We start from the raw sequence: 56,369 nt of genomic DNA on the forward strand, positions 1-56,369 counted from the left end.
ACTACGTCCTCGATGTCGACCGTCCCACCCGGCTCGTGACCACGGTGGGGACGATCGACGAGCTCGGCGAGACCGACGGTGCTCTGGTCCGGGCGATCGGCGAGCAGGTCGCGGCGCGCCCGGCCGGCTCCGAGGCCGTCGTCGACCTCTACCTGTCGTGGCCGGGGGAGGAGCTCACCGCGGAGGAGACCAGCGACCGGCTGGGTGCGCTCGTCGGCGAGACCGCCTTCGCCGGCGACATCCGGCGCATCGTCGTCGCGGTGACCCGCGGCGGGGAGCGCCCGGTCGACTACGTCACCCTCCGGCCCGTCGCCGACCAGACCCCGACGGCGATGGCCGAGGACCGCCTGGTCCGCGGCATCCACCCGATGGTCGGTCGTCGCCTCAACCTGTGGCGGCTGCGGCAGTTCGACGTCGTACGGCTCGAGGCGCCCGAGGACGTGCTGCTCTACCACTGCACGGCCCCCGACAACCCGGCCGACCAGCGTCTCGTGGCCCTCGCCCAGGTGCGGCAGGTGGCGGTCGTGCGCGACGAGACCGGCGCCGTGGTGGCGCTGCCGCACGCGGAGCGCGCGGTGGAGAACTGCCTCGAGGCGATCCGCCGCGCCCGCACCGAGCGGCCCGACGGCGCGAAGCTCGACCTCAACCAGGTCTGGGTCCACGTGTGGCCCGTCGTCGACGCCGACGTCGACCAGCTCAGCACCCTGCGTGACAAGATCACCCCGCTGACGGAGGGCGCCAGCATCGAGGAGGTCCAGGCCCACGGTCGGGTGCCCGGCCCGGACGGTACGCCGCAGCAGATCGTGGTGCGGTTCCGGGCCCGGGTCGGCGGGGGAGCCGACACCACCATCGACGTCCCCCCCACGGAGCCGCTGCAGCCGCTCGACGACTACGCCTCCAAGGTGCTGCGGGCCAAGCGGCGCGGCCTGGTCTACCCCTACGAGCTCGAGACCCTCCTGGCCGGACCGGGCGGCACCGTCGTCGAGCACGACCTCGACGACTCCGGCGCGCTGGTGCCCGTCCAGCGCCCCCGCGGGCTCAACAAGGCGGCGCTGCTCGTCGCGGTGGTCACGACACCGACCGACCTGCACCCCGAGGGCGTCACCCGCGTCGTGCTGTGCGGCGACCCCACCAAGGCCCTGGGCGCCGTCTCCGAGCCGGAGTGCACCCGCATCATCGCGGCGATCGACCTCGCCGAGCGGATGCAGGTGCCGGTGGAGTGGTTCGCGTTGTCGGCCGGTGCCCGGATCTCGATGGACTCCGGCACCGAGAACATGGACTGGGTCGCGGCCGCGCTCAAGCGGATCGTGGAGTTCACCCAGGACGGTGGCGAGATCAACGTCGTGGTGGCCGGCATCAACGTCGGCGCGCAGCCCTACTGGAACGCCGAGGCGACGATGCTCATGCACACGCGCGGCATCCTCGTGATGACGCCCGACAGCGCCATGGTGCTCACCGGCAAGCAGTCGCTCGACTTCTCCGGCGGCGTGTCCGCGGAGGACAACTTCGGGATCGGCGGCTACGACCGGGTGATGGGACCCAACGGCCAGGCGCAGTACTGGGCGCCGCACCTGCCCGCGGCCCTCGACGTGCTCATGCAGCACTACGCCCACACCTACGTCGTGCCCGGCGAGGCCGGTCCCCGCCGCGCCCCGACCACGGACCCTACGGACCGCGACGTCACGTCGTACCCGCACAGCACGCCCGACAGCGACTTCACCACGGTCGGGGAGATCTTCTCCAGCACCCGCAACCCCGAGCGCAAGAAGGCCTTCGACATCCGCACGGTGATGCGGGCGGTGTCCGACGCGGACCACGCGACGTTGGAGCGGTGGGCCGGCATGGCCGACGCGGAGACGGCCGTGGTGATGGACGCGCACCTCGGCGGCTGGCCGGTCTGCCTGCTCGGCATCGAGTCGCGGCCCGTGCCGCGCCGCGGATTCCCTCCCACCGACGGGCCGGACACCTACACCGCGGGCACGCTCTTCCCGCGGTCGTCGAAGAAGGCGGCGCGGGCGATCAACGCCGCGAGCGGCAACCGCCCGCTGGTGGTGCTCGCCAACCTGTCCGGCTTCGACGGCTCGCCCGACTCGATGCGCAGCCTCCAGCTCGAGTACGGCGCCGAGATCGGCCGGGCGATCGTCAACTTCGACGGACCCATCGTCTTCTGCGTGATCTCGCGTTACCACGGCGGTGCGTTCGTGGTGTTCTCCAAGGCGCTCAACCCCGCCATGACGGTGCTGGCGGTCGAGGGCTCCTTCGCCTCGGTGATCGGCGGAGCCCCGGCCGCGGCGGTCGTGTTCTCCGCGGAGGTCGACAAGCGGGCCGCGGCGGACCCGCGCCACCAGGAGCTGGAGGCGCAGGTCGCGGCTGCCGAGGGCCCGGCGCGCGCCAGGCTGCTGCTCGAGCTGGCCGACCTCAGGACCACGCTGCGCGCCGAGAAGATCAGCGAGGTGGCGGCCGCGTTCGACGGGGTCCACAACATCCACCGCGCCGTCGAGGTCGGCTCGGTCGACGCGGTCATCCATCCGACCGAGCTGCGTCCACGGATCATCGCGGAGCTCGACCGCGGGATGGCGGCGCGCACCTGACCCGACCCCACACGCGGATGTCACCGTTTCGTGGGTATGACGTGGCTGCTCGTTGTATGTTCGGCGAGTGCCCGCCACTGTGCTGATCGTCGAGGACGAACCCGACCTCGTGCACGTCATGGGACTGGTCCTCACGCGGGCCGGCTTCGAGGTCCGCCAGGAGGGCGCGGGGCAGGCCGCCCGCACGCTCGTCCGGGAGGGCGGGTTCGACGCGGTGGTCATGGATCGCGGCCTGCCCGACATGGACGGCCTCGACGCCGTCCGCCTGCTGCGGTCCGACGGCTACCTCGGCCCGATCCTCGTCGTCAGCGGCTTCGCCGGCGACGAGCACGTCGCGGCCTCGCTGGACGCTGGAGCCGATGCGGTCCTCGCCAAGCCGTTCTCACTGGCCGACCTCGTCGACTGGGTGCGCCTCGCGCTCGACACGGTCACGGTCGCCGAGGCGGGCTGAGGCAGGGCGGCTCGCCACGGGGTGGCCGGTCGCGTCACGCGTGGCGGACCACGACCCGCCCGGCGTCGACCTCCCAGCGCTGGTCGAGTCGTACGTTCTCCAGGAGCCGGCGGTCGTGGGAGACCAGCAGCAGCGCGCCGTCGTACGACGCCAGGGCCTGCTCGAGCTGCTCGATGGCGGGCAGGTCGAGGTGGTTGGTGGGCTCGTCGAGGACCAGCAGGTTGACCCCGCGGGCCTGCAGGAGAGCCATCGCCGCGCGCGTGCGCTCACCGGGTGAGAGCCGGCCGACCGCGCTGGCGACCTGGTCAGCCCTGAGCCCGAACTTGGCGAGGAGCGTACGGACCTCGGCCCGGGTGAGCTCCGGGACGACGGCCTCGAAGGCGTCGCCGAGGGCGAGGCCGTCGTCGAGGCCGGTGCGAGCCTGGTCGATGACCCCCACGGCGACGGAGGCACCCAGCGACGCGGATCCGGTGTCGGGGGCGGTGTCGCCGAGCAGCAGCCGCAGCAGGGTCGTCTTGCCGGCCCCGTTGGGCCCGGTGATGCCGATCCGGTCGCCCGCCTCGACCTGCGCGGACACGGGGCCGAGCTCGAAGTCGCCGAGCCGGACGCTCGCCTCGTTGAGGGTGGCGACCACGGTGCTCGACCGCGGCGCGGCGGCGATGTCGAACTGGAGGACCCACTCCTTGCGGGGCTCCTCGACCTCCTCCAGGCGGGCGATCCGCGACTCCATCTGGCGGACCTTCTGGGCCTGCTTCTCCGACGACTCGGTCGCTGCCTTGCGGCGGATCTTGTCGTTGTCGGGGCTCTTCCTCATCGCGTTGCGTACGCCCTGCGAGCTCCACTCGCGCTGGGTGCGCGCGCGGGACACGAGGTCGGCGCGGGTGGAGGCGTACTGCTCGTAGGCCTCGCGCGCGTGCCGCCGGGCGACGGCGCGCTCCTCGAGGAAGGCGTCGTAGCCGCCGTCGTAGACGCTCACCTGGTTCTGCGCGAGGTCGAGCTCGACGATGCGTGTCACGCAGCGCGCCAGGAACTCGCGGTCGTGCGACACCAGCACGACGCCGCCGCGGAGGCCCTGGACGAAGGCCTCCAGCCGCGCGAGGCCGTCGAGGTCGAGGTCGTTGGTGGGCTCGTCGAGCAGCACGACGTCGAAGCGGCTCAGCAGCAGCGCGGCAAGCGCCACGCGAGCCGCCTGTCCGCCGGACAGCGAGGTCATCAGAGCGTCGGACCCGACGTCGAGGCCGAGGTCGTCGAGAGCAGGTGCGATCCGGTCGTCGAGGTCCGCCGCCCCGCTCGCCATCCACCGGTCGAACGCGACGGCGTACGCGTCGTCGGCCCCCGGGTTGCCCGAGCCCAGCCCGGCTGCCGCGGACTCCATCGCCGCGGTCGCAGCGGTGGCACCGGTGCGACGGGCGACGTACTTGGCGACGGTCTCGCCGGGCACCCGCTCGTGCTCCTGGGGGAGGAGACCCACGAAGGCGTCGCGCGGCGCGCAGGAAACCGACCCCGCCAGGGGTGTCGTCGCGCCGCCCAGCAGCGAGAGCAGCGTCGACTTGCCCGCACCGTTGGCGCCGACGACGCCGATCACGTCGCCCGGCGCGACGGTCAGGGAGAGCCCCTCGAACAGGACCCGGTGACCGTGTCCGCCGGACAGGTCCTTCGCGACGAGCGTGGCAGACACGCCCCGAGCCTATCGCTGCGGGTGCGCGGTGGGCGCACGCCTCAGGCGCTGCGCAGGTCCAGCCCGGTGCGGCGCCTCAGCTCCTGGAGGGTGATCCCGTACGTCGCCTGCACGCTCGGGCCGTCCGGACCCACGTCGACGATGGCGTGGTCGGTGTAGACCCGGCTGACGCAGGCGACGCCGGTGAGCGGGTAGGTGCAGGCCTCGACCAGCTTGGAGCTGCCGTCGCGCGTGAACAGCGACATCATCACGAAGACGTCCTTGGCCCCGATGGCGAGGTCCATCGCGCCGCCGACGGCGGGGATCGCCTCGGGCTCGCCGGTGTGCCAGTTGGCGAGGTCGCCGCCGGTGGAGACCTGGAAGGCACCGAGGACGCAGACGTCGAGGTGGCCGCCGCGCATCATGGCGAAGGAGTCGGCGTGGTGGAAGTACGACGCCCCGGGGGTCTCGATGACGGGGATCTTGCCGGCGTTGACGAGGTCGGGGTCGACCTCGTCGCCGACGGCGGCGCGGCCCATGCCGAGCATGCCGTTCTCGGTGTGGAGCACGACGCCCTGTGCGGGGGTGAGGTGGTCGGCGACGGTGGTGGGCTGACCGATCCCGAGGTTGACGAAGGCGCCGTGGGGGATGTCGGCGGCGACCAGGGCGGCGAGCTCGTCCTTGGACAGCGGACCGCGATCGGTGTGCTCGACGAGCAGGGAGTCGGTCATGAGGTGTGCACCACCCGGTCGACGAAGATGCTCGGGGTCACGACGTTCTCGGGGTCGAGGTCGCCGGTGTCCACGACGTCGTCGACCTGGACGATCGTGGTGGTGGCGGCGGTGGCCATGACCGGTCCGAAGTTGCGAGCGGTCTTGCGGTAGACGAGGTTGCCCATCCGGTCGGCGCGGTGGGCCTTGATCAGCGCGAAGTCGCCGCGGATCGGGTGCTCGAGGACGTAGTCGCGGCCCTCGATCGTGCGCCGCTCCTTGCCCTCGGCGAGCGGGGTGCCGACGCCGGTGGGGGAGAAGAACGCGCCGATGCCGGCGCCTGCGGCGCGCATCCGCTCGGCGAGGTTGCCCTGCGGCACCACCTCGAGCTCGATGCGGCCGGTGCGGTAGAGGTCGTCGAAGACCCAGGAGTCGCTCTGGCGGGGGAAGGAGCAGATGATCTTCCGTACGTGGCCGGTCGCGAGCAGCGCGGCGAGGCCGTGGTCGCCGTTGCCGGCGTTGTTGTTGACCACGGTCAGGTCGGCGGCGCCCTGCAGGCGCAGCGCGTCGATGAGCTCGGTCGGCTGCCCGGCGAGCCCGAAGCCGCCGATGAGCACGGTCGCTCCGTCGGGGATGTCGGCGACGGCCTCGGCGGGGTCGGTGAGGTGGGTGGTGGTCATGCGGCGTCCTCGTTCTCGAGCACCACGGCGAGGCCCTGGCCGACGCCGATGCAGATCGCAGCGACCCCCCAGCGGTGCCCGTCGGCGCGCATGGCGGCGGCGAGCGTGCCGAGGACGCGACCGCCGGACGCTCCCAGTGGGTGGCCGAGCGCGATCGCGCCGCCGCGGGTGTTGACGACCTCCGGGCCGGCGAGGCCCTGCCGGAGCCAGGCGTCGACGCAGACGAGGGACTGCACGGCGAAGGCCTCGTTGAGCTCGACGACCCCGACGTCGGACCAGCCGATGCCGGCTCGGGCGAGGGCCTTGCCGGCCGCCTCGACGGGCGCGAAGCCGAAGCGGTGCGGCTCGACGGCGTGGGTGCCGCGCCCGGCGATGCGGGCGATCGGGTCGCTGCCGATGCGGTCGGCCGCCGCGGCGGAGCCGAGGAGGACGGCGGAGGCGCCGTCGCTGAGAGGCGAGGCGTTGCCGGCGGTGATCGTGCCGTCGGGCCGGAACGACGGCTTGAGCGCGGACAGCGTCTCGGGGGAGGCGTCCGGGCGGATGCCCTCGTCGCGGGCGAGGTCCACGCCCTCGACGGGCACGACGAGGTCGTCGTAGAAGCCCGACTCCCACGCCTCGTGCGCGAGTCGGTGGGAGCGCGCCGCGAAGGCGTCCTGGCGCTCGCGGGGGACGTCGTGGATGTCCTGGAGCTGCTCGTTGGACTCACCCAGCGACACGGTCCACTCCTCGGGCATGCGCGGGTTGACCAGCCGCCAGCCCAGCGTCGTCGAGACCAGCTCGGTGTTGGCCGCGGGGAACGCGCGCTCGGGCTTGGGCAGCACCCAGGGGGCGCGGGTCATCGACTCGACGCCACCGGTGAGGACGATGTCGGCGTCGCCGGTCTCGATGGTGCGCGAGCCGATCATCGCGGCGTCCAGGGACGATCCGCAGAGGCGGTTGACCGAGGTGCCGGGCACCGAGACCGGGAGGCCGGCGAGCAGGGCGGCCATGCGGGCGACGTTGCGGTTGTCCTCGCCCGCGCCGTTGGCGTTGCCGAGCACGACCTCGTCGACCTCGGCCGGGTCGAGCCCGGTGCGCGCGAGGGCCGCCCGGAGCACGCCGGCGGCGAGGTCGTCGGGACGGGTCTTCGCCAGCGCCCCACCGAAGCGGCCGAACGGCGTGCGGACCGTCGCGTAGAGGTGGGCCTGCGGGGTGCTGCTCATGAGGGAGTGTCCTTCGGGTCGTGCTCGAGGTCGTCGAGGGTGGTCTGCGCGATGCGGAAGGCGGTGTTGGCGTCGGGCACACCGCAGTAGATCGCGGTCTGCAGGATCAGCTCCTTGATCTCGTCGTCGGTCAGTCCGTTGGTGCGGGCCGCGCGGAGGTGCATCGCGAGCTCCTCGTGGTGCGCGCGGGCGATGAGCGCGGTGAGGGTGATCATGGAGCGGCTGCGGCGGTCGAGACCGGGACGGGTCCAGATGCCACCCCAGGCGTAGTCGGTGATGAGCTCCTGGAACTCGCGGGTCAGGTCGGTCGCGGATGCGGTGGCCCGGTCGACGTGGGCGTCGCCCAGCACCTCGCGACGGACCTTCATGCCCGCCTCGACGCGTCCGGCGACCGTGTCCGGTGGGCCTGCGAGGCCGGCCACCTCCCGGATCGCCGCCGCGGTCTCGGCGGGTGCCTCGACGGGCGCCTGGTGCGCCACCCGGTCGAGCACGAACAGCCGGCCGTCCGACACCCCGTGGGCGACCTCGGCCATGCCGGCGACCGGCGCGGCGACGTCGTACGCCCCGGCGACCGCGACGACCGGTGCGGTGATCTCGCCGAGCCGGTCGCGCACGTCGAAGGTGGCGAGCGCCCCGCACACCGAGGCGTAGCCGAAGCGGTCCGCCTCCTGGAGCGCGCGGAGGAGCCCGGTCACGAGCTCGGGCTGCTCCTCGATGAACCCGGGGCGGAACCAGCGTCGAGCCGATCCCTCCACCATGACGGGTGTGCCGGAGCGGCGGACGAGGTCGGCGCGCTCGCGCCACATCGCCTCGTCCCCCAGCCGGGCACCGGAGCACACGACCGCGGCAGCGCGGACGCGCTCGGGCGCGTCGAGCAGCAGCTGGAGCCCGACCGCACCGCCCACGGAGTCGCCTGCGTGGACGAACGACCCGCCGGCCTCCCCCCGCGCGGCGAGGACCCCGTCGACGAAGGCCAGCACCCCCGCGGCGAGGTCGGTCATGGTGGGGTCCTCGGTCGGGACGGAGCGGTTCACGCCGTGACCGGGCAGGTCCCAGGCGACGACGTGGAAGTCGTCGCCCAGGAGCGCCGCGACGGGGGACCACAGCGCGGTGGCCGACGTGCCGAGGGAGGGGCCGCAGACCAGCAGCGGCAGGTCGGGCGATCCGGCCAGCTCGACGCCGGCGAGGTGCGGGGTGCTCATGGGTGTCGTCCTCCGGATGCGGCGCGGGCCAGCAGCAGGTCGATCAGCGCGTCGGTGCTGCCGAGGTAGTGCGTGGGGTCGAAGTCGTCCGTCGCAGCGCCGTCGACGAGGCCGGTCAGGCTGCGCTGCTCGGCGAGCAGCCCTGATCCTGCCGCCTGCACCAGCCTGGCCATGCGACCGGTGTCCACGTGCAGGCCCGCGAGGAGCTCGGCGGTCTGGGAGGTCGCGGTCAGGGTGTGGCGACCGAGCCGGGCCAGTGGCGACCACTCGGTGTGCCAGGCGCCGTCCGGTCGCTCGTCGACCGCGGTGGCCGCGGCGAGGTGGAGCTGGGCGGCCAGACCGGGGGTCGTGAGGGCGGCGCGCCGGACCAGCACGGCCAGGACGGGGTTGGCCTTCTGGGGCATGGTCGAGGACCCGCCGCGGCCTTCAACGGCGGGCTCGGCGAGCTCGGCGATCTCGGGGCGGGCGAGCACCAGCACGTCGGCGGCGATCCGGCCGCAGGCGTCGGTGGCGCGGACGAGCGAGTCCGCGACCCGGGTCAGCGGAGCGCGGTTGGTGTGCCACGGCGGGGCGTGGGGGAGGGCGAGCCGGTCGGCGAGGTCCGCCGCCAGGGCCACCGCGTCGCCCCCGCCCACGGCGAGTCGCAGCAGCTCGGCAGACGCGGCCAGGGTGCCGGCAGCGCCGCCCACCTGCGCGGGAAGGCGGTCCCGCGCGTCGACGAGGTCGTCCCGCGCGTCGAGGACGCCGTGCAACCACTGGGCCGCCTTGAGCCCGAAGGTGATCGGCACCGCGTGCTGGGTCAGGGTGCGGCCGGCCATCGGGTCCGAACGGTGTCGCTCGGCCAGGGCGGCCAGGGCGGCCACCTGCTCGTCGAGCCGCGTCAGGACGGCGTCCACGGCGTCACGCAGGGCGAGCACGAGCGCGGTGTCGAGCACGTCCTGGCTGGTGAGGCCCCGATGCAGCCAACGAGCGGCCTCGGGGTGGGGGCCGGCCAGCCGCTCACGGACGTCCGCGAGGAGCGGGATCACGACGTTGCCCCCTGCCTCGGAGGCCACCGCGAGAGCCTGGAGGTCGAGCCGGGCGGCCAGGGGCTCCACGTCCACCTGGGCGGCCGAGGGGGCGACACCGGCGGCCACCAGGGCCGCGAGCCAGGCGCTCTCGACGCGGAGCGCTGCCCGGACGACGGCCGCGTCCGTGAGGTGGTCGCCGGCGCGGTGGTCGCCCGGCCACAGCAGGTCGGCCATCAGGCCTCGCCGAAGTCGAGGAAGACGGTCTCGTCCGTGCCCTGCAGCCGGATGTCGAAGACGTAACCATCGGCGTCCTCGCCGGCGACGAGGGTGTGCCGACGGTCCTCGGGCACCGAGGTCAGCACCGGGTCACCGGCGGCCACGGCGTCCTCGAGGGACAGGTAGGCGCGGGTGACCAGGCGGTGCAGGAGACCGCGGGCGAAGACGGTCACCGCGAAGAAGGGCGTCTGCACTCCCGCCGTCGCGCCCGGGCGGACGGTGGTGAAGGAGTAGTGGCCGGTGTCGTCCACGGGCGTGCGGCCGAAGCCGGTGAAGGTCCAGCAGTCGCGGGCCCGGGACCCCTGCACCTGGGCGACCCGGCCGTGCTCGTCGGCCTGCCACAGCTCGATCAGGGCGTCGGGCACCGGCTCTCCCGCCCCGTCGTACACGGTGCCGTGCAGCCGGATCGCGGCCGGGTGGCTGCGTGGGACGAGGTCGGCTCCGCCGTCGAAGGGGAGCGCGTAGCCGAAGAAGGGGCCGACGGTCTGGCCGGGCGTGGGCGGCAGCCCGGTCGAGTCCGTGCTCATGCGGTCTCCTCCTCCATCGGGGTCCGGCGGCTGCCGGTCAGCACGATGTCCCACGTGTACCCGGTGGCCCACTCGTGCTGGGTCACGTCGTGGTCGTAGGTCGCCACCAGCCGCGCACGGGCGGCGGGGTCGACGATCGCCTGGTAGATCGGGTCGAGGGCGAACAGCGGGTCGCCCGGGAAGTACATCTGGGTGACCAGCCGCTGGGTGAAGTCGGTCCCGAAGAGGGAGAAGTGGATGTGCGCGGGACGCCACGCGTTGCGGTGGTTCCTCCACGGGTACGGACCGGGCTTGATGGTGGTGAAGCGGTAGCGGCCCTCGTCGTCGGTGAGCATGCGGCCGACGCCGGTGAAGTGCGGGTCGATCGGGGCGGGGTGCTGGTCCCGCTTGTGGATGTAGCGCCCGGCCGAGTTGGCCTGCCAGATCTCGACGAGCTGCCGTCGGACCGGGCGGCCCTCGCCGTCGAGCACGCGACCGGTGACGACCATCCGCTCGCCCACGGGCTCGCCACCGTCCTGGATCGTGAGGTCGGACTCGAGGCGGCCGACGTCGCGGTGGCCGAAGACGGGAGCGAACAGCTCGACCCCCTCGGGGTCCGCGTGGTGCAGGTCCTTGGTGGGGTGGCGGAGCAGGCTGCTGCGGTACGGGGCGTAGTCGAGGCGCGGCTGGGTCTCGGCGCGGCCGCCCTGGCGGAGCGAGGCGTCGTACGCGGTGCTGATCGCCGCCATCTCGGCGTCGATCGCCGACTGGCTCGCCGACGCCGAGTCGGGGCCCGACGACAGGGGCTCGGAGGTCTGGGTCACGGGGCCGACCGTAGCCAGCCCGCCGGTGCTGTGGCTTGCCTTCCTTTCCACTGGACGAAAGGATGCCGGCATGGCAGGCAACTCCGCGAGCGCCGGGCGGTCGGTCACCAGCCGTGCCCTGGCGGTGCTGGGAGCCTTCGACGCGCGGCACCGGAGGCTCACGCTGACGGAGATCGCCGGGCGCGCCGGACTGCCGGTCGCGACGGCGCACCGGCTGGTGGGCGAGCTGGTGGGCTGGGGCGCTCTCGCCCGCACCCCGTCGGGTGAGTACGTCATCGGCCGGCGACTGTGGGACGTCGGGCTGCTCGCGCCCGTCCACAGCGGGCTCCGTGAGCTCGCCTCGCCCTACCTCCACGACCTCTACGGAGCGACCCTCGCGACGGTCCACCTGGCGGTGCGCGACGGGCTCCAGGTGCTCTACGTCGACCGGCTCTCCGGGCATGCCTCCGTCCCGGTGGTGAGCACCATCGGGTCGCGCCTGCCCCTGCACGCCACCGGGGTCGGCAAGGTGCTGCTGGCCCACGCGCCACCCGAGGTCCAGGAGGCGGTGATGGGCTCGCTCACGCGGATCACGCCGTACACCATCAGCCAGCCCGGCCGGCTGCGACGCCAGCTGGAGGCCGTCCTCGAGGACGACCACGCGACGACCGTCGAGGAGATGACGCTCGGCGCCTGCTCGGTGGCGGTGCCGATCCGCGCGGGGACCCAGGTGGTGGCCGCGCTGGGCGTGGTGGTGCCGACCCTGCAGCCACGTGAGCGCGACCGCCTGGTGAGCGCCATGCAGGTGGCGGCGCGCGGGGTGGGCCGCCACCTGCCGTCCGTCTCGGACGGCGACCGAGTCGACTTCCGCTGAGCGGAACGCCCCCGTGGCAGTGCGCCGCGCGGCGGGCCGATGATGCAGCGCATGGCCACCACCCCCGTCCCTGTCCGCACCCAGGTCGCGATCGTCGGTGCCGGTCCGGCCGCGCTGATGCTGTCCCACCTGCTCGCCCGCGCCGGCATCGACTCCGTCGCGATCGACCTGCGCACCCGCGAGGAGATCGAGCAGACGCACCGCGCCGGGATCCTCGAGCAGGACTCCGTGGACCTCCTCGTCGACTCCGGGGTGTCCGACCGCGTGCTCCGCGACGGCTACCGGCACGACGGCATCGAGCTCGCCTTCGGCGGTGGATCGCACCGCATCGACTTCCGCGGGCTGGTCGGGGCGTCGACCCAGCTCTACCCGCAGACCGATGTCTTCATCGACCTCGCCGACGCCCGCGCCCGCGACGGAGGGGACGTGCGGTTCGGCGTCACGGACGTCGAGGTGGGCGGGCTCACCGACCGCCCGGTCGTGCGCTTCACGGCCAGTGACGGGCTGGCCCACGAGGTCCGCGCCGACTTCCTCGTCGGGGCCGACGGGTCGCGCAGCCTGTGCCGCCGCGCGGTGCCGGAGGCCGAGCGCCTCCAGTACTTCCGGGAGTACCCGTTCGCCTGGTTCGGCATCCTCGCCGAGGCGCCCCCGAGCGCCCCCGAGCTGATCTACAACCACTCTCCGCACGGGTTCGCGCTCATCAGCCAGCGCACCGAGACCCTCCAGCGGATGTACTTCCAGTGCGATCCCGCCGAGGACGCCACCACGTGGTCGGACGACCGCATCTGGGAGAGGCTCCAGGCCGCGGTGGGCGCCAACGGCCACACGCTCGCGGAGGGCGCGATCACCTCGCGCACGGTGCTGCCCTTCCGCAGCTTCGTCCAGGAGCCGATGCACCACGGCCGGATGGTGCTCGCGGGCGACGCCGCCCACACGGTGCCGCCCACGGGCGCCAAGGGCCTCAACCTCGCGCTGGCCGACGTACGGGTCCTCGCCGAGGAGCTGGAGCGGGCGGTCGACAAGGACGACCCGGCTCCGCTGGCGTCCTACAGCGAGAGGGCGCTGGCCCGGGTCTGGAAGGCCCAGCACTTCTCCTACTGGATGACCACGATGCTGCACACGCTGCCCGACGCGACCCCGTTCGACGTACGCCGCCAGGAGGGCGAGCTGGCCGCCGTGACCGGGTCGGTGGCGGGGTCGACCTACCTCGCCGAGGCCTACACGGGCTGGCCCGGGGCGCGCTGAGCATGGCGCTGCCGCCGCAGGAACCGTCCGCGAACCACCTCGGCACGGACGTCACGCCCTTCCTGCCCGACCCGACCACCGTGACCGGCACTGCCGGGTTCCGGCCCGCGGACGCAGAGGTGTGGCGGCTCGCCGTCGAGCACCTCCACGTGCGCAGCAACGACGCCCACACGGCGTACTCGTACGGACTGGCGGCGGCGCTGTGCGACCTGCACCCCGACGCCGACCGCGACGTCGTGCTGCCCGCGATCATCCTCCACGACACCGGCTGGTCGCGGGTCGCCGCGGACGAGGTGCTCGAGGCGATCCGGCCCGGCGGGGGTCGCGAGGACCTGGTGATCCGTCACGAGAAGGAGGGCGCCGCGATCGCGAGCGACGTGCTGGGCCGACTCGGTCGCGACCCGGCCCGCACGGCTGAGATCGTGGGGATCATCGACGGCCACGACTCGCGCCTCACCTCGCTCTCCCTCAACGACGCCCTGGTCAAGGACGCCGACAAGCTCTGGCGGCTCACGCCCCACGGAGTGGAGACGGTGATGGACTGGTTCGGCCTGACCCGACAGCAGGCGCACGTGCTGATCGGCAGCCGGGTGCACGACCACCTCTTCACCGACGCGGCACGCACCATGGCGCGGGCCCTGGCCGCGGTCGCCCTCATCGACAGCGCGCCCCAGCGGACAGCGCTCGGCTGACGTCCACACCAACGCGGTTCCGTCCGACGGAAGCCGTCGATGGTCCTCGCTGCCCGGCGCCGGTGAGACTCCCGCCACCGTCCACCACCACGAGGAGCAACCCCATGTGCGGATCCGTCAACGACCTGGCCCGGGCCACGCTGAGCAGGCGGGGCCTCCTCGCCGGCGCCGGCACGGCAGCCGTCGGAGCCTCGCTCTCCGGCGCCGCGGGCCCCGCGGGTGCAGCCCCGGCCACGGCCCCGCGGACTGCACGCGGGCACCGTACCCAGCTGGTGCTGCTCGGCACCTCCGGAGGGCCGGCGTACTGGCCGGGGTCCACCCGCGCCGGGATCGCCTCGGCGGTGGTCGTGGGTGACCGGTTCTACCTCGTCGACTGCGGCTCCGGCGTGGTGCGGCAGGCGAGGTCGGCCGGGCTGGGCAACGCCTCCCACGACACCGACGGCCCGCTGGACGCCCTGCGCGGGGTGTTCCTGACCCACCTCCACTCCGACCACGTGGTCGACCTCAACAACGTGCTCACCGAGGGCCTGTTCAACGGGCTCCACCTCGTGGACCGGCAGGTCCCGATCTGGGGGCCGGGCAACCGTGGGGGCCTTCCGCCGCTCTTCGGGCCGCCTCCCGCACCGCCGGTCGTGGCGCCGGACAGCCCGACGCCGGGCACGCGCGAGATGGTGGACCTGATGGTCAGGACGTTCGCCACCGACTACAACGACCGGGCCCTCGACAACCGCAAGCCCGTCCCGAGCCAGCTCTTCGCCGGCCACGACGTCCCGATCCCGGCCCACCTGCTTGCCGACCCCAACGGGACGCCCTGCCCTCGCATGTCGCCCGTGACCTTCTTCGAGGACGACCTCGTGCGCGTCTCCGCCACGCTCGTGCAGCACGCACCCGTCTTCCCGGCGCTGGCGTTCCGGTTCGAGACCGAGGACGGCAGCATCGTCTTCTCCGGTGACACGGGGCCGACCGAGAACCTCGTCGAGCTCGCCCGGGACGCCGACGTGCTGGTGCACGAGGTGATCGACCGCGAGTGGGTCGAGATGTTGCTGCCCGAGCCGCGCACCCCTGCCCAGGAGGGCCTCGTCAACCACCTCCTCCACGCCCACACGGAGGTCACCGACGTCGGAGCGATCGCGGAGGCCGCGGGTGCGCGTACGCTCGTGCTGTCCCACCTCGTGCCGGGCAGCTGGCCCGAGCACAAGTGGCGCCGCGCCCACACCGGCTACTCCGGAGAGCTCGTCGTCGGTCGAGACCTCGACCGCATCGGAGTCGGCCGTCGGACACGACGCCGGCGGTGAGCGAGCGGCAGGAGGCGTGAGTGCGCGGTGACGGACGAACGGTCACCTCGAAGGCCCTCGCCCTGCTCGGTGCCTTCGAGCAGGGTCCCTCCGCGCTCTCGCTGAGCGACCTCGCCGCCCATGCCGACCTCCCGCTGCCCACCGCGCACCGGCTGGTCGGGGAGCTCGTCGAGTGGGGCGCCCTCGAGCGCGACTCGCAGGGGCGCTACACCGTCGGCCTCCGGCTCTGGGAGGTGGCCCAGAACGCCGGCCGCCACCTGCGCGACACCGCACGGCCGCACCTGCAGGACCTCTTCTCGCTGACGAACGAGACGGCGCACCTCGCGATCCGCGAGGGGGACGAGGCGCTCTACATCGACCGCATCTACGGGTCGACCAGGGTGCCGCGCGCCTCCAGGGTCGGAGGGCGCCTGCCGCTGCACGCGACCGCGGTCGGCAAGGTGCTGCTCGCCTTCGAGGAGGACTGGGTCCGCGAGGCCTACCTCACCCACCGGCTGGAGCCGGCCACCAGGCACACGCACGTCAACCCCGGACGGCTGGCCGCCGAGCTGCGCAAGGTGCGCGACGAGGGCTACGCGACCACGCAGGAGGAGGTCCGCGAGGGGTCGTGCTCGATCGCCGTGCCGGTCCGCCTCGACCCGCACCCGGCCGCCATCGGGCTCGTCATGCTCTCGACACAGGGCACCGTCATGACGCGCCACCTGCCCACCCTGCGCGGGGTGGCGCACCGCATCGAGGTGGCTGCCGCGCGCCCGCAGCCGAGCGTCCTGCGGCTCCCGCGCCGCATCCCGCGCCGCCAGGGCTGATCCACGCGGGACGCACTTCCGTCCAACGGAAGATGCACGTGGACCCCGGATGTGCGCCGGGTCACGATGTGGTGGTCGTCACCCGGCGACACGACTTCCCAGGAGGCGCCCGATGACGTCGACCCCGACCTCGACCGGAGCGGCCCGCGGCTGCCCGGTCCACCACGGCTACGAGCCGTTCGCGATGGACGACCCGTTCCCGTCGTACGCCGCCCTCCGCGAGGAAGAGCCGGTGATGTTCGACGAGCGGATCGGACACTGGGTGGTGAGCCGCTACGACGACGTCAAGGCGGTCTTCGAGGACTGGGAGACCTTCTCCTCCGAGAACGCGCAGGCACCCGTCCGCGAGCGGGGGGCGCAGGCCAGGCAGATCATGGAGGAGGGCGGGTTCACCGCCTACTCCGGTCTCTCCGCGCGAGTCCCCCCGGACCACACGCGGATCCGCAAGGTCGCCGCGAAGGCGTTCACGCCGCGCCGCTTCAAGGTCCTCGAGCCGGAGATCCGGGCCAACGTGGTGCGGCTCCTCGAGCAGATGCTCACGCGCCCCGACCGTCGCGGCGACCTCGTGCGCGACCTGGCCTACGACGTCCCGACGATCACGATCCTCACCCTGATCGGCGCGGACCTGGGCATGGTCGGCACCTACAAGACCTGGTCGGACTCCCGAGCAGCGATGACCTGGGGCGACCTCAGCGACGACGAGCAGGTGCCGCACGCACACAACCTCGTCGACTACTGGGCCGAGTGCCGCCGCCTGGTCGACGAGGCGCACGAGACCGAGCGCGACAGCCTGGTCGGCGACATGGTCCGCATGCAGGCCGACGGCGACCCCATCACCGACCACGAGATCGCCTCCATCTGCTACTCCCTGCTCTTCGCCGGCCACGAGACGACCACGACGCTGATCTCCAACGCGCTGCGCGTCCTGCTCACCCACCCCGAGCAGTGGCAGCAGGTGGTGGCCGACCCCACCCGCATCCCGGCAGCCGTCGACGAGGTGCTGCGCTACAGCGGCTCGATCGTCGGCTGGCGCCGCCGGGCGCTGCGCGACGCTGAGATCGGGGGAGTGTCGGTCCCGAAGGGCGCCGACATCCTCCTGCTCATGGGATCGGCCAACCGGGACGAGACCAGGTTCGAGGACGGCGAGTCCTTCGACATCGCCCGCCCCAACGCCCGCGAGCACCTCTCGTTCGGCTTCGGCATCCACTACTGCCTCGGCAACATGCTCGCCAAGCTGCAGGCGAAGGTCGCCCTGGAGGAGGTCGCCCGCCTCGCGCCCGGCCTCACCCTCGCCGACGACGCCGACATCCACTTCGGCGACAACCTGTCCTTCCGGGCCCCGATCAGAGTGCCCGTCACCTGGCCCGCCGCCCTCCACGGCGAGTCCCCGACCGAGGAGGTCTCCCGATGAGCGACTACGTCGTCTTCTTCGACAGCGGTCACGACCCCGCCCTCGAGCTCCTGGGCGGCAAGTGCGCTTCCCTCGTCTCGATGACCACGGCCGGCATGCCGGTGCCGCCCGGTTTCGCGGTGACCACGGCCGCCTTCGACCACTTCGTCGACGGCAGCGGGCTGCGCGCGGAGATCCGCGACCGCCTCGCCGAGATCGACCCCGACGACGTCGCGTCGGTCGACCGGGCCTCCGAGCAGATCCGGGACGCCATCGAGTCGCGTGAGGTGCCCGAGGACATGCACGGCGTCCTGCGCACGGCGTACGACGAGCTGATGACGCGGTTCGCCGGCGAGGTCCCGGTCGCCGTCCGCTCCTCCGCGACCGCCGAGGACCTGCCGGACGCCAGCTTCGCGGGCCAGCAGGACACCTACCTCTGGCTGACCGGATACCCCGAGGTGAGCCACCACGTACGCCGGTGCTGGGCGTCGCTCTACACCAGCCGGGCGATCACCTACCGGTTGCGCAACAGCATCCCCGAGGACGACCTGTCGATGGCGGTCGCGGTGCAGAAGATGGTCAACGCCCGCGTCTCGGGTGTCGCGATGACCATGGACCCGTCCAACGGCGACCGCTCCAAGATCGTGGTGGACGCGTCCTGGGGCGTCGGCGAGATGGTCGTCTCCGGCCAGGTGACGCCCGACAACCTCATGCTGGACAAGGTGATGCTCTCGGTCGTGCGTGAGCACATCGGCGACAAGCACGCCGAGCTCGTCCCCGACGCGGCCAGCGGCTCGCTCCTGGAGCGGGAGGTCGAGCCCGAGCGCCAAGCCGTCCGGTGCCTCACCGACACCGAGCTGCACGCCGTCGCGAGCATGGCAAAGCGCGCCGAGCGGCACTACGGCTGCCCCCAGGACATCGAGTGGGCGCTGGACGCCGACCTGCCCGACGGCGACAACCTCCTGCTGCTCCAGTCCCGGCCGGAGACCGTCCACTCGGCCCCCGGCGCCGGTCCCACCCCGGCACCGCCCTCGACCTCGGGACCGACCGGATTCTCCCTGTCCGGTCTCACCACGTCCCTCATCGGCCGCTGAGCCCCAGCGCCGCACACCCCAAGGAACCCGCATGACGATCGAACAGACCATGAAGTCCTTCCCGAAGCCGTCACAGATCGAGGTGCCGGCCGGCGCCGAGGGCTGGGAGGACCTCTACCCCTACAACCTGGTCTTCGACAACGCCCCCGGCGGTGACGAGAAGTTCTGGTTCTGCGACAGCCAGCACTGGCCGACCGTCTTCAAGCCCTTCGAGACCATCGGCGGCGAGTTCGCGGTGAAGTGCCTGGGGCAGTACAACACCCGCCACCTGCTGATCCCGCCGGCCAACGGCATCGAGTTCAAGATCCACCTCGGCTACCTCTACATGAGCCCCGTCGGCGTGCCGGAGGAGGAGATCGCTGCCCGTGTGCCGGAGTTCGAGCGCCGCGCCGGGCACTACTTCCAGAACTGGGACAGCCTCCTCGAGGCCTGGCACTCCAAGGTCCGCGCCACCATCGACGAGATGGAGGACCTCACCTTCGAGGCCCTCCCCGACGCGGTGCCCTTCGACGACATCGTCTCCGGCAAGGCGATGGACGGTTCGCAGGTGCTGATGGAGAACTACGACCGCCTGATCGCTCTGCTCTACCGCAACTGGCAGTACCACTTCGAGTTCCTCAACCTCGGCTACCTCGCCTACCTCGACTTCTTCGGCTTCTGCAAGGACGTGTTCCCCGGCATCCCGGACCAGGCGATCGCCAAGATGGTGCAGGGCGTCGACATGGAGCTGTTCCGGCCCGACGACGAGCTCAAGAAGCTCGCGGTGCAGGCCGTCGAGCTGGGGATCCAGTCCGCCTTCGACGACACCGACGACGTCGAGGGGACCCTGCGAGCGGTGCGCGACGCGGGGGGTGAGGAGTGGCTGGTCGCCTACGAGGCCGCCCAGGACCCGTGGTTCAACTTCACCGTCGGCAACGGCTTCTACGGCCACGACAAGTACTGGCTCGAGCACCAGGACATCCCGCTGGGCTACATCAAGGACTACGTCCGGCGCGTCGACGACGGCCAGGACATCATGCGTCCCGTCGAGCACCTCCTGGCGGAGAAGGAGCGCATCATCGCGGAGTACCGCGAGCTGGTCTCGCCCGAGCTGCAGGCACAGTTCGACGCCAAGCGCGGTCTCGCCGCGACGGCGTACCCCTACGTGGAGAACCACAACTTCTACATCGAGCACTGGGCCATGGGCGTCTTCTGGCGCAAGGTGCGCGAGCTCGCCGGCGTGTTCGTCGAGGCCGGCTTCTGGGCCGACCCCGCGGACATGCTCTACCTCAACCGCAACGAGGTCCGGGACGCGATCTTCGACCTGGTCACGGGATGGGCGGTCGGGGCGGAGTCGACCGGCCCGCACTACTGGCCCGCCGAGATCGAGCGCCGCCGCGTCATCATCGACGCGCTCTCCACCCGTCGCCCGCAGCCGGCACTCAACACGCCACCCGCGCAGATCACCGAGCCCTTCACGATGATGCTCTACGGCATCACCACCGAGCAGGTGCAGCAGTGGCTGGCAGGGGACGAGGGCTCCGAGGACGGCGCCATCACCGGCATGGCTGCCTCACCGGGCGTCGTCGAGGGCCTGGCCCGCGTGATCACGTCGGCCGACCAGCTCGGCGAGGTGCAGGAGGGCGAGATCCTCGTCGCCACCATCACCGCCCCGTCGTGGGGGCCGATCTTCGGCAAGATCCGGGCCACCGTCACCGACATCGGCGGCATGATGAGCCACGCCGCCATCGTGTGCCGCGAGTACGGGCTCCCCGCCGTCACCGGCACGGGATCGGCCTCGACCACGATCGTGACCGGCCAGCGGATCCGCGTCGACGGCAACGCCGGCCGGGTCGAGATCCTCCAGGACTGACGATGACGGACTCGCACACCCACGACCCGGTCCGCACCGTCCTCGTGACGGGTGCGGGCGGGGGCCTGGGGCGGGCCTTCGCGCTCGGCTTCGCCTCCCGCGGCCACCGTGTCGCCGTGGCCGACATCGACGTCGACGGTGCCGAGGAGACGGCCCGCCTCGTCAAGGACACCGGCGCCGAGGCCTGGTCGGGCCGCGTCGACGTCACCGACGAGGCGTCGACCCGCGAGCTGGCCGAGCAGGTGGCCGACTTCGGCGACGGGACCATCGACGTGCTGGTCAACAAGGCCGCCGTCTACGGCACCGTCACCCGTTCGCCGCTCGAGGACATCGACCCGGCGGAGTGGGACCTCGTGATGGCCGTGAACCTCAAGGGCCCCTGGCTCATGACGCGCGCGGTCAGCCCCTACCTCCCCGACGGCGGCCGGGTCGTCAACCTCTCCTCGGCCACGGTCTACTCGGGCTCGGAGCACTGGGCCCACTACGTCGCCTCCAAGGGCGGCGTCATCGCCCTCACGCGGGTGATGGCCAGGGAGCTCGGCCGTCGCGGCGTCACCGTCAACGCCATCGCGCCGGGCTTCACCCTGACCGAGGCGAGCCGCGGCCTGCTCGAGGACGCCGAGTCCTACGGCGTCGACCGCGGATCGCTGCGCCGGGCCAGCCAGCCCGACGACATCGTCGGTGCCGCGCTCTACCTCGCCGGCCCCGACAGCGGCTTCGTGACCGGCCAGACCCTGGTCGTCGACGGCGGCCGCCAGTTCATCTGACCCACCCACACCAGCTGGAGGAACCACATGTCGACCGTCACCTACACCGACCACGCCGGCGAGTCCCGGGTCGTGGAGGCGACCGTGGGCGACTCGGTCATGGAGACCGCGGTCCGCAACGGCGTGCCGGGCATCGTCGCCGAGTGCGGTGGCTCGCTGTCGTGCGCCACGTGCCACGTCTTCGTCGCCGAGGCCGACCTGGCCTCGCTCCCGCCCATGGACGAGATGGAGGACGAGATGCTCTGGGGCGCGGCCGAGGACCGGCGGGACAACTCCAGGCTGTCCTGCCAGCTCACCGTGACCGAGGGCTCCGACCTGCACGTCACCACGCCGTCCACCCAGGTGTGACCGCCATGACCGACGCGACGCCTGACGGCCTCCTCGTCATCGGCTCCTCCCAGGCCGGCGTCTCGCTCGCCACCTCGCTGCGCGCCCTGGGCTACGACGACCCGATCACCCTGCTCGGCGACGAGAACCACCGCCCCTACCAGCGCCCGGCGCTGTCCAAGGAGTGGCTCCAGGGCGAGATCACCAACGAGTCGCTCATGTTCCGCACCCAGGCCTACTGGGACGAGCACCGCATCGACGTCGTCAAGAACGAGCGCATCGTCCGCATCGACAAGGCCGCGGACGGATCGGGGACGGCGCACTCCCTGTCCGGGGCCACGTTCGCCTTCGACCGTCTCGCGCTGGCCGTGGGCGCCCGGCCGCGGCGCCTGCTCCTCGAGGGGGTGGACCTGCCCGGCGTGCTCTACCTGCGCAACGCCGACGACGCCCTCGAGCTCAAGGCGCGCGTGCCCTCCGTCCGTGACGTCGTCATCATCGGCGGCGGCTTCATCGGCATCGAGGCCGCGGCGTCGCTGCGCAAGATGGGCCGCACCGTGACCCTGCTCGAGGCGGCCCCGCGGCTGGTGCCGCGGGCAGTGGGGGAGGAGACGTCGGCGTACCTCCTCGACCACCACCGCGCCGCCGGCATCGACGTGGTCCTGGGTGCCGACGTACGCCGCATCGTCGGGCGCGGCGACCGCGTGGGCGGGGTCGAGCTGGCCGACGGCCGCGTCGTCGCGGCGGACCTCGTCCTCGTCGGGGTGGGCGTCATCCCCAACACCGAGCTCGCCGAGTCCATCGGGCTCGTGTGCGACAACGGGGTGCGGGTCGACGAGTCGGCGATCGCCTCCGACGGGGTGACCGTGGCCGTCGGCGACTGCGCCAACCAGCCCAACCCCGTCCCCGGTGCACCCGAGGGCGACCGGGTCCGCTTCGAGAGCGTCAACAACGCCATCGAGCAGGCCAAGGTGGCGGCGTACGCCATCACCGGGCGGCGCGAGGAGTACGCCGGCATCCCGTGGTTCTGGTCCAACCAGGGACAGCTCAAGCTCCAGATCGCCGGGCTCTCCTCCGGACACGACCGCACGCTGGTGCGTGCCGAGCCCGACCGGGGCCGGCACTCGGTCCTCTACTACCGCGGCGACCGGCTCCTGGCCGCCGACTGCATCAACCACCCGCTGGACTTCATGGCCGTGCGCAGCGCGCTCTCCAAGGGGCTGGCCATTCCCCACGACGACGCGGCCGACCCGGCCGTCGCGCTCAAGTCCGTCACCGTCGACCCGGCCGCGCTCGTCGCGGCGGAATGAGAACTCCCATGACGACCCAGTCCCTCCACCAGACCGGCGAGCTGACGAGCGAGCGTCCCGTACCCGCGTCCGGGCCGGTCGACGCCACTCCCATCTCGCTGACCCCTCCCGACGGCGACGACCTCGACCCGATCTGGAGGTCGGTCGTCACCGAGACCCGTACGCGCGGCAACGACATCCACCTGCCGATGTCGCTGGCCTACGCCGAGCGGCTGTGCACCGCGCACCACGAGGCCAACCGGCTGCTCGTGCGGGTCACCATCGCGCTCCACGACACCGGTTGGGGCCGGGTGGACGAGGATCGGATCCTCTCCGAGGGCTTCTCCGGCGACTGGCGCAAGGCGGAGATCCGCTTCGAGCACGAGCGGCAGGGCTGCCTCATCGCCCGCGAGGTGCTGCCGCCGCTGGGCTACGACGCGGACTTCGTCGAGGCGGTCTGCGCGATCATCGACGGCCACGACACCCGCCAGGAGGCGTACTCGCTCGAGGACGCCCTGGTCCGCGACGCGGACCGGCTGTGGCGCTTCGACCACGCCGGGATCGCGCTGGCGTCCGGCTGGTTCCGGATGGACCCGGCGGTCTACAGCGACCGGCTCGAGGCCGAGATCATCCCCGAGCTCATCACCGCTGCGGCGATCGAGATCGCGACCGCGGAGCTCGGCCGCTCGCGGGCACTGCTCAAGACGGCCGTGATCCGATGACGGCGACGAGCACCGTGGGCACCTCCCGCAACCACACGCCGCGATGGACCCATGCGGACGACGTCTACGTCGACGGCGTCTGGCGCGGCTCGACGTCGTCGGCGCGGATCCCGCAGGTCGACCCGGCCACGGGACTGGAGTGGGGCTCGGTCCCCGACGCGTCGGCCGAGGACGTCGACGCCGCGATGTCCGCCGCGGACCGGGCGTTCCGGTCCGGCGACTGGGCGACGAGCACACCGTCGGAGAGGGCTGGGCTGCTGCTGCGCGTCGCCGACGAGGTCGAGGCGCGCGCCGAGGAGATGGCGGTCACCAACACCCTCGAGAACGGCTCGCCCGTCAGCGAGACGAGGGGAGCCGCCGCCAACGCCGCCGGCATCCTCCGCCACGTCGCCGGGCTGGCGTCCTGGCTCGAGGACGACGACGTCCGCCCGTTCCCCGCCGGCGGTGCGGAGTCCGTCGTGCGCAGGGAGCCGCTGGGTCCCTGCGTGCTGATCGCGCCGTGGAACTTCCCGATCAACCTGATGGTCGTCAAGCTCGCGCCGGCCCTGCTGGCCGGCAACACGGTGGTGATGAAGCCGGCCCCCGGCACGTCGCTCTCGATCCGCTTCGTGGTCGAGGCGTGCGAGGCCGCCGGCCTGCCGCCGGGCGTCGTCAACCTCGTCACCGGCGGGGGAGAGGTGGGCGACCGCCTGGTGCGCCACCCCCTGACCGCCAAGGTCGCGTTCACCGGGTCGACGCCCGTCGGTCGCCGGATCGCGGCCGCCTGTGGGGAGCTGCTGCGCCCCGTGACGCTCGAGCTCGGCGGGAAGTCGTCCGCGATCGTGCTCGCGGACGCCGACCTGGAGCAGATGTCGTCGGTGCTGATCCGCAGCTGCCTGCGCAACACCGGCCAGACCTGCTACATCTCCACCCGCGTCCTGGCGCCGTCGGCGCGCTACGACGAGGTCGTCGACATGGTGACCCGCACCGTGGCCGCGGCGCCGCAGGGCGATCCGTTCGACGAGGCCACGGTCTTCGGCCCGATGGCGTCGCAAGCGCAGTTCGACGTGGTCCGCGACTTCCTCGACTCGGCGCGTGCCGAGGGAGCCCGCGTCACCACCGGCGGCGGCCCCGTCGACACCGACTCGGGGTGGTTCATCGAACCCACCGTCCTCGCCGACGTCACCCCCGACATGCGGGTCGCACGGGAGGAGATCTTCGGGCCGGTGGTCAGCATCCTGCGCTACGACGACGTCGACGAGGCGGTCGCGCTGGCCAACGACACCTCCTTCGGCCTCGGCGGGCTCGTGTTCTCCACCGATCCCGAGGCGGCGCTGGCCGTCGCCGAGCGGATGGACACCGGCTCGGTCGGCCTCAACTTCTTCGCGTCCAACCACGACGCTCCGTTCGGTGGCCGGCACGACTCCGGGCTCGGTGTCGAGTACGGCATCGAGGGCCTGTCGCAGTACGTCGCCTACAAGACGATCCACCGCCCACGCGATACTGGGGCGCGTGAGTAGCTCCGTGCTGGTCCTCAACGGACCCAACCTCAACCTGCTCGGCCGTCGCGACCCCGAGGTCTACGGGACCGCGACCCTCGCCGACGTCGAGGCGCTGTGCGTGGCGGAGGGGGAGCGTCTCGGTCTCCGGGTGGAGTGCCGGCAGAGCAACCACGAGGGCGTGCTCATCGACTGGATCCACGAGGCCTTCGAGTCCGGCGCGGCGGTCGTCGGCAACTTCGGTGCGTACACCCACACGTCCATCGCGATCATGGACGCACTCGTGGTCCTCACCGCACCGGTGGTCGAGGTGCACATCTCCGACATCCACGCGCGCGAGGAGTTCCGTCACCTGTCCTACGTGGGCAAGGTGGCCGATGCTGCCGTCATCGGCAAGGGCGTCGACGGGTACGCCGAGGCGTTGCGCGAGGTCGCCCGGCTGCTGGAGGGCTGAGCCGAGCCAGGGCCGGTCACGACGTCGGGTTGCCTTCGGCGGAGAGTGCCTTGTCGAGCCCGTCGCGGCTCATCCCGACGCGACGGGCGAGCTCGCTCATGTTCTGCGAACGGGCAATCACGCCAGCACGAGGGACCGCAAGGGGTCCTCGCCGGACGCCTCGAGCGTGATCGCGAGGTAGTTCGCGACGCCTTCGAGATCGTCGAGGTAGTCGGCGACTCCAGCCCGAGGGCCCAGGTCGCTCGAACCACGTCATGGCGCGGCCGACGTCGCCCTTGTCCACGTGCTGTCGGGGTCGTCCCGCCACGCCTCTTCGTCGAGAGCCAGGTCGGCGATACGCCGGAGGGCGGGGGAGGAGCGCACGAGGTGTGCGTCGAAGACTCCGAACTCCGACAGCGCGTAGCTACGCTGCGGAACCGGCGAGGCCAGCCAGATCGAGGTCGGGCAACGGGTGCGAGCAGACCTGTTCGGCTTGCTCGGCTGAGAGCCCGAATGTGCGCAACAGGTCACGGGCGATCTGGTCCGCGGCCTGCGCGTCGTCACGTTCGGGGTGGTCGTGCAGGAACTGCCCCAGCGCGATGATGGATCCAGCGGCCATCACGAGCGCCAGATCGGCGTCCGAGACGGTGAACCGGCCGCTGTCGATTCCGGCCTGGATGTCGCGTCTGGCGCGTGGGGCGAGGCCGTCCGGGGAGCTGAGCAGGTCCAGCCCGGAGCTGAGCAGCACGCGGCTGAGCTCAGGGGCGCGCCGGTGCAGCCGACCGGTCAGCCGAAAGCTGGTCGCGAACGTGAGGGCCGGGTCGTCGAGTCCCTCGGTGAGCCGGTCGAGAACCGCACCGTGCAGGTCGAGTACCTCGGCGACGGCTGCGGCGAACAGCGCTTCCTTCGACTCGAAGTGGTTGTAGAACGAGCCCATCCCCACGTCGGCCAGCTGGGTGATCTCGAGGATCGGCACGTTGCTCTGACCGTCGGCGAGCAACGTCTGCGCAGCGCGGATCAGCGCTGCACGGGTGCGTGCCTTGCGTCGCTCGCTGCGTCCCGGTGTGGCTTTCGCGGCCTCGTCATGCTCTGCCATGGGTGCAGGTTAGCGCAGTTCTGACGATTTCGTCAGAAACACTTGACTGAGGTTTTCGACATGGATGACGATATCGTCAGATACGCAAGGAGGCGTCGGATGAGTCACCGTGGCACCCACAGCGACCTGCACAGTGAGCAGGGGGCTCTTGCCGGTGAGCACCCCGGACGGGCTGCCAACCCGGTGATCAAGGTTCACGACATCGCTTGGCTGGAGTTCCAGAAGCCCGATCTCGCAAAGTCGCAGATCTTCGCTCACGCGTTCGGTTTCACCACGACACTGCAGACCGCCGACGAGCTCCACCTGCGCGGCTCCGATGCCTCCGCACCGTGCGTGATCATCCGCAAGGGCCTACGCGAGACGTACCTCGGTGCTGCGTTCACGGCCGCCGACGCCTCCGACGTACTCCGGCTGGCCGGGGCGACCGGATCCCATGCCGGAAAGCTGCCCGAGGCTCTGGGTGGGATCGGCGTCGCGCTCCGCGACCCGAGCGGCGCGCTGGTCCGGGTCGTGGCCGACACCCACGTGCTGCCGGCCCTGCCCGCGCAGGCTCCCCATACCCACAACGCGGGGCACGACGTCGTACGCACGAACGTGATGCAGCGGCCGCCGCGCGAACCGGCGAATGTGCAGCGCCTGGGCCATGTCGTCCTGCAGTCGACGAAGTACGTCGAGACACTGAACTGGTACCTCGAGCACCTCGGCCTGATCGTCAGCGACTTCAAGTACTTCGACGGACAGCGCGATCGCGGACCCACGATGAGCTTCATCCGGTGCGACCGTGGGAGAACGCCGACGGACCACCACACGCTGGCGATGACCCTCGGACCTCGCAACCGCTACGTGCACTCGGCGTACCAGGTGGCTGACCTGGACGCGCTGGCAGCCGGTGGCGAGTACCTCCTCGACCACGGCTACCACCGGTCGTGGGGAATCGGCCGGCACATCGAGGGCAGCCAGATCTTCGACTACTGGCGAGACCCGGACGGCTTCCTGGTCGAGCACTTCACCGACGGCGACATGTTCGACTGCACCCTCGAGCCCGGGTGGTCGCCGATGACCGCCTCCGGCCTGGCGCAGTGGGGCCCGCCGGCCACGAACGACTTCCTGGGAATCTCGCCGAGCCGCGAGTCCCTCCGCGAGCTGACCTCGATGGTCAGCGCGCTTCGCGCCGACAACGAGTTCGACCTCGCCCGCCTCCGCGGCCTTCTGAAAGTAGCCAGCTCATGAGCATCACGATCCTGCGCACCGTCGACGCCTGGTGGACGAGCACCCCCTCCGGAGCCGTCCCCATCGACACCGACGCCGCTACGACCGGCGAGCTCCTCGCCGCGCCCGAGCGGATCGAGGGTGCCCGGGCTGGCGCGGTCGTCGTGCCCGTCGAGAGCCTCGAACTGGTCTCGCCGGTGACCGCGCCCTGCCGCGTGGTGGCCCAGATGACGAACTTCGGCAGTCACGTCAGGGACGCCGGCATGGACCCGGCCTCGATCCCGCTGACGTTCTTCCGCAAGACCTCGGGCTCCATCAGCGGTCCGTACGACGACGTGATCTGCCCCGAGCGCGTGCGGTTCCTCGACTACGAGGTCGAGATCGGGATCGTCATCGCCCGCGAGCTCCCGGTCGGCACTGAGATCACCCAGGACAACTGGACGTCGTACGTCGCCGGCCTGGTCGTCACCAACGACGTCTCCGCGCGCGACCTCCAGCTGCCCAAGACCCAGTTCTTCGAGGCGAAGTCCTACCCAACCTTCACCCCGGTCGGCCCCGCGCTGGTGCTCCTCGACGAGGACGAGCTCAAGCGTTTCGCCGACCTGCGTCTGCGGCTGTGGGTCAACGGCGACCTCCGCCAGGACATGACCGTCGGCGAGGACATGATCTACTCGCCGCTCGAGGCGCTCCAGGCGCTCAGCCGGTTCCAGCGGCTCGAACCAGGTGACCTGCTCCTGACGGGTACGCCGGTCGGCACAGCGCTGAGCGCCCCACCCAGGCCGGTCGAGATCATCGGCAACCTCCTGCCGGCCGCCACCAAGTGGAAGCTGTTCTTCAAGCGGCAGGCGGGCAACCCGAAGTACCTCCACGACGGCGACGTCGTCGAGCTGGCCATCGCCACCGACGACGGCGCGATCGACCTCGGCCGCCAGCGCACGGTGGTCAGGAGCGCTCGATGACCGTGCTCCTCCGGGCTCAGGCCGCTGCGGCCGGCGGCCAGTGGCCCGTGGTCGTCGTCGGCGCCGGGCCCAGCGGAGTCACCGCCGCCACCCTGCTGGCCCAGTACGGCGTACGCTGCCTGCTTCTCGACCGCTGGAACGGTGTCTATCCTCAGCCCCGCGCCGTGCATCTGGACGACGAGGTCTACCGCATCCTCGACCGCCTCGGTGTCGCCAAGCAGTTCTCCGCGATCTCCAGGCCGTCTGAAGGGCTGCGGCTGCTCGACCGGCAACACGAGGTCTTGGCCGAGTTCAGGCGCAGCCACGCTGACGGCGTACACGGCTATCCGCAGGCCAACATGTTCGACCAGCCCGAGCTCGAGCAGCTGCTGCGCGACGAGCTCGAGCGCCATTCGGCGGTCACCCTCCTCGGTGACGCCGAGGTCACCGAGGTCTCCCAGGACGGGCACGGCCGCGTGCGGGTCGACTTCACCGACCGGCGCACCGGCGCGCACGAGTCGGTGCTGGCGACGTATGTCCTGGGCTGCGACGGCGCCAACAGCGTTGTCCGGTCCTCCATCCACGCGCGGATGCGCGACCTGCGCTTCGAACAGCGCTGGCTGGTCGTCGACATCGCGACCGATGTCGACCTCGACCAGTGGGAGGGCGTCCACCAGGTCTGCGACCCGCGCCGCGCCGCGACGTACATGCGGATCGGCCTGGCCCGCTACCGCTGGGAGTTCCAGCTGTGCGAGGGAGAGACCGCCGCAGACTTCGGTTCTGTTCAGGACGTGGCACCGCTGATCGAGCCGTGGACCGCAAGCGTCGCGCTGACCGACCTCGAGCTGGTGCGGGTGGCGGAGTACACCTTCCGCGCCCAGATCTCCGACCGCTGGCGCGACCGCAACGTCTTCCTGCTCGGCGACGCCGCACACCTCACGCCGCCGTTCATCGGGCAGGGCATGGGAGCCGGCCTCCGCGACGCCGCGAACCTGTCCTGGAAGCTGGCCGGCGTCCTGGCCGGAGACCTTCCGGCCGATGCGCTGGACACCTACGAGGCCGAGCGGCTGCCGCACGCCCGGTTCGTCATCCGGCTGGCCAAGCTGGTCGGTGTCGCGATGACCCGCGGCGGCCGAGCCGGCAACCTGATGCGCCGGCTGCTGGCGCCCCGGGTCCACCAGATTCCCGGGATCCGCGCCCGGGTGCTCGACAGCGAGACCGCTCTGCTGCGGCGCTCCAGCCTCGTCCTCCGGCCACGCGTCAGTCGCTCGCTGGTGGGACGTCTCTGCCCGAACGCCGTGCTCGCGGACGACCGGCGTCTCGACGACGTGGCCGGCCGCGGGTTCGCCGTCGTCGTGGCTGCCGAGCCCACAGCGACGCAGGCGTCGTCGATCCGGCGCCGAGGTGCGGTGACCGTCGTCGCCGAACCTGGCACCGAGCTGGGCGACTGGCTCTCCCGAGGGCGGGCGCGGGCCGCGGTCGTGCGGCCGGACCGCACCGTTCTGTACGCCACCCGCGACCTGGACGCCGCGATCCGGGCGCTGCCCGGGTTCCAAGCGACGGCGGCGGCTGCCCACGCCGGTCCCCGAGCCACCGAGGCGAGCTGATGGTCACGCGCTTCGGCGACCGAAACCCCGTCATCGTCGGCGCGATCGGCCTGGTGGTGCTCGCGCTAGCAGAGGTTCCGGTCGGCCGCGTGCGAGTGATGACCCGACAGCCAGATCCCCGCTTGACCGTGCTCTGAGCCACGCGGCCCGCCGAACTGGCCGCCGCCACCGTCACAGACACGCACTCGCCCCTACCGCACCCCGTCGTCCCAAGGACGAGCCAACCAGGAAGGACCCTCATGAACGCGACTCCCATCCTGGCCGCGACCCTCGCGGCCGTCTTCGTCGCATTCGGCACGGCCAAGCTGCTCGCTTTCCCATCGATGCAGACAAGAGCCGCCCACGTCGGATTCAGTGTCGGCGCCTACCGACGAATCGGGGCCCTGGAAGTGGCTGGCGCCATCGGTCTACTCGTCGGTGCGGCTGCGCCCCTCCTGCGCATGCTCGCCGCCCTGGGCCTCCTGCTCCTGCTCGCCGGCGCGATCGTCACGCATCTGCGCAACAAGGACGGCATCAAGGGAGCTGCGCCGGCTCTGGTCCTCGCGACCGTGCTTGCCCTTCTCCTGACAATCGAGGTTCAGGGCCTGTGATGAAGGGTTGATCGACGCGGATCTCCCGGACGACTTCTGGCGCGACATCGCCGCTGCGACCAGCATCCTGCCCCGCGCGGGAGGCGCCCCAACCCGGGAGGCTCCCATCCCCGACCCCAAGCTGCCCGTCTCGGTGGTCAGATGCATGACATCTGACCTTCGGCTCGCCGCGCGGGCCGCGCTGGGGCCGCACCCGGAGTCAGAACCAACGAAGAACGACCCCTGACCGTGGAAGACGTTGAAAGGTGTCTTCGCAGGTCAGGGTCGTTTTCAGGCACCCAGCCGGTAGGCGTCACCCACGTGGGACTAGATGTCGTAGTACACCTAGAGCCATCGTGAATCGCCTACTCGGTTGGTGCATTTCCGCAGGTCAAACGGGGGATGACGACGTTACGCCCGACCTGGGAGGGCGTCCAGTAGGTGCCTGGTGGGTGCCTGCTTGGGGGAAATTCGGGGGAACTCGCCATCAGGGTCAGCTCCCACCCCGGCAGAACCGGCGGGACCCGGTCGGCGTATGGCCGCTACCTCTCGGGTGGAGGCGCTCGATGCGCGGTTCACACGGACGCTTGATCACCGGCGCAGAGGCGGCGGACGGCGTCGGCCTTGAACCCCCTTGCCGTGAGCCACACGCCCAAGGATGCCTCCCAGGCGAAGATCGGCAGAGTCGCCAGAGCTGTCCACACCGACCCCGGCTCGTTGACGCCGACGACGGTGGCTGCGCCTGCCACGAGGAACAGCGGGGCGCCGAGGAGCCCGATGGCGGGGATGGCACGCGGGACGAGACCGGACCGGTACATCACGTAGCCGAGCAGGACGGCGTTGATACCGGGCATCACGCCGGGGCCCAGGATGAACGTCCAGTCGTGCGCTGCAACGAGCGCCTCCGAGGTGACCAGTCGGGCGGCGGCATCGGCGCCGGACGCCGACGGCTGCCTCAGGGTGACGACGGACAGCATCGCGACGACACCGGTGATGATGAGGGACGCCTCGAACACGCGGGCGGTCACGAAGCCGAGCGCTGCGCCTTCGTGCTGGCGCCGAACGACGGGAAACAGCACGACGGCGGTGCCGATGCAGGCGAGCGCGGTGATGACCTCGAGCAGGCCGCCCCACATGACGCGGGTGTCGGCACCGGCGCCGAGGACGTAGTCCGCGTTGTTGAGAACCGGGGCGTAGCTGACGAACTGGGCAGGAATGGAAGCGACGATGGTGATGAGGTACATGACGCCGGCCGTCGTCGCGACGCCACGGAAGGGCGCACGAGGGGGCTGGAACGTGGGCGGCCGGGTGTGATCGGGGGTGTTGCTGGTCTGCATGACGATGCCTTCCAGGTGGGGGCTGCTGGGTGGGTCGGAAATCAGCCAAAGGGAGCGGGTGACCACGCGACGAGGGGAGGCCGGACGGAGTCCGGGGATTGCGCCTGTTTGGGGTTGAGCGCCGGGTCAGACGGCGACCACGGGTGCTCCGCGGTCTGCCTTGAGGGTCTTGCGGACGCCGAGCCCCACATGGTGGTGACGATCCCGAACAGCACCACGTAGATCATGTGGCCGGACTCGAAGGATGGCGGCGCGTCCGCGGGCAGGTTGAGAACGTCGTGCAACCAGGCGAACGCGCCCAAGACGAGACCGGCGGTCCACGGAGTGGCGAAGGGGACGGTGACGGCGACGTCGTAGACGGCGCCGGCTCGCCCGGCCGGAACGAGGCTCAGAGATCGCATGGGTCCAGGTCTTTCCAGATGCGGCGAATTGCTTGGAACGTAGGTCGCGACGTGGTGACCGAGCGTCACCACATGTTGTGACCGACGATGTGACCGCGCGGTCCCCTTCTCGCGTCGGACCGCTGCGAGCCTGGGTGCCATCGAGCGGCGCTGGTACGGCTCAGCTGCACCTACACTCGCGTCGTGGCGACGCCGGTGCTGGCTACGAAGTTGCACGCACCCGCCCTGCGGGAGCGCGTGGTGGCACGCGCCCGCCTGACGGAGGCGCTCGACACGCTGGTACAGCCCGGTCAGCGGCTGGGCCTGGTGTCGGCCCCGGCGGGCTTCGGGAAGACCACGCTGGTGAGTGGCTGGACCGCCGCCGTCGACCAGGACCCGCAACGGTCGATTGCGGTGGCCTGGCTGTCCCTCGATGAGGCGGACAACGACCTGAACCGCTGGACGGCGCACCTGTTCGCCGCCCTGGAACGGGCAGACATGCCCATCGACAGCGCGGTCCGCGTGGCAGGTACCGGCGCGATCGACGTAGCCGCAGCGACCGGCCTGCTGACGGCTCTGGTGAACCACATCGCCCACGCGGTCGAGGTCGCGGCCGTGGAGGTGACGCATCGCTGGCTGGTCGTCCTGGACGACTACCACGTCATCAACTCCCCAGACGTGCACGCGACCGTCACCTACCTCCTCGACCACGCGCCGGAACAGCTGCGCGTGCTGATCACCACCAGGTCCGACCCGCCACTGCCGCTAGCCCGGCTGCGGAGCCGCGCACAGCTCACCGAGCTGCGTGCCAACGACCTGCGGTTCACGGCCCAGGAGGCCAGCGACTTCCTCAACGAGGTGATGGGTCTCGACCTGCCCCCGGAAGACGTCGAGGCGCTCGACGACCGCACAGAGGGATGGGCCGCAGGCCTCCAGCTGGCTGGGCTCTCACTCCGCGGCCGCGCGAGCCGCGGTGACGTCTCGGCATTCATCGAGGCGTTCACCGGCAGCAACCGATTCGTCGTGGACTACCTCGCCGACGAAGTCCTCGCCCAACAACCGGCCGAGGTACGCGATTTCCTGCTACGCACCTCCGTGCTGGACCGCCTCACCGGCAGCCTGTGCGCGGCCGTCACCGGTCAGCCCGACAGCGGAGCGCTGCTCGAGCGACTCGACCGGGACAACCTCTTCGTCGTGCCGCTCGACGACGACCGTGCCTGGTACCGGTACCACCACCTGTTCGCCGACGTCCTGCGCGCCCGCCTCCTCGCAGGGGACCCGGACGCCGTGAACCAGTTGCACCGCGACGCCTCCGACTGGTACGCCGCACACGGCTCGCACGAGGACGCCATCCGCCACGCCTTCGCGGCCAACGACTTCAACCGCGCCGGACGGCTCGTCGAAGCGGCTCTGTTCCAGACGCGCCAGCAACGACGTGACGCGCTGCTGCTCACCTGGATGCGGGCGTTGCCCGAGGACGTGGTACGGCCGAATCCGGTGCTGAGCATGTGTGCAGGGTGGGCGGCGATGGTCGCCGGCGACCTGCAAGCGGTCGAGCGGCACCTCGACGACGCTGACCGAGCACTGGTCGCTGCCGCCGAGAACCCAGCGGTGGCGACCGCATGGGTAGACACCGAGGACCTACGCTCAGCTCCGGCAGGAGTCCACATGTACCGGGCGGCTCTCGCCCAGGCGCGCGGTGACAGCGAGGGGACGGCCGAACATGCGCGCGCCGCGCTCACCCTCGCCGGCCCCGAGCACCACTTCATCCGCGCTGGCGGTGCCGGCTTCCTCGGGCTCGCCGCCTGGGCCCGCGGCGACATCGCAGAGGCGCTGCCCACGTTCGAGCAGTGCATCGCCGAGTTGCGAGCGGCCGGCAACCACGTCGATGCTCTGGACGCGACCATCGTGCTCGCCGGCATGTGGGTCACGGCAGGGCGGCCCTCGCAGGCACGGGCGGTGTGTGAGCAGGCGCTGGTCACGGCCACAGCGCACGGCGAACCCTATCCGCGAGCGACAGCCGACCTGCACACGTGGCTCGCAGACCTCGCCCTGGGCCGCAACGACCTCGCCGAGGCCGAGGACGAATTGGGCACGGCCGCGGCGCTGGCCGAGCGCGCCAGCATCACCGAGAACCAGCACCGCTGGCCGACGGTCGCGGCAGGCTTGCGCGCCGCCCGCGGCGACTACGGCCAAGCGCTACAACTCCTGGACGACGCGGCACGCCTGTACCGCGCCGGGTTCTACCCGGACCTGCGCCCGCTCGCTGCCACGAAGGCCCGGGTCCACCTCGCTCGGGGGCGCCTCGAGGCCGCCCTCGCCTGGGTGGCGACGAGCGGGGTGGGGCTGGACGACCATCCCGAGTTCGCCCGGGAGTACGCACACCTCACGCTCGCGCGAGTTCACCTCGCCCTGCACCGCACACACCAGACCCGCACCCCGAACGCCCCCACCCCTGGGGCCAGGAACGTTGACCTGGACGGCGTCCTCGCGCTGCTGGACCGGCTGGAGGCCGCCGCGACAGCCGACGCACGACACGGCTCGGCCCTCGAGGTTCGACTCCTTCAGGCCCTCACGCTCCACGCGCTCGGTGGGGAAGCCTCCGCCGCCAAGAAGCTGGCGTCCGCGGTAGCCGCGGTGCCTGAGGTCGACGCGTTCGCCCGCCTGTTCCTCGACGAAGGAGACGCGCTGGTCGCGCTGCTCGAGCAGGCGCCTCGCCTCGCACGCAGCGCTGACGCGGACGTGCTGACTTCGCTCAGGCGACGCGTTCTTGCGCAGGACGCCGCCGGACAGGACCCCGAGCGCCCCGCGACCGAGCGCCGTGGCAGCAGCGCCGTGCCGTACGTCCTTGCAGATCCGCTCAGTGAGCGTGAGGTGGAGGTGCTCAGACTGCTTGCCAGTGAGCTGACCGGACCCGAGATCGCCCGCCACCTGTTCATCTCGCTGAACACGCTCCGCACCCACACCAGGCGGATCTACACCAAGCTGGACGCCACCAACCGCGCGGCCGCCGTACGCCGAGGACGCGAGCTGGACCTGCTGTAGCCGCCCGCTCTGCCACCGCATCAGCACCCCTGGCACCACGGCGAGAAGCAAGGGTCACATCGCCAGTCACCACATGTGGTGACGTCTGATCCCCAGAACGCGCCATAGCTTCCGAAACGTCTCCGAGACACCAGCCACGGAGCCACTCACCAGGAGCCTGGTCGACCATCATCACGCCGGCTCCACAAGCAACGGGAGCCGGTTCATGAACCACCCGCCTCGGGGACGAGAACCCATCCGGTACGAGATCCGCATCCTCGGCCACCTCGACGCCTACTGGTCCAACTGGTTCACCGGCCTGACCCTCACCCAGGAGGAGGACGGCACCACCTCCCTGCGTGGAGCGGTCGCCGACCAGGCAGAACTGCACGGCCTCCTCGCAAAGATCCGCGACCTCGGCGCGACCCTCCTCTCGGTCACACCCGTCGATACCACCGAGACGTGACTACCGATCGCGGCACACCCGTGGCTGCGCCGCAACCACCTCACAGCCCCAGGAGAGCAACATGAGCACTGTCACCGCAACACCCAAGCCGACCGTTCGCAACGAGCTGTCCCTGGCGCGGATCAACCTGATGCGCGCCGGCTACGCCTTCATGGCCGTAGGGCTCGCGCTCGTCAAGTGGCCCCAGCTGCCAGAAGCGCGGACGTTGCCCCTCTTCGAGGGCACCACCCTCGCGCTGCTGACCGCGATGTCGCTCCTCGCCATCCTGGGGCTGCGCTACCCCGTCAAGCTGCTCCCGCTGCTCCTGTTCGAGACCACCTGGAAGCTCCTGTGGCTCGCCCTGGTGGCCCTCCCCGTCGCTGTCAACGGAGACATGGGCGCCGCCATGAGCCAGGTCGCGTTCAACTGCACCTTCGTCGTCTTCATCATCGCTGCCACCCCGTGGCGCTACGTCTGGTCGCAGTACGTCCGCGCCGACGGGGACGGGTGGCGACGCTGATCTGCCGGCTGCCCGAGACGGTCATTTGGCGGGCGCACACCACCCGCCTTCTGCTCCGCCCGGGATGCCGGCCGACGTGGAAGCCACTCGACAGTTCGGCCGACTCCCCGAGGTCAGCCGCTTGCTCACCCAGGAATCGCTCCCTCGAGGAGTGCCGACCGCAGTTCTCGGAACCGGACATCTTGGCCAAGACGCTCGTCATCGAACTCGACAAGCACGTCGTCGGCGGTCTCGTGCTCGACGTCAAACGCATCGACATGCGCCGCGAGGCCTACAACGTCCGTGAGTCTCCACCGCTCGGGCGACTGGCGCGACGGCATGGTGTGCGGCCTCCTTGCCGAGGAGCAACGCGCCATGCTGTTGGCGCCGCGGTCGCGTCTGACGGCGCCAGCACCAGGCGTTGTGAAGCACGCCCTCGAACACCTTCCGCCGATGCCACGGGGGGTGCGCGTGTCGTCGTCCTCGCCCATGACGGTTCCTAGGACCTCCCAGACGCGTCGCCGGCCAGCAGGACCCGGTCTCCACGGTGTGCCGGCGTCGATGCGCTGCTCGACGTGCAGACCCGCCCGCGCGGCCGTCCGTCGCGCCAGCAACCTCGGCATCCTCTGACGCCCGCCCCCACCTGACGCGCACAGCCGGTGGGGCCCGGGTCGGCACGCAACGGCAATCACCACGCCGATCACATCATGTTGTGATGTGCGCTCACCACGTCGCTTGGGAGCGTCCTCGGCATGCCCGGCCCACCCGGTCCGGCCCAACCGCAGAGGACAAGGACATGACCACCACCCCAGCCAGCCGCCTCACAGCCAGCCGTCTCACCGCCGCGGCCGGAGTGTGCGCAGCCGTCGCCGGCGCCCTCTACGTCGGCGTCCAGATCAACCACCCGCCCGCCGACCTCGACCACATCACCGGCGCCGACGTCCTGGCCCGCGAGATCGCCAAGATGACCATGGCCGCGTTCGCCATCCTCGGCTTCACCGGCATGCTCGTCCGCAACCGCCACAAGCTCGGCACCTTCGGCGCTGTCAGCTACGTCATGGTCGTCACCGGCTACTTCGCGTTGTTCGCCAACCAGGTCATCGTCGCCACCGTCCTGCCCACCCTGACCAAGACGGACCCCGACTACGTCCAGAACTACCTCGACGGCGCCCTCGGCAACACCCCAGCCGGCGACATCGGAGCCGTCCAGACCCTCTTCCTCGTCACCGGCATCGGGTACTCCATCGGAGGCCTCCTGTTCGGCATCGCGCTGTTCCGCGCAGGCATCTTGGCCCGCTGGGCTTCCGCCCTCTTCGCCGCCGGCACCGTCTCCGCTCTCACCTTGGCGGTCCTGCCCCAGTCCTTCAACCGTCCCGCGGCCGTCCCAGTCGGCATCGCCCTCATGGGGCTCGGCTACTCCTTGTGGCGCAACCGGACCGAGACCAGCACGAGCGTCCCCGCCGCGACCGAGGGGGTCGCCGCCCCAAGCGTGGGTTCGCACGAGCCTGCGGGCCGGTGAACACGCCCGCCACCACCACGACACGGCGTACGACACGGAACACCAAGCGGCCCTCGGGGGCCGGCTGGCCCGTCGCCGCCGCCCTGGTGGTCCTCACGCTCATCCCACTCAGCGCCGGGATCCTCCGTCTTCTCCAGCTCGCCGGCGGCCTGTCCGTCATGCCGGCCGACGACCGTTTCGTCGGGTTCCCTGCCGCGCTGGTCATCCACATCGCCGGCTCCGCGTGCTTCGCACTCCTGGGCGTCGGTCAGCTCATCACCCGCTTCCGGCGCAGGCACCTCACCTGGCATCGCCGTGCCGGCCGCGTCCTGGTCGTTGCCGGCCTCGCCGTGGTGGGGTCCGCCCTCTGGCTCACCATCGGCTACCCCGCCCACCCGGGCACCGGCCCGATCCTGTTCGTCGCCAGGCTTCTCGCCGCAACCGCCATGGGTACCTTCCTTGTCCTCGGCTTCGCTGCCATCCGCCGTCGCGACATCACCGCCCACCGGGCATGGATGGTCCGCGCCTACGCACTCGCCCTCGGAGCCGGCACCCAAGCGTTCACCGAAGGGCTCACCGAGGCCGCAATCGGCCCCGGTGTCATCTCCGGAGACCTGGCCAAGCTCGGCGGCTGGGTCATCAACCTCGCCGTCGCCGAGTGGGCCGTCCAGCGCACCTCCCGCGCTCGTGGACCCCGGTCCGACACCCACTCGCATTCCGGTGGCCGTTCGCAGGCTGGTCCGCGATGAGCGCCCGGCCCTATGAGGTGAAGGTCGCAGGGCACCTCGACGACCACTGGAGCGGCTGGCTCGGCGGGTTCACCATCGACCGCCGCCCGAACGGCACCAGCACCTTGAGTGGAACCGCCGACCAAGCCCGGCTGCACGGCGTCCTGGCCGGCCTCCGTGACGTCGGCGTGGAGCTCATCGCCCTACAGGCCATCGAGCCGGTCGACTCCGTCGAGGTCGCTGCTCCGGCCCCTGCGGCCGTGGGGTGGCCGCTCCGCACACGACGGCTGATGCTGCGGGCCGCCACCTGCGACGACGCCGAGGGGACGTGGGCGTACCGGCGGCTTCCCGACGTCAACGAGTGGCTCACCGGGACCTTCGACACCTACGACGACTACGTCACCCAGTTCACCGACCCCGACCGGTTGGCCGCCACCGTCATCGTCGAGCGGCACGACGCCACCCTCATCGGTGACTTCATGCTCCGCCGCCAGGACGCTTGGGCGCAGAGCGATGTCGCCGCCCGCGCCGCGGCCCAGGAGGTCGAGCTCGGCTGGGTCCTCGACCCCGCCCACGCCGGACACGGGTACGCCACCGAAGCCGTCGAGGAACTCCTGCGGCACAGCTTCGAGGAGCTGTGCGTCCACCGCGTCGTCGCCAGCTGCTTCACCGCCAACGTGACGTCGTGGCGGCTCATGGAACGGCTCGGGATGCGCCGCGAAGCGCACACCCGCCGGGACGCCTTCCACCGGTCAGGGCAGTGGCTCGACTCCTTCGGCTACGCCCTCCTCGCCGACGAGTGGCGACGCGACCGCACCGATTCGGGTGGGCTCACGTCACGGTGATGACGACCTTTGCCCGGGCGTGCGTGCCCTCCATGTACCGAATGGCAGCGGTCACGTCTTCCAGGGCGAAGGTCTGGTCGACCACCGGCCGCACTGCCCCGGACTCGACCATCTGTGAGATTCGTCGGAGGCCATCCGACGTCGGGACGGCCTGGGGGAACCGGATCTCGAACGGCTGAAGCCGAGCTACAGCCAACGCACCCATCAGGAGTCGCATCGGACCCAGGATGCGTCCCTCGCCTGCTACGCCGCCGCCGGACAGCACGAGCCGTCCACCGGGCCGGACGGTGGCCCGCAGTTCCCGAAGCGTCCGGTTCCCGACGAAGTCGACGACGGCGTCGTAGGTCTGGCCGGCCCGGGTGAAGTCGGACGCGGTGTAGTCGATGACTTCATCGGCGCCCAGCGACCTAGCGAGGTCGGCGTTGCGGGGGCTGACCACGGCGGTCACGTACGAGCCCAGCGTCTTGGCCAGCTGGACGGCGAAGGTCCCAACGCCTCCCGAGGCGCCGTTGATGAGGACCGATCCGCCCTCGCCGAGTCCCGTCTCGTCCAGGCACAACACTGCCGTGGACGCCGCGAGCGGCAGGCTCGCCGCCTCGGCGAAGCTCACACCCGCCGGGATGACCCAGAGCTGGTCTTCGGAGGCGAGGGCGTAGTCGGCAAAGGCGCCAGAGCCTTCCCCGAACACAGGGTCCCCGACCTTCCAGCGGGTGACGCCGTCGCCGACGGCGTCGACGATGCCTGCCAGGTCCGTTCCGCGGACGAGTTCGCGGGGTGCGCGCCGGCCGAAGGTGCCGCGGTCCAGCAGCCTCGCTACGCGTGGTTCACCACGCATCACGTGCCAGTCACGGGCGTTGAGCGACGCCGCATGGACCCCGACCCGCACCTGGCCGCACGCTGGCACGGGGGCCGGCTGACGTGTCACGTCGAGCACTTCGGGTCCGCCGTAGCGCAGCTGTCGGACTGCTCTCCCGGCGGCGGGCGTCACGCCAGTGGTCCTGCTGGTGCCAGCGGCCACGGACTCCCCAAGGGACGCGGCGGCCATCACTTCACCTCGGACCGGAGGACGTTGACGACGGCGAAGGCCATCGGGACGACGAGCCACACGAGACTGGTCACGGCCAGGTGCGACCAGTCGTCGCCGCCCAAGGCGCCTCGCAGCAGCGCGTCCTGGTTGTACTTCGCGTCCACCCACGGCCGGGCGTCGGCGAACCATTGCTGGTTGAACGCCAGGAACGCCATCAGACCGGGGGCGACGAATCCGTACAGCATGTAGGCCACGATGGCGCCGGAGCTGTTGCGGATGAGGGCGCCGAGGACGAACCCGGTGAGGAGCAGCAGCGTCTGCCCGAGAGCGAAGAAGCCGACGTCGGCCCAGCCTTGGTCCCACCCCGGGTCGACACCGGCGAGGGCAGCTCCTGCCAGGTTGCCGAGGGCACCGACGCCGAAGGCAGCGGCAGTGGCTGGGATCGTGACCAGGACAGCGGCGACGGCCTTCGCGCTCAGGACCCTTCCTCGGTGGGGGACGAGGGTGAAGGTCGCCAGGCCGGAGCGTTGGCTCCACTCCGACGTCACGGACAACACCGCGATGATGGGAAGGATGATGGTCATGGGGACGCCGATGGCGAGGGTGAATTGGCTGTAGGTCACCTGGTCTGCTGGGGCCCAGGCGATGATCGCGCCGCTGGTGAGGACCGCGGCGAGGCCGAGGCTGGCGAGCAGCCATCGACCCGAGCGGGTGTCGAAGCTCTTGCGGAGCTCCACGCCGACGAGGCGAGTCACGGGAATGGGGGCGGGGGCGGTTCGGTCCGCGAAGGGCGCAGATGATGCAGCGGGGAACGCCGCTGATGTCGCCGCTGGGGATGGTGCGGTCGGCTGTGTGGTGGTGTGAGTGATCATGCGACTGCTCCTTGCGGGCTGGTGGTGTGCGCGGCCACATGCGGCGTTGCGTACCGGTCGCGCTGGGTGTCGGCCGTCAGGGCCAGGAACATCTCCTCGAGGCCCGCGCCGTCAGCGGATCGCAGCTCGGTGAGCGCGATGCCGGCTGCTGCTGCCGTCTGACCGACGATCTCGGCGTTGGCGTCGATGTGCAGGACGGTCGGCCGGTCGTCGCCCGTGGTGCCTGTGGCGGGGACCAGGTCGTGGCTCAGCTTGGCCGAGGTGAGTGCGTTCGAGAGGGCGACGGCGTGCCGGGTGGCGGCATGGGTGCCGGCTCCGGCGAGGAGGTCGGCCTTCGTGCCGGCAGCGACCACGCGTCCTTGGCCGATGACGACCAGGTCGTCGGCGACGACCTCGATCTCGTGCAGCAGGTGCGAGGAGAGCAGCACGGTGGCGCCGCGGTCGGCGTACCCGCGAAGCAGGTCGCGCATCCACCGGATGCCGGCCGGGTCGAGGCCGTTGGCGGGCTCGTCGAGGATGAGCACCTCGGGGTCGCCGAGGAGCGCGTGGGCGAGGCCGAGACGTTGCCGCATGCCCAGCGAGTAGTCCCTCAGGCGTCGCCCGGCTTCCTCCTTGCTGAGGCCAACAGTGTCGAGCACGTCCGAGACTCGGCTGGCCGGCAGGCCCATGGTGCGCTGGGCGATGGTGAGGACCTCACGCCCGGTGCGACCGGCGTGCTGGGCGGAGGCGTCGAGGAGGACGCCGACCTCGATGCCCGGGTTCGGCAGGTCCTTGAACCGGCGGCCCAGGACGTGCGCGGCGCCGCGGTCGGGCGGGGTGAGCCCGACCAGGACCCGCAGGGTGGTCGACTTCCCGGCTCCGTTCGGGCCGAGGAAGCCGGTGATGCGTCCGGGGCGGGCGGTGAAGGTGACGTCGTCGACGGCGGTGAAGGTGCCGTAGGTCCTGGTGACGTGATCGACGGTGATCATCGCTCCACCGCCGCTGCCTCGTCGCCCGTCGTACCGGTGGTGTCGGTGGGGGTCTTGAAGCCCTTGACGATGAGGTAGATGCCGAAGCCGAGCTCCCAGAAGAACTCGGGGGCGGCGGAGAGGCTCTGGAAGGCACCGCCGGGCTCGATGAGGTCGAGGACGGCAGCGGAGCCGGTGAGGACGATGCAGGTGCCGCCGATGAGGCCGAGGACCGAGAGACGGCGGGGCACCAGACCGGTGCGCCACATCATCCAGCCAAGTACGAGGCCGTTGCCGACACCGACGACGAACTGAGGACCCAGGTTGAACGTCCACTCCTGCATGGTCAGGAACGCGTCGCCGACGACGGCCAGGCCGGCGGCGGACTGGTCGTCGGCGGCTGCGTAGTCCTGTCGCATCGTGACGACGGTGAGGACAGCGAGGATGCCCACGCCGATGAAGACGGACTCCATGATGCGGGCGGCGATGAAGGCAAGCCCGAGGTTGGGGTACCGGTACTTGACGACGGTGTACATCGCGGTGGCGGTACCGATGTTGGCGATGATGAGGATGCACTCGGCGAACGCACCCCACAGGACGCGGGAATCCTCGCCGGGGCCGGTGATGTAGTTGCCGTCGAACAGCGGCGGGTAGAGCCCGATCTTGGCGGAGATGGACGTCACGTAGGTGACGATGAACAGCCAGCCGACGATGGTGGCGGCGCGGCGCGTCGGGTCAGGGGTCGTCGGGCGGGCGGTGGTGGGCCGGGTGGCCGTGGGCTTGGTGGTGGTCATGGTGAGCTCCTGAGTGCGTTGGCGGTTGGTGTTGGACGGTGCTCAGGCACCCGGGCCGGAGTCGGTGCGGGTGACGGAGAGGAGCGGGACCCCGAGGTCGCGCAGCTTGCGCAACAGCCCGTGCAAGGCCGCCTGGTCGGTGACGCGACCGCGTAGGACGGTCGTGCCGTCGTCTGTCCGGGACAGGTCGAGGCCGTCGAACCAGGCAGCCCAGCGGTCGTCGAGGCGGCCCTGGACACGGATCTCGTACCAGTCGCCGCCCCGGCCGCCGGCCGGTTCGCCGGTCGTACCGCGGGAGGTGTCGCTGCTGCTCATGGCGCGAAGATAGGAACGGACCTGATGACCGCGCGTCATCACAGGCGATGACAGCGCTGATGAACTTCCTCCGGCAGCCGCCAGGACAACCTGGGTGCGTCAGAGGCGCAGCTGATGTGCCCGGCGCACGGCGGCACGGCGGTTGTTCACGCCGAGCTTCATGTAGATCCGCTGCGTGTGGGTGCGCACGGTGGGCAGCGACACGTTGAGATGGCGGGCGATGGCGGGACCGTCGAGATCCGAGCCGAGCAGGCGCAGCACGTCGAGCTCTCGAGCGCTGAGCGGTACGACCAACGTCTCGACGTCGTCCAGGCCGGGAGCTTCCCGAGAGTCGACAGACCTCGTGTCACGGGCGGCGGCAGCCACTGCACCTGCGAACGCTGACCCCTCGGGCAGCAGAGCCAGCAGGTGCTGGACTCGAGGGCCGGCATCGAGGAACGGACGCACCCAGCCGACGGCTTGCGCGGGCGCTGCGGCATCCGTCAGCCACGAGAGGGCCTGCTCGACGTCACCGGCCGCGTCGGCAGTCAGCGCCAGCAGGATGGAGGTCTCGACGACGGCGGCCGTGCGAGCACCGGCGGTGGCAGACCCCCGGAGCCGGCGGAGCAGGGTGGCTGCCGACTCCAGCGTTGCCGCGTCGCGCGTCGCGTCGTGCTCGGCCAGCAGGAGGCGCGCGAGCGTGACGTGTTCGTACTCGCGCAGGTAGCGCGGGTCGTCCTCGACGCCCACCCCGGCTCCGGCGGCCCACCGGCGCGCGGCAGGGAGGTCGCCGCAGCGGATGTGCAACCTGGCGTGCACCGCGGGAACAGGCCGGACGTTCGGCAGGAAGTCGCTGTTGAACAGTCGCTCTGCTTCGGCCAGGAGCGCTTCTGCGGCCTCGCGGTCGCCCTCGCGTTCGCGCAGCGCGGCCATCGCGAGTCGCCACCGGTACGGCTGTTGCGGAAGGCCGGCGTCGTCGCCGAGGTCGCCCGCAGCCCGGAGGAGTTCCGCAGCTTCGTCGGACTCGCCCCGCTCCCACGCCACCCGCGCCAACGCCACCCGCATGTCCGCCGTCCCACGCACGGCGTCCGCCTGCAACCCGTCCTGAGCAGCACCGGCAAGGTCGAGTGCGTCCTGTGCGGCCCGCTGGGCTGCGTCGAGGTTGCCCAAAGCCAGTTCGAGGTCGACCACCGTGATCGTGCAGGCCAGCACGTCCGAGACGTGACCAACTGCTGCGAGCCCCTGGGCGGCGGCCCGGTAGCCGTCCCGTGCGGCTACGAGGTCTCCGACGGTCCACGACGCCAGCCCTTTGAGCGCGGACGCGGACGCGACCGTCAGCTGGTCTGACCCTCCCGCCCGTTCCAGTGCGATGTCGGCATGCTGGCGGGTTGCTTCCAGGTCGCCAGCCACCAGAGCGAGGCCGGAGCGATGGGTGGCCACGACGGCGGGGAGCCGTCGCCACTCATTCTCGTCTCGCACCACCATGTCCGTCGGTGGCGAGGCCAAGGTCGACTCGATGGCGTCGAGTCGCTCGCTGACTCCGTCGAAGAGGTTGCTGGCCATCAGGCCACCGGCCAGGTTGCTCGCCAGGACCGGACGACGCGCCAACACCTCCATCGGCACCGCTGGCACCCAGCTCCGCAGCAACCGTTCCGCCCGGCGCCGCCGCAGGTCTGGAGTCGCCACTTCGATGAGGTCTGCCGCACGGTCCACATCCCCGGCCGCGAAGGAGTGGCGTACCGCCGCCTCGACGTCCCCGGTCTGCTCGAACCAGCGGCTGGCGCGCCCGTGCAAGGCCGGAATGTCTCCGGGACGCTCGGCCAGGAGCCTCACGTGCAGCACGTCGGCGAACAGGTGGTGGTAGCGGTACCAGCGTCGGTGGTCGTCGAGTGGCACCAGGAGCAGGTTGCGGCGTTCCAGCAGCTCGAGCGCAGCACCGCCCGCCATACCGTCGACCGGCCCGGTGACCGCGTCGCACAGGGAGCCGGACAACCGATCCAGCACCGAGGTGTCCAGCAGGAACCGGCGAAGAGCGTCGGGCTGCTGGTCGAGGACCTCGTCGGCCAGGAAGTCGACGACGAACCGGTCGTCGCCGGCGAACGAGGCGATGAACCCTGTCGAGTCGTCCCGGCCGCGCAACGAGACTGCAGCCAGCTGCAGGGCTGCTGCCCACCCTTCGGTCCGCGTCTCCAGCGTCTTCACGTCCGACTCGGTCAACCCGAGGCCATGGACCTCGTTCAAGTAGTCGTCGGCCTCGGTGGCCGTGAACCGCAGGTCCGCGGCACGGATCTCGACCAGTTCTCCCCGAGCGCGGAGCCGCGACAACGGCAGCGCCGGGTCGGCGCGTGTTCCCAGGACCAGCCGAAGCTGCGGTGGCCGGTGCTCCAGGAGCAGCCCAACCGTCTCGCTGACCTCGGGAGTGTCGGCGAGGTGGTAGTCGTCGAGCACCAGCGTGACGTCCTCGGTCCGGACGCTCAGCTCGTTCACCAGGCTGGCCACGACATCCGCCAGGGCGCCGCCGCCGGCCGACTCCAAGAGGTTCAACGCGGTGGAGGCGCACCCGGGGTTCGCGATGTCGAGGGCATGAAGGACGTAGGTCCAGAAACGGGAGGCGTCGCCGTCTCGGCTGTCCAGGGACACCCACGCCACCGGGGCGGCGTCACCGTACGCCGAGGCCAACAGAGTCGTCTTGCCGAAGCCGGCGGGCGCAGACACCAGAGTCATCGCGGCGTCACGCGTGCGTTGCAGCTCCTCGGTCAGACGCGCACGGGCCACCAGGCCCGGGCGGACGCGGGGGAACGCGAGCTTGGTCTGCACCAGGGCGTCAACCATCGGCGCTCCCCTCCAAGCGAGCCTCCTCGAAGGGTAGGGGAGGAGCCGGCACAGGGCGTGCCCCATTCGGGTCAAACCCGCCTGCCCCCATGCTGGAGCTCCTCCGGGCGGGGCCATGCTGGGGCCGACAGCGACCAGTCCTCGGACAGATCACACGGGGGAGCCGTGTCCGGAACCGCGCATAGCGACGACGATCGCGCGCTCGGTACCGATTCTGCGCAGCCGAGCCGGGTGGGATGGGGCTTCATCGCCCTGTACGCGCTCTCCTACACCGGAGGGTCGCTGCTGTTCCTCGCGCCCCTCCTGGTGTCGCTCGCCCTGAAGGTCCGAGACCTCGTCGGCGCCGACGCCGCCCCCGGCAATCTCGCTCTGGTCGCCGGAACCGGGTCTCTGCTCTCGATCATCGCCAACCCCGTGTTCGGCAGGCTCAGCGACCGCACCACCAGCCGGTGGGGCATGCGGCGTCCGTGGATGGTGACCGGAGTGGCTGTCGGTGCGCTCGGGACGATGGTGGTCGCAACCGCACAGAACGTCGGTACCGTGCTCGTCGGCTGGTGCCTGTGCCAGATCTTCTTCAACGCCACCCTCGCCGCACAGACGGCCATCCTGGCCGACCAGGTCCCAACAGGTCAGCGTGGCGTCGTCTCCGGTGTCCTCGGCCTCGCCGTTCCCGCCGCCTCGGTGACCGGCACCTACCTCGTGCAGCTCCTCGACCACTCCACGCTGCTCATGTTCGCGGTGCCATGTGCCGTGGGAGGGGCTGCCGTCCTGCTGTTCGTGTGGCGCCTGCCAGACCGACGCCTCGACGAGACCGACAAGCCGCCATGGTCCCTGCGCGAGCTCGCCGCCACGTTCTACGTCAGCCCCCGCAGCAATCCCGACTTCGCGTGGGCGTTCCTCTCCCGCTTCCTGCTCGTCACCGCCTACGCGTTCCTGGTCACCTTCCAGACCTTCTTCCTCCTCGAACAAGTCGGCAGCACCGAGGATGAGGTGCCCCGACAGGTCTACCTCGGCACCGTCGCCCAGTCCGTCGCACTGGTCACCATCGCCCCCATAGCCGGGCGCATCTCCGACCGGGTCGGCCGTCGCAAGGTGTTCGTGATTGCAGCGGCGGTCATCTACGCCTGCGCCCTGTTCGTCATCGCCGGTTCCACCTCCGTGGATGGGTACCTCGTTGGCATGGCCATCGGCGGCGTCGGGTTCGGCATCTACATCGCCATCGACCTAGCCCTCGTGGTCGACGTCCTCACCGACCCGCACACCGCTGCCAAGGACCTCGGAGTCCTCAACATCGCAGGCGCCCTGCCCTTCGCTCTCGCCCCGGCCGTCGCTCCAGGCCTACTGGCTCTTGGAGACGGCAGCTACGCCGTCCTGTACGCCGTCGCCGGCGCCTGCGCGCTCGGCGGCGCCCTCGCGGTAGCGCCCATCAAGAACGTGAGGTAGCGACCGCTACTTGCGCAGGTGGCAGTGGGCCATCCAGTGTCGTCCTGGCCGCTCATGACCGGAGTGTGATGCCCAGCGCCATCGGCGCTGCTCCAGCGCTCCCCGGCACGCTCCGTCAGGAACTCGGACCGGCTGGCGTCGGCGCGGACACGGAGATGGCTACCTTGCCTCGAACGGCACCGCGTTCCAGCTGCCGTACCGCATCTGCCGCGTGCTCGAGGGGGTATGTGCGGGTCAGGGCGGGGTCTATCTGTCCGGCTTCGATGAGGTGGGTGAGCCGCTGGTAGTGGTCGGCGCTTTCGCGGGCGACGAGCGGCACGAGCCGTTGCCCGATGAACGGCGACAGGAGCGCGCCGCGGACCTGGCGGTGCATGCCGATGATGGCGCCGGCGTTCTCCCCTCCGACAAACACGGCGGTGCCGCGTGGGGTGAGGGCGCGTCGGAGCTGACGGAGGGTGGGGTTGCCGGCGACGTCGATGATGAGGTCCCAGCGGCGGGTTCCGTCCGCCCAGTCGTCGTGGGGGTAGGTGAGGACGTGGTGGGCGCCGATGGCGTGGACGTAGTCGGCCTTGGCGGGGCTGGACACGCCGGTGACGTCGGCTCCGAGGGCTCGGGCGATCTGGACGGCGTAGCTGCCGACGCCACCGGACGCGCCGGTGATGAGGACGGACTGGCCGGCCTGGACCCGACCTGTGTCGAGTGCCTGGAGGGCGGTGCCGGCGGAGATGGGCACGACGGCGGCTTGGGCGAAGGTCAGGCCGGCGGGTTTGCGGGCGAGCTTGTCGGGGCTGGTGACGGCGTACTCGGCGAACGAGCCGGGGGCGACGCCGTAGACCTCGTCGCCGGGAGTGAAGCCAACGACGCCGGCGCCGACTTCGGCGACGACGCCGGCGACGTCCCTGCCGGGCACTGAGTTCTTGGGTCGGCGCAGTCCCATGGCGAGGCGTACGGCGTACGGCTTGCCGGTGAGGAGGTGCTCGGTTCCGCGGTCGAGGCCGGCGGCGCGGACGCGGACGAGGATCTGACCCTCGCTGACGACCGGCCGCGGCACGTGCGCGACGCGGAGCACCTCGGCGTGGCCGTAGCGGGACTGGGTGATGGCTCGCATGGTGCCGAGAGGCACGGTGGGGGTCTCGATGGCGGTGTTGGTGGGGACGTCGGTGCTCATGTCTTGTCACTTTCGGATAGTTGCGTCTGGGTAGTGGTGTCTGGGTCACGTCGGTGGCAGGGGGTCGTACTGGATGTCGCGTCGGACCTCTCGTGCGCGGTCGGGGCCGGCGAGGCGGGCGACGAGGTGGAGGGCCATGTCGATGCCGGCACTGACACCGGCGCTGGTGATGAGGTCACCGTCGTCGACGAAACGGGAGCGGACGTCGGTGATGACGGTGGGGTCGAGCTCGGCGAGGTGGTTCAGCGAGGCCCAGTGCGTGGTGGCCCGCCTGCCGGTGAGGAGGCCTGCGGCGGCGTACACGAGGCTGCCGGTGCACACCGACGCCATCAGGGGAACATGACGGCGGGCGTCGCGGACCCAGTCCAGGTGTTCGGGGGCGTCGAGCATCGGCCGGGTGCCGGGGCCCCCGGGGTGGATGAGCACGTCGAGCGGCGGGGCGGTCTTCGTCGAGTGGTGGGCGCCCAGCATCAGCGACTTCGCGCCGACGACGGGCCCGCCGTGGTCGGAGATGCAGAAGGCGTCCCACCCGTCCTCGGGGTGCTCTCGGGTCCAGTGGGACAGCACCTCCCACGGGCCGACGGCATCGAGCTCCTCGACCCCGTCGAACACGAGCAGCCCGATCTGCCGCCGCCTCGAGGGACCTGCCTCATCGCGGTCAGATGGCAGCGTCGTCGAGCTGGGGTTGGCGTGCATGTGGGTGGCTCCTGGTCGTGGGCGTTCCGGGGCCGCGTGCCTCCGAAGCGATACGACGAGCCTGCTGCGACAGGCGCCGGCTCGCCCCGGCAAAACCGCCGGGATTGGTCCGGTCCACGCCTGCGCACGCGGCGACGCGGTTGTACGTTCGTGTCGTGCTGGTCGGTCGGGAGCCCGAGCGGGCACTCCTGGGAGCGCTCGTCGACCACGCACGCGACGGCACGGCCGGAACTCTGCTGGTCCGCGGCGACCCCGGCGTCGGGAAGTCCGCACTCCTCGATGCCCTCGCCGCCGACGCTCCGGACGTGACCCTTCTACGCGCTCAAGGGCTCGAGGTCGAAGCACCACTGCCGTTCGCGGCCTTGCACCGCCTCCTGCTTCCCCTGACACGGTTGCGCGACCAGCTTCCGCCGCCGCAGGCGCGTGCGCTCCGGGTGGCGTTCGGGGAGGAGGACGGCCCGACGGTGGAGCCGTTCCTGGTGGGCGTCGCCACGTTGTCGCTGCTCACCTCAGCCGGCGAGGAGGCGCCGGTGTTGTGCATCGTCGACGACGCCCACTGGCTCGACCCGGCCTCAGGCGGAGCGCTGCTGTTCTGTGCGCGCCGCCTGGGCGCGGACCGGGTGGCGATGGTGTTCGCGGCGCGGGAGGACGCCGCATCGCGGTTCGAGGCCACCGGGGTCGAGGAGGTCGTACTGGCTGGGCTCGACGAGGAGGCGAGCCGAGCCCTTCTCGCCCGGCACCTCGGTGAGTGGGCGGCCGAGGGCGTCGTCGCCCGGCTGGTGGGCGAGACCGGCGGCAACCCGCTGGCGCTCCTCGAGCTCCCGCACCAGCTCGACGCTGCCCAGCTCACGGGCGCGTCCGCACTGCCGGCCCAGCTCCACCTCACGGACCGCGTCGAGCAGGCATTCCTCGACCGGAGCCGCCGGCTCCCCGAACCCGTCCAGCAGCTCGTCCTGCTGGCCGCTGCCGACGACTCGGGCCGACTCGACGTCGTCCGGGACGCCGCCCATCGGCTCGACCTCGACGACCACACGCTGCGCGCCGCCGTGGACTCCGGACTCCTCGTTCAGACCGACCACGCGGTCGCCTTGCGGCACCCCCTCGTCCGGTCGGCCGTCTACCAAGCTGCAGCCGACGACGACCGAAGACGGGCCCACAGCGCCCTGGCCGACGCACTGAGCGGTGCCGGGGAGGACGACCGTGCCGTCTGGCACCGGGCCTTCGCCGCCAACGACCGTCACGACGACCACGGGGACCTGGTCGACGCGCTCGCCGACATCGGTGCGCGGTCCCAGCGACGCGGCGGGTACGTCGCCGCGCTGGCGGCGTACGAGCGCGCGGCCAGCCTGTGCACCCTTCCTGCCCGCCGGGCACGGCTGACGGTTGCAGCCGCGCGCAGCGCATGGGCGTGCGGTCAGGCGGAACGTGCACGCTCGCTGCTCACCGCAGCCCGGGAGGCGACGGACGACCCGGTCGCGCTGTCCGACATCGCCACCCTGCGGGGCCACATCGAGGTCAACATCGGCTCCGCACCCGAAGGGCACCGGATCTTCGTCGAGGGGGCGCACGCGGTGGTTGATGTCGACCCCACCCGGGCGTTGCACATGGGGGTCCTCGCGGCCGTCATGCGCACGTTCGGCGCCGACAGCGGCACACCGCTGAGAACCGAGGACCTCCTCGCCGCGACCGCGGGCGACGACTCGGCGCGCACGCGGTGCCTGCGAGCGATGCTGACGTCGATGACCGCGGTCGCCGAGGGACATTGGGACGCGGCGGGCGACGCACTGGACCTCGCCTTCGACCTCGGCGAGCACGTCGACGACCGAGACGTGCTCTGGAACCTCGGAAACGCCGCCCTGCAGCTCGGGAACGACGACGGCCAGTGCCGGTTCTACTCCCACGCGCTGTCGCGTGCCCGCGAGAGCGGGGCGGTCACCGCGATCATCTACTGCCTCCAACGCCTCTGCTTCGTTCACTACGCCACCGGCGACCACCTCGCGGTGCGCGTCAGCGCCGAAGAGGCGCTCGCGCTCAGCGACAGCATCGGCCAGCCGGCCATGACCGCCCTGCCGCTCGCCTGGCTGACGCTGCTCGCCGCCCACCAAGGCAGCGACGACTACGACCACCTCGCCGACCGCCTCGAGACCTTGGTCGCGGCACACCCGCTCGGCATCACCGCCGACCCGGTGCACGACCTGACCCGCTGGGCCGCCGCCGTCCGAGCCACCGGGCAAGGAGACACCGCCGGAGCGCTCCACCACTTCACCCGGATCCGGCTCCGCTTCCTCGCCCGGATGGTCGCCAGCCAGCGGCTCGAAGCAGCCGCACGCGCCGGCGACGCCGCCCAAGCGCGGGCATGGACCGAGCAGCTCGTCGACTTCGCAGAGCAGACGACCTTCCCGTGGGCGCGGTCGGCCGTCGCCTTCGGTCGCGCACTCACCGAGGACGGCGACGTCGAGGAGAGCTTCCGCCTCGCGCTCGCCGAAGGCGAGACCAGCGAACGCCCCCTCGATGTCGCCCGCATCGAGCTCGCCTACGGCGAGTGGTTGCGTCGCCAGCAGCGCCGCGTCGACGCGCGCCAGCACCTGCGGCACGCGCTCGACAGCTTCGGCGACGTCCGCGCCACCGCGTGGTCGGCGCGTGCCGAGCAGGAACTCCGCGCCTCCGGCGAGACCGCCCGCAAGCGCGACCCCTCCACGCAGCTGCAACTCACCCCGATGGAACGCAAGATCGCCCAGCTCGTCAGCTCCGGGATGTCCAACAAGGACGTCGCCGCGCAATGCTGGATCTCCCCGCGCACGGTCGCCTTCCACCTCCGCAACGTCTTCACCAAGGCAGGCGTCACCTCCCGAGGCCAACTGGCCCAGCTCGACCTCGCCTGACAACGGCTCGACCGCGTTCGGGCACGCGTCGTCAAGTCATCCCGGCCATCTGACCGGGGCGACGGGCCGGCCGTCGCGCGCACTCTCAGCCAAGACCCCGTCCCCATGCTGTGAGAGCGAGAATCTGATGAGCACCACCGACACGTCGCCGAGCACCCACCGCGCGCCGGGCACCACCGTCCCGTCGCCGAGCACGCGCTCCTCGACCGCAGTCGTGGTTGTCTCCCTGGCCGTCGGTATGGCCGCGGCCGCCGTCCTGACGATGCTGGTCCTACCGGGCGCCACCGAGGGAGTCACCACGGGAGGCGCCCTGGTCGGGTTCGCCCTCGGGTGGGCAGTGCTCTGCACGCTCGCGGGAAGGACTGGGCGCGCGCAGCGGTGGGCCGCAGTCCCAGCCATCGCGATGGCGTCCACGGGCGTCGCTCTCATGGTCTCCGCTCCGTCGGACCACACCCTCGGAGTGCTCACCTGGGTCTGGCCGCCGCTCGCGCTCGTGCTCGCCGGATGGACGTTCGTCCAGGTCCGCCGGCACCTCACCGGCGTCGGGCGCTGGCTGGTGTCCGCGACGCTGCTGGTGATCGCGGTGGCCGCGGCCGGTGCCGGAGCGCGGCAGGTCACCACCGAACCGTTCGCCGAGGCCAACCGCGTCCCCGGCACGACGGTCTCGGTGCACGGTCATGACCTCCACATCAACTGCCGCGGCCAGGGCAGCCCCACGGTCGTCCTCTTCAACGGCCTCGGGGAGTTCTCCGCCTCTTGGGCCCGCATCGTCGACGGGACCGCCCTGACGACGCGGGTGTGCGCCTACGACCGCGTCGGCCAGGGCTGGAGCGACGACCTCGAGGAGCCCCAGGACGCGGTGACTGCGGCCGAGGACCTCCACGCCCTCCTCGATGCCGCCGGGGAGGCCGGGCCCGTCGTCCTCGCCGGGCACTCGATCGGCGGCCCGTACGCCCTCGCCTACGCCCACCAGTACCCCGACGAGACCGCTGGGATGGTGCTGCTCGACAGCGCCAGCCCACACCAGTTCACCGCCATCCCCAGCTACCCGCGCGACTACGCCATGCTGCGTCGCATCTACGGCGTCATGCCCACCCTGGCCCGGCTCGGTCTGGGGTCCTTGCTCGCCGGGTCGCACCTGCCCGCCAAGCAAGCGCGTCCAGTCGACGACATGAACGCAAACCCCAGAGCCGGGCGGAACGCCCGCGACGAGGTGGCGGTGCTCCCCGAGGTGCTCGCTCAAGCCCGTCGGCTGACCACCCTCGGGGATCGTCCGCTCGCCGTGCTGACCAGCGCGGAGACGGCACACGGCACCGGCGGATGGACCCAGGCGCAGACCCAGCTCGCAGCCCTGTCCAGCGACGTCGTCCACCGAGTCGTCAACGCCAGCCACCAGGGGATGGTCGAGGACCCAGCCGGCGCCGCCGCGTCCGTTCAGGCCATCGCCTCGGTCGTCGAGGCCAGTCGCAGCCAGACCCCGCTCGCGTCGCGCTGATCCAACGCTGCCCTGACCCCACAGGGACGTGACACCGCACCGCCCGACTCGCCCCCGCCGTGCCCTACAGCCCGCCCACCACCACCACGCAGGAGCAACGCATGTCCGACACACACCACGGTGCAGCCCACGCCGCACCGCACGCCGCAACCCACGCCCCGCACGCCGACCCGCACGGCTCGCCGCACCCCGCAACGGGCCTCGAGGGAGCGGACGGCCCGCGTCGACCGTGGACGGTCCTCGCCGTCGCGCTCGCCGCACAGATTCTCGTCGTCCTCGACATCTCGGTCGTCAACACGGCCCTGCCCACCATCGGGCACGCCCTCGACATCGACGGTGGCAACCTCCAGTGGCTCGTCACGGCCTACGTGATGATGTCTGGTGGCGGCCTGCTCCTCGGGGGACGGCTCTCCGACCTGCTGTCGCGCCGCGGCGTGTTCCTCACCGGCCTCACGCTCTTCACCGCCGCCTCCATCGTCAGCGGGTTCGCCGGCTCGGCCGGCCAGCTCATCGCCGCCCGCGCGGTCCAAGGGCTCAGCGCGGCACTGCTCACCCCGTCTGCGCTGTCCCTCATCACCACCACCTACTCCGGCGCGCAGCGCCGGACCGCGCTCGCGCTGTGGGGAGCCGTCGGCAGCCTCGGCGTCGCCGCAGGTGTCCTCCTTGGCGGCGCCGTGACGACGTGGACGTCCTGGCCGTTCATCTTCTGGATCAACGGCCCCGTCGGCGTCGTCGCCCTGCTCGTCGGCACCCGCACCATCGCCAAGGAGCAGGTCGCGCGCCCGAAGCTCACCGACCTCGACCTCCCCGGCGCAGGAGCTGTCATCGGCGGACTCGTCGCGCTGACGTACGCGCTCGGCGCGACCGCCACCCGCGGCTGGTGGTCGGCTCACACCGTCGTCGCGATGGCCGTCTCCGCCGTCCTGCTGGTGGCGTTCCTGACCACCGAGCGACGCGCCGCCAGGCCGCTGTTCCCGCCGCACGTGTGGAAGCTGAACGCCCTCGTGTCCGGCACGGCTGTGATGCTCGGCATCACCGGCCTGCTGGTCGGCGCTGTGTTCCTGACCTCGATCTTCGTCCAGACCGTCCTCGGGTACACCGCCCTGCAGACCGGGGTCGCGTTCCTGCCCTTCGCGTTCGCCATCACCGCCGGCACCATCGTCGCCCGTCACCTGCTGGGCCACGTGGCACCCCGGGTGGTCGCAGCCGTCGGCCTCGGGGTGACCGGCGCTGCCGCCGGGCTGCTGTCGACGGCGGGAGCTGACGCCGGCTACGCCGCTGACCTGCTCCCCGGACTGCTCGTCATGGGCTTCGGCGTGGGCATGGTGTTCGTGCCGGTCTCGGTGACGTCCATGGCCGGCATCCCTTCCTCCCACGCCGGCGTGGCGTCCGGCTTCCTGATGACTGGGCACGAGGTCGGTGCCGCGCTCGGCGTGGCCGTCCTCTCGGCGGTGGCCAGCACCGCGGGGTCCCTCGCCACGATCGACGGAGCAGCCGACGCCTTCAGCCGCGGCTTCACCTGCGCCGGCGTCATCGCAGCGGTAGTCGCTGCGTACGCCCTGTGGCGCATGCCTGCCCAGCGCGTTTCCGGCGCCATCGGCCACGTGCACCACTGAGCGTGTCGCGGACCCGGCAGAACCCGGCCATTCGACCGGTTCGAGCGCGCCGGGTCCGCGACACCGTGAAGACACCAACACCCACCACGACACCCCAGGCGGCGATAATCATGGACACCACTTCCCGGCCCGAGAAGGCCACGACAGCCACGACGGCCAGCACCGTCACGAGCATCTCGCGTAGCTCTCGGACGGGCGGGCGACCGGTCGCCGACGCACAGCACGAGTCGTGCTGGTGCGGACAGGACATGGACGTCGTACGTGGCAGGCACTGCCCGCGGTGCGGCACGGTGCGCGCCCGGCGAGCCCAGGCGTCCCTGCCGTCGCTGACACGGCTCGCGGCGTGACGGCGTGGCATTCGTGAACACCGCCGCCATCCTGGCTGAGCGGACCGCCGCCGCTCCTGCCGTCCGCCTCCTCGATCGGAAGCGCCAGACGCTGGCGCTCGCGGTGCTCGTGTCGGCCCAGTTCCTGGTCATGCTCGACACGTCCATCGTCAACGTCGCGTTGCCGTCCATCCAGGCCGAGCTCGGGTTCGGGCCTGCCGCAGTCACGTGGGTGGTGAACGCCTACGTGCTCGCCTTCGCGGGCCTGTTGCTCCTCTCCGGCCGGGCGGCAGACCTCTTCGGACGCCGGCGCCTCTTCACCACCGGCGCCGGCCTCTTCACCCTGGGCACCCTCTTCGCGGCCCTCGCAACGGGGCCCGAGATGCTGGTCGGGGGCCGCATCGTGCAAGGTGTCGGCGCAGCCGCGCTCAGCCCCGCCGCCATGTCCCTCCT

Annotated in this window: 53 protein-coding genes (2 of these 53 only partly in view); 32 read left to right on the forward strand and 21 right to left on the reverse strand. The window is 71.4% G+C overall.

The window, feature by feature from the left end; translation table 11 throughout:
- Both EXE59_RS16235 and EXE59_RS16240 read left to right on the forward strand, forming a co-directional pair.
- On the forward strand, positions 1-2,591 hold the end of the coding sequence (locus EXE59_RS16235; protein ID WP_281280324.1) for an ATP-binding protein. 2,986 nt of this gene lie to the left of the window's left edge; only the last 2,591 of its 5,577 coding nucleotides appear in the window; the start codon falls outside the window, past its left edge; its stop codon occupies positions 2,589-2,591.
- A 67-nt stretch (positions 2,592-2,658) separates the two neighbouring features.
- The gene (locus EXE59_RS16240) at positions 2,659-3,042 is read left to right on the forward strand and encodes a response regulator transcription factor (protein ID WP_135839831.1); all 384 of its coding nucleotides are present in this window, start codon (positions 2,659-2,661) and stop codon (positions 3,040-3,042) included.
- A 34-nt stretch (positions 3,043-3,076) separates the two neighbouring features.
- Here the strand turns inward: EXE59_RS16240 and EXE59_RS16245 are convergent, their stop codons facing one another.
- From EXE59_RS16245 to pcaH, 8 genes are read right to left on the reverse strand one after another with little or no spacing between them, the layout of a single operon-like run.
- The gene (locus EXE59_RS16245; RefSeq protein ID WP_135839832.1) at positions 3,077-4,720 is read right to left on the reverse strand and encodes an ABC-F family ATP-binding cassette domain-containing protein; all 1,644 of its coding nucleotides are present in this window, start codon (positions 4,718-4,720) and stop codon (positions 3,077-3,079) included.
- Between the two features lie 41 nt (positions 4,721-4,761).
- A complete protein-coding gene (locus EXE59_RS16250) occupies positions 4,762-5,430 on the reverse strand; it encodes a 3-oxoacid CoA-transferase subunit B (RefSeq protein WP_135839833.1) in 669 nt (222 codons plus the stop codon).
- Positions 5,427-6,089, reverse strand: a complete 663-nt coding sequence (locus tag EXE59_RS16255; RefSeq protein ID WP_135839834.1) for a 3-oxoacid CoA-transferase subunit A — start codon at positions 6,087-6,089, stop codon at positions 5,427-5,429. Before EXE59_RS16255 ends, EXE59_RS16250 begins: the two co-directional genes overlap by 4 nt.
- Positions 6,086-7,291, reverse strand: coding sequence for a thiolase family protein (locus EXE59_RS16260; RefSeq protein ID WP_135839835.1), 1,206 nt, complete (start codon positions 7,289-7,291; stop codon positions 6,086-6,088). The genes EXE59_RS16255 and EXE59_RS16260 overlap by 4 nt, the downstream gene beginning before the upstream one ends.
- Positions 7,288-8,493, reverse strand: a complete 1,206-nt coding sequence (pcaDC, locus tag EXE59_RS16265) for a bifunctional 3-oxoadipate enol-lactonase/4-carboxymuconolactone decarboxylase PcaDC (RefSeq protein ID WP_135839836.1) — start codon at positions 8,491-8,493, stop codon at positions 7,288-7,290. Before pcaDC ends, EXE59_RS16260 begins: the two co-directional genes overlap by 4 nt.
- A complete protein-coding gene (locus EXE59_RS16270; RefSeq protein ID WP_135839837.1) occupies positions 8,490-9,737 on the reverse strand; it encodes a lyase family protein in 1,248 nt (415 codons plus the stop codon). The genes pcaDC and EXE59_RS16270 overlap by 4 nt, the downstream gene beginning before the upstream one ends.
- On the reverse strand, positions 9,737-10,306 hold the full coding sequence (pcaG, locus tag EXE59_RS16275; RefSeq protein WP_135839838.1) for a protocatechuate 3,4-dioxygenase subunit alpha: 570 nt from the start codon (positions 10,304-10,306) through the stop codon (positions 9,737-9,739). The genes EXE59_RS16270 and pcaG overlap by 1 nt, the downstream gene beginning before the upstream one ends.
- Positions 10,303-11,109, reverse strand: coding sequence for a protocatechuate 3,4-dioxygenase subunit beta (gene pcaH, locus EXE59_RS16280; RefSeq protein ID WP_246056834.1), 807 nt, complete (start codon positions 11,107-11,109; stop codon positions 10,303-10,305). The genes pcaG and pcaH overlap by 4 nt, the downstream gene beginning before the upstream one ends.
- 70 nt (positions 11,110-11,179) lie before the next feature.
- Between pcaH and EXE59_RS16285 the strand changes: the two genes are divergently transcribed.
- From EXE59_RS16285 to aroQ, 14 genes are all read left to right on the forward strand, one after another.
- Entirely contained in the window at positions 11,180-11,962 is a 783-nt protein-coding gene (locus EXE59_RS16285) for an IclR family transcriptional regulator (RefSeq protein ID WP_135839840.1), read from the forward strand.
- Between the two features lie 51 nt (positions 11,963-12,013).
- Entirely contained in the window at positions 12,014-13,207 is a 1,194-nt protein-coding gene (locus tag EXE59_RS16290; protein WP_210429037.1) for a 4-hydroxybenzoate 3-monooxygenase, read from the forward strand.
- Between the two features lie 2 nt (positions 13,208-13,209).
- The gene (locus EXE59_RS16295) at positions 13,210-13,899 is read left to right on the forward strand and encodes an HD domain-containing protein (RefSeq protein WP_135839842.1); all 690 of its coding nucleotides are present in this window, start codon (positions 13,210-13,212) and stop codon (positions 13,897-13,899) included.
- A 104-nt stretch (positions 13,900-14,003) separates the two neighbouring features.
- The gene (locus EXE59_RS16300; RefSeq protein WP_135839843.1) at positions 14,004-15,194 is read left to right on the forward strand and encodes an MBL fold metallo-hydrolase; all 1,191 of its coding nucleotides are present in this window, start codon (positions 14,004-14,006) and stop codon (positions 15,192-15,194) included.
- A gap of 20 nt (positions 15,195-15,214) precedes the next feature.
- Positions 15,215-16,000, forward strand: a complete 786-nt coding sequence (locus EXE59_RS16305) for an IclR family transcriptional regulator (protein WP_135839844.1) — start codon at positions 15,215-15,217, stop codon at positions 15,998-16,000.
- Between the two features lie 112 nt (positions 16,001-16,112).
- On the forward strand, positions 16,113-17,411 hold the full coding sequence (locus tag EXE59_RS16310; protein ID WP_135839845.1) for a cytochrome P450: 1,299 nt from the start codon (positions 16,113-16,115) through the stop codon (positions 17,409-17,411).
- Positions 17,408-18,484, forward strand: coding sequence for a PEP/pyruvate-binding domain-containing protein (locus EXE59_RS16315; RefSeq protein ID WP_135839846.1), 1,077 nt, complete (start codon positions 17,408-17,410; stop codon positions 18,482-18,484). Before EXE59_RS16310 ends, EXE59_RS16315 begins: the two co-directional genes overlap by 4 nt.
- A gap of 31 nt (positions 18,485-18,515) precedes the next feature.
- Positions 18,516-20,336 (forward strand): PEP-utilizing enzyme, encoded by a 1,821-nt coding sequence (locus EXE59_RS16320; protein ID WP_135839847.1) that lies wholly within the window; start codon positions 18,516-18,518, stop codon positions 20,334-20,336.
- A gap of 2 nt (positions 20,337-20,338) precedes the next feature.
- On the forward strand, positions 20,339-21,103 hold the full coding sequence (locus tag EXE59_RS16325; protein WP_135839848.1) for an SDR family NAD(P)-dependent oxidoreductase: 765 nt from the start codon (positions 20,339-20,341) through the stop codon (positions 21,101-21,103).
- A 27-nt stretch (positions 21,104-21,130) separates the two neighbouring features.
- A complete protein-coding gene (locus EXE59_RS16330; RefSeq protein ID WP_135839849.1) occupies positions 21,131-21,451 on the forward strand; it encodes a 2Fe-2S iron-sulfur cluster-binding protein in 321 nt (106 codons plus the stop codon).
- Between the two features lie 5 nt (positions 21,452-21,456).
- Positions 21,457-22,737: an NAD(P)/FAD-dependent oxidoreductase gene (locus EXE59_RS16335; RefSeq protein WP_135839850.1), complete on the forward strand. Its 1,281-nt coding sequence runs from the start codon at positions 21,457-21,459 to the stop codon at positions 22,735-22,737.
- Positions 22,738-22,745: 8 nt separating this feature from the next.
- On the forward strand, positions 22,746-23,438 hold the full coding sequence (locus EXE59_RS16340) for an HD domain-containing protein (protein WP_210429038.1): 693 nt from the start codon (positions 22,746-22,748) through the stop codon (positions 23,436-23,438).
- Positions 23,435-24,937, forward strand: coding sequence for an aldehyde dehydrogenase family protein (locus EXE59_RS16345; RefSeq protein ID WP_135839852.1), 1,503 nt, complete (start codon positions 23,435-23,437; stop codon positions 24,935-24,937). Before EXE59_RS16340 ends, EXE59_RS16345 begins: the two co-directional genes overlap by 4 nt.
- On the forward strand, positions 24,930-25,370 hold the full coding sequence (gene aroQ, locus EXE59_RS16350) for a type II 3-dehydroquinate dehydratase (RefSeq protein WP_135839853.1): 441 nt from the start codon (positions 24,930-24,932) through the stop codon (positions 25,368-25,370). Before EXE59_RS16345 ends, aroQ begins: the two co-directional genes overlap by 8 nt.
- A 16-nt stretch (positions 25,371-25,386) precedes the next feature.
- Here the strand turns inward: aroQ and EXE59_RS25140 are convergent, their stop codons facing one another.
- A complete protein-coding gene (locus tag EXE59_RS25140) occupies positions 25,387-25,491 on the reverse strand; it encodes a helix-turn-helix domain-containing transcriptional regulator (RefSeq protein ID WP_425464520.1) in 105 nt (34 codons plus the stop codon).
- 282 nt (positions 25,492-25,773) lie between these two features.
- Positions 25,774-26,445, reverse strand: coding sequence for a TetR/AcrR family transcriptional regulator (locus EXE59_RS16360; protein ID WP_135839854.1), 672 nt, complete (start codon positions 26,443-26,445; stop codon positions 25,774-25,776).
- Between the two features lie 99 nt (positions 26,446-26,544).
- Here EXE59_RS16360 and EXE59_RS16365 point away from each other — a divergent pair, with 99 nt between their 5' ends.
- From EXE59_RS16365 to EXE59_RS16380, 5 genes are all read left to right on the forward strand, one after another.
- A complete protein-coding gene (locus EXE59_RS16365; RefSeq protein WP_135839855.1) occupies positions 26,545-27,675 on the forward strand; it encodes a VOC family protein in 1,131 nt (376 codons plus the stop codon).
- Complete coding sequence (locus EXE59_RS16370; RefSeq protein ID WP_135839856.1) at positions 27,672-28,613, forward strand: fumarylacetoacetate hydrolase family protein; 942 nt, start codon at positions 27,672-27,674, stop codon at positions 28,611-28,613. Before EXE59_RS16365 ends, EXE59_RS16370 begins: the two co-directional genes overlap by 4 nt.
- A complete protein-coding gene (mhpA, locus tag EXE59_RS16375) occupies positions 28,610-30,199 on the forward strand; it encodes a bifunctional 3-(3-hydroxy-phenyl)propionate/3-hydroxycinnamic acid hydroxylase MhpA (RefSeq protein WP_135839857.1) in 1,590 nt (529 codons plus the stop codon). The genes EXE59_RS16370 and mhpA overlap by 4 nt, the downstream gene beginning before the upstream one ends.
- Positions 30,199-30,336 (forward strand): hypothetical protein, encoded by a 138-nt coding sequence (locus tag EXE59_RS23840; RefSeq protein ID WP_168218554.1) that lies wholly within the window; start codon positions 30,199-30,201, stop codon positions 30,334-30,336. Before mhpA ends, EXE59_RS23840 begins: the two co-directional genes overlap by 1 nt.
- A gap of 102 nt (positions 30,337-30,438) precedes the next feature.
- Positions 30,439-30,789, forward strand: a complete 351-nt coding sequence (locus EXE59_RS16380; protein ID WP_135839858.1) for a DoxX family protein — start codon at positions 30,439-30,441, stop codon at positions 30,787-30,789.
- A 554-nt stretch (positions 30,790-31,343) separates the two neighbouring features.
- Here the strand turns inward: EXE59_RS16380 and EXE59_RS16385 are convergent.
- Both EXE59_RS16385 and EXE59_RS16390 read right to left on the reverse strand, forming a co-directional pair.
- Positions 31,344-32,105 carry a DUF4386 domain-containing protein gene (locus EXE59_RS16385; RefSeq protein ID WP_135839859.1) on the reverse strand — a complete coding sequence of 254 codons (762 nt, stop codon included), beginning with the start codon at positions 32,103-32,105 and terminating at the stop codon, positions 31,344-31,346.
- A 41-nt stretch (positions 32,106-32,146) separates the two neighbouring features.
- Positions 32,147-32,506 (reverse strand): hypothetical protein, encoded by a 360-nt coding sequence (locus EXE59_RS16390; RefSeq protein WP_135839860.1) that lies wholly within the window; start codon positions 32,504-32,506, stop codon positions 32,147-32,149.
- Between the two features lie 183 nt (positions 32,507-32,689).
- Between EXE59_RS16390 and EXE59_RS16395 the strand changes: the two genes are divergently transcribed.
- The 3 genes from EXE59_RS16395 to EXE59_RS16405 all read left to right on the forward strand — a co-directional run bounded on the left by EXE59_RS16395 (position 32,690) and on the right by EXE59_RS16405 (position 36,474).
- Positions 32,690-35,530, forward strand: a complete 2,841-nt coding sequence (locus tag EXE59_RS16395) for a winged helix-turn-helix domain-containing protein (protein WP_135839861.1) — start codon at positions 32,690-32,692, stop codon at positions 35,528-35,530.
- Between the two features lie 205 nt (positions 35,531-35,735).
- On the forward strand, positions 35,736-35,975 hold the full coding sequence (locus EXE59_RS16400) for a hypothetical protein (protein WP_135839862.1): 240 nt from the start codon (positions 35,736-35,738) through the stop codon (positions 35,973-35,975).
- A gap of 61 nt (positions 35,976-36,036) precedes the next feature.
- Positions 36,037-36,474, forward strand: coding sequence for a hypothetical protein (locus tag EXE59_RS16405; RefSeq protein ID WP_135839863.1), 438 nt, complete (start codon positions 36,037-36,039; stop codon positions 36,472-36,474).
- Positions 36,475-36,599: 125 nt separating this feature from the next.
- On the opposite strand, the gene EXE59_RS16410 is transcribed toward EXE59_RS16405, so the two are convergent.
- Complete coding sequence (locus tag EXE59_RS16410; protein WP_135839864.1) at positions 36,600-36,944, reverse strand: hypothetical protein; 345 nt, start codon at positions 36,942-36,944, stop codon at positions 36,600-36,602.
- Between the two features lie 305 nt (positions 36,945-37,249).
- Here EXE59_RS16410 and EXE59_RS16415 point away from each other — a divergent pair, with 305 nt between their 5' ends.
- The 3 genes from EXE59_RS16415 to EXE59_RS16425 are packed head-to-tail and all read left to right on the forward strand — an operon-like array spanning position 37,250 to position 39,524.
- The gene (locus tag EXE59_RS16415) at positions 37,250-37,972 is read left to right on the forward strand and encodes a hypothetical protein (protein WP_210429039.1); all 723 of its coding nucleotides are present in this window, start codon (positions 37,250-37,252) and stop codon (positions 37,970-37,972) included.
- Positions 37,969-38,700 (forward strand): DUF2306 domain-containing protein, encoded by a 732-nt coding sequence (locus EXE59_RS16420; protein WP_135839865.1) that lies wholly within the window; start codon positions 37,969-37,971, stop codon positions 38,698-38,700. The genes EXE59_RS16415 and EXE59_RS16420 overlap by 4 nt, the downstream gene beginning before the upstream one ends.
- Entirely contained in the window at positions 38,697-39,524 is an 828-nt protein-coding gene (locus EXE59_RS16425; RefSeq protein ID WP_246056835.1) for a GNAT family N-acetyltransferase, read from the forward strand. The genes EXE59_RS16420 and EXE59_RS16425 overlap by 4 nt, the downstream gene beginning before the upstream one ends.
- Here EXE59_RS16425 and EXE59_RS16430 read toward each other — a convergent pair.
- From EXE59_RS16430 to EXE59_RS16455, 6 genes are all read right to left on the reverse strand, one after another.
- Complete coding sequence (locus EXE59_RS16430) at positions 39,511-40,512, reverse strand: NAD(P)-dependent alcohol dehydrogenase (protein ID WP_246056837.1); 1,002 nt, start codon at positions 40,510-40,512, stop codon at positions 39,511-39,513. The two genes, EXE59_RS16425 and EXE59_RS16430, sit on opposite strands and share 14 nt — an antisense overlap.
- 56 nt (positions 40,513-40,568) lie before the next feature.
- Positions 40,569-41,288: an ABC transporter permease gene (locus EXE59_RS16435; RefSeq protein ID WP_246056838.1), complete on the reverse strand. Its 720-nt coding sequence runs from the start codon at positions 41,286-41,288 to the stop codon at positions 40,569-40,571.
- Between the two features lie 131 nt (positions 41,289-41,419).
- Positions 41,420-42,391 (reverse strand): ABC transporter ATP-binding protein, encoded by a 972-nt coding sequence (locus EXE59_RS16440; protein ID WP_135839867.1) that lies wholly within the window; start codon positions 42,389-42,391, stop codon positions 41,420-41,422.
- Entirely contained in the window at positions 42,388-43,164 is a 777-nt protein-coding gene (locus EXE59_RS16445; RefSeq protein ID WP_135839868.1) for a DUF4386 domain-containing protein, read from the reverse strand. The genes EXE59_RS16440 and EXE59_RS16445 overlap by 4 nt, the downstream gene beginning before the upstream one ends.
- Positions 43,165-43,206: 42 nt before the next feature.
- Positions 43,207-43,479, reverse strand: coding sequence for a hypothetical protein (locus EXE59_RS16450; RefSeq protein ID WP_246056840.1), 273 nt, complete (start codon positions 43,477-43,479; stop codon positions 43,207-43,209).
- 99 nt (positions 43,480-43,578) lie between these two features.
- Positions 43,579-46,290, reverse strand: coding sequence for a winged helix-turn-helix domain-containing protein (locus EXE59_RS16455; RefSeq protein ID WP_135839869.1), 2,712 nt, complete (start codon positions 46,288-46,290; stop codon positions 43,579-43,581).
- A 231-nt stretch (positions 46,291-46,521) separates the two neighbouring features.
- Between EXE59_RS16455 and EXE59_RS16460 the strand changes: the two genes are divergently transcribed.
- The gene (locus EXE59_RS16460) at positions 46,522-47,733 is read left to right on the forward strand and encodes an MFS transporter (protein ID WP_210429040.1); all 1,212 of its coding nucleotides are present in this window, start codon (positions 46,522-46,524) and stop codon (positions 47,731-47,733) included.
- 115 nt (positions 47,734-47,848) lie between these two features.
- Here EXE59_RS16460 and EXE59_RS16465 read toward each other — a convergent pair whose 3' ends face one another.
- On the reverse strand, positions 47,849-48,901 hold the full coding sequence (locus EXE59_RS16465) for an NAD(P)-dependent alcohol dehydrogenase (RefSeq protein ID WP_210429041.1): 1,053 nt from the start codon (positions 48,899-48,901) through the stop codon (positions 47,849-47,851).
- Positions 48,902-48,946: 45 nt separating this feature from the next.
- Positions 48,947-49,597, reverse strand: coding sequence for a DJ-1/PfpI family protein (locus EXE59_RS16470; protein WP_135839871.1), 651 nt, complete (start codon positions 49,595-49,597; stop codon positions 48,947-48,949).
- Between the two features lie 155 nt (positions 49,598-49,752).
- On the opposite strand from EXE59_RS16470, the gene EXE59_RS16475 reads away from it, so the two are divergent.
- The 4 genes from EXE59_RS16475 to EXE59_RS16490 form a co-directional block, all read left to right on the forward strand.
- A complete protein-coding gene (locus EXE59_RS16475) occupies positions 49,753-52,479 on the forward strand; it encodes a helix-turn-helix transcriptional regulator (RefSeq protein WP_210429042.1) in 2,727 nt (908 codons plus the stop codon).
- 127 nt (positions 52,480-52,606) lie between these two features.
- Positions 52,607-53,974, forward strand: a complete 1,368-nt coding sequence (locus EXE59_RS16480) for an alpha/beta fold hydrolase (protein ID WP_135839873.1) — start codon at positions 52,607-52,609, stop codon at positions 53,972-53,974.
- A gap of 101 nt (positions 53,975-54,075) precedes the next feature.
- The gene (locus EXE59_RS16485) at positions 54,076-55,590 is read left to right on the forward strand and encodes an MFS transporter (RefSeq protein WP_135839874.1); all 1,515 of its coding nucleotides are present in this window, start codon (positions 54,076-54,078) and stop codon (positions 55,588-55,590) included.
- A gap of 351 nt (positions 55,591-55,941) precedes the next feature.
- Positions 55,942-56,369, forward strand: partial view of an MFS transporter gene (locus EXE59_RS16490; protein WP_135839875.1) — the start only. Its footprint extends 1,030 nt past the window's final position; the window shows 428 of its 1,458 coding nt (coding positions 1-428); it begins with the start codon at positions 55,942-55,944; its stop codon lies off the right edge, out of view.

This window comes from Nocardioides eburneiflavus (assembly GCF_004785795.1).
Lineage (GTDB): Bacteria > Actinomycetota > Actinomycetes > Propionibacteriales > Nocardioidaceae > Nocardioides > Nocardioides eburneiflavus.

What these genes read in the sequence shown, in the direction of transcription:
- EXE59_RS16250 (WP_135839833.1), bottom strand. Translation starts at nt 5,430, where the DNA reads ATGACCGACTCCCTGCTCGTCGAGCACACCGATCGCGGTCCGCTGTCC.
- EXE59_RS16255 (WP_135839834.1), bottom strand. Translation starts at nt 6,089, where the DNA reads ATGACCACCACCCACCTCACCGACCCCGCCGAGGCCGTCGCCGACATC.
- EXE59_RS16260 (WP_135839835.1), bottom strand. Translation starts at nt 7,291, where the DNA reads ATGAGCAGCACCCCGCAGGCCCACCTCTACGCGACGGTCCGCACGCCG.
- pcaDC (WP_135839836.1), bottom strand. Translation starts at nt 8,493, where the DNA reads ATGAGCACCCCGCACCTCGCCGGCGTCGAGCTGGCCGGATCGCCCGAC.
- EXE59_RS16270 (WP_135839837.1), bottom strand. Translation starts at nt 9,737, where the DNA reads ATGGCCGACCTGCTGTGGCCGGGCGACCACCGCGCCGGCGACCACCTC.
- pcaG (WP_135839838.1), bottom strand. Translation starts at nt 10,306, where the DNA reads ATGAGCACGGACTCGACCGGGCTGCCGCCCACGCCCGGCCAGACCGTC.
- EXE59_RS16285 (WP_135839840.1), top strand. Translation starts at nt 11,180, where the DNA reads ATGGCAGGCAACTCCGCGAGCGCCGGGCGGTCGGTCACCAGCCGTGCC.
- EXE59_RS16290 (WP_210429037.1), top strand. Translation starts at nt 12,014, where the DNA reads ATGGCCACCACCCCCGTCCCTGTCCGCACCCAGGTCGCGATCGTCGGT.
- EXE59_RS16295 (WP_135839842.1), top strand. Translation starts at nt 13,210, where the DNA reads ATGGCGCTGCCGCCGCAGGAACCGTCCGCGAACCACCTCGGCACGGAC.
- EXE59_RS16300 (WP_135839843.1), top strand. Translation starts at nt 14,004, where the DNA reads ATGTGCGGATCCGTCAACGACCTGGCCCGGGCCACGCTGAGCAGGCGG.
- EXE59_RS16310 (WP_135839845.1), top strand. Translation starts at nt 16,113, where the DNA reads ATGACGTCGACCCCGACCTCGACCGGAGCGGCCCGCGGCTGCCCGGTC.
- EXE59_RS16315 (WP_135839846.1), top strand. Translation starts at nt 17,408, where the DNA reads ATGAGCGACTACGTCGTCTTCTTCGACAGCGGTCACGACCCCGCCCTC.
- EXE59_RS16320 (WP_135839847.1), top strand. Translation starts at nt 18,516, where the DNA reads ATGACGATCGAACAGACCATGAAGTCCTTCCCGAAGCCGTCACAGATC.
- EXE59_RS16325 (WP_135839848.1), top strand. Translation starts at nt 20,339, where the DNA reads ATGACGGACTCGCACACCCACGACCCGGTCCGCACCGTCCTCGTGACG.
- EXE59_RS16330 (WP_135839849.1), top strand. Translation starts at nt 21,131, where the DNA reads ATGTCGACCGTCACCTACACCGACCACGCCGGCGAGTCCCGGGTCGTG.
- EXE59_RS16335 (WP_135839850.1), top strand. Translation starts at nt 21,457, where the DNA reads ATGACCGACGCGACGCCTGACGGCCTCCTCGTCATCGGCTCCTCCCAG.
- EXE59_RS16340 (WP_210429038.1), top strand. Translation starts at nt 22,746, where the DNA reads ATGACGACCCAGTCCCTCCACCAGACCGGCGAGCTGACGAGCGAGCGT.
- EXE59_RS16345 (WP_135839852.1), top strand. Translation starts at nt 23,435, where the DNA reads ATGACGGCGACGAGCACCGTGGGCACCTCCCGCAACCACACGCCGCGA.
- EXE59_RS16360 (WP_135839854.1), bottom strand. Translation starts at nt 26,445, where the DNA reads ATGGCAGAGCATGACGAGGCCGCGAAAGCCACACCGGGACGCAGCGAG.
- EXE59_RS16365 (WP_135839855.1), top strand. Translation starts at nt 26,545, where the DNA reads ATGAGTCACCGTGGCACCCACAGCGACCTGCACAGTGAGCAGGGGGCT.
- EXE59_RS16370 (WP_135839856.1), top strand. Translation starts at nt 27,672, where the DNA reads ATGAGCATCACGATCCTGCGCACCGTCGACGCCTGGTGGACGAGCACC.
- mhpA (WP_135839857.1), top strand. Translation starts at nt 28,610, where the DNA reads ATGACCGTGCTCCTCCGGGCTCAGGCCGCTGCGGCCGGCGGCCAGTGG.
- EXE59_RS23840 (WP_168218554.1), top strand. Translation starts at nt 30,199, where the DNA reads ATGGTCACGCGCTTCGGCGACCGAAACCCCGTCATCGTCGGCGCGATC.
- EXE59_RS16380 (WP_135839858.1), top strand. Translation starts at nt 30,439, where the DNA reads ATGAACGCGACTCCCATCCTGGCCGCGACCCTCGCGGCCGTCTTCGTC.
- EXE59_RS16385 (WP_135839859.1), bottom strand. Translation starts at nt 32,105, where the DNA reads ATGCAGACCAGCAACACCCCCGATCACACCCGGCCGCCCACGTTCCAG.
- EXE59_RS16390 (WP_135839860.1), bottom strand. Translation starts at nt 32,506, where the DNA reads ATGCGATCTCTGAGCCTCGTTCCGGCCGGGCGAGCCGGCGCCGTCTAC.
- EXE59_RS16400 (WP_135839862.1), top strand. Translation starts at nt 35,736, where the DNA reads ATGAACCACCCGCCTCGGGGACGAGAACCCATCCGGTACGAGATCCGC.
- EXE59_RS16405 (WP_135839863.1), top strand. Translation starts at nt 36,037, where the DNA reads ATGAGCACTGTCACCGCAACACCCAAGCCGACCGTTCGCAACGAGCTG.
- EXE59_RS16410 (WP_135839864.1), bottom strand. Translation starts at nt 36,944, where the DNA reads ATGGGCGAGGACGACGACACGCGCACCCCCCGTGGCATCGGCGGAAGG.
- EXE59_RS16415 (WP_210429039.1), top strand. Translation starts at nt 37,250, where the DNA reads ATGACCACCACCCCAGCCAGCCGCCTCACAGCCAGCCGTCTCACCGCC.
- EXE59_RS16425 (WP_246056835.1), top strand. Translation starts at nt 38,697, where the DNA reads ATGAGCGCCCGGCCCTATGAGGTGAAGGTCGCAGGGCACCTCGACGAC.
- EXE59_RS16440 (WP_135839867.1), bottom strand. Translation starts at nt 42,391, where the DNA reads ATGATCACCGTCGATCACGTCACCAGGACCTACGGCACCTTCACCGCC.
- EXE59_RS16445 (WP_135839868.1), bottom strand. Translation starts at nt 43,164, where the DNA reads ATGACCACCACCAAGCCCACGGCCACCCGGCCCACCACCGCCCGCCCG.
- EXE59_RS16450 (WP_246056840.1), bottom strand. Translation starts at nt 43,479, where the DNA reads ATGAGCAGCAGCGACACCTCCCGCGGTACGACCGGCGAACCGGCCGGC.
- EXE59_RS16455 (WP_135839869.1), bottom strand. Translation starts at nt 46,290, where the DNA reads ATGGTTGACGCCCTGGTGCAGACCAAGCTCGCGTTCCCCCGCGTCCGC.
- EXE59_RS16465 (WP_210429041.1), bottom strand. Translation starts at nt 48,901, where the DNA reads ATGAGCACCGACGTCCCCACCAACACCGCCATCGAGACCCCCACCGTG.
- EXE59_RS16470 (WP_135839871.1), bottom strand. Translation starts at nt 49,597, where the DNA reads ATGCACGCCAACCCCAGCTCGACGACGCTGCCATCTGACCGCGATGAG.
- EXE59_RS16480 (WP_135839873.1), top strand. Translation starts at nt 52,607, where the DNA reads ATGAGCACCACCGACACGTCGCCGAGCACCCACCGCGCGCCGGGCACC.
- EXE59_RS16485 (WP_135839874.1), top strand. Translation starts at nt 54,076, where the DNA reads ATGTCCGACACACACCACGGTGCAGCCCACGCCGCACCGCACGCCGCA.